Source organism: Streptomyces sp. NPDC056231, assembly GCF_048270745.1.
In the GTDB taxonomy this organism is placed as follows: Bacteria; Actinomycetota; Actinomycetes; order Streptomycetales; family Streptomycetaceae; genus Streptomyces.
On sequence record NZ_JBLVKW010000005.1, the window covers coordinates 57,672 to 114,751 of the forward strand.

Genomic DNA, 57,080 nt, shown 5'->3' on the forward strand with positions numbered 1-57,080 from the left:
GGGTCTCCCACCCGAAGACCATCCCGTAGAACGCGGCGGCCGCGGGCACGTCCGGGGTGTACAGCTCGGTCCAGCAGAGCGAGCCCGGCGCGCCCACCGCACCCAGGCCGGTGTTCTTCTTCGGCTGCCAGGTCCCGAAGTATGCGCCGCCCCGGTCCGTGAAGCCGCCCATCCGACCGAAGTCGAGGACATCCATCGGCTGGAAGGGCACCGCGCCGCCGGCCTGCTCGACCGCCTTGGCGGTGGCATCGACATCGGGCGTCTGGAAGTAGACCGACCAGGACGGCTTCGCCTGCTCCGGCGTGACGGTCATGGCGCCCGCGACCGATTTCCCGTCCAACATGAACATCCCGTACCCGCCGGTCTCGGGACCGCCGGGAACGAAGTCCCAGCCGAAGACGCCCTGGTAAAAGGTGGTGGCCCGGTCGAGGTCGGGCGTGCCGAGATCGAGCCAGTTGGGAGATCCGGTGACAAAACCGGTCGTGAGCATGGTGCGCTCCTTCAGCGAGTCCCGCGTGAGCACTGCAGGGGTTTCTCCTGACCATCCGAGTCTTGCACCGGGCACTGACAACCGCAGACTGCGCAACGTGGGAAACCGCTGGAGGTCCTGCTGCTCTCCCCGGCCTCAACGGCCCATGGCACGATATGTCTCACTCGGGCAGCTGCCGGGCAAGGCGGCAGCGGGGCTGCGCGGACAGAGGTACGTACATGACAGAGGCCGGGGAGACCGGTACCGGGGCGAGGGACTCCGGGGCGCCGACGGGGAAGGCAGCCCGGGAACTGATCGCAGAAGCCGAACGGCTGCTCGACGCGGCGCGTGCCGTGCTGGCCGACCACACCCGCGCGACCGACGCCATACACGCCGCTCTCACCCCGATCCTCGATGCCCTGATACACCGCGAGCTGGCCGCGATCCCGGTCTCCCGACTCAAGGACGTCACCGAGGGCCGGCTGCGCCTCGGCGCGGTCGAGCAGGCCGGCTACACGACGGTCGGTCAGGTCCATGAGGCCAATCGGTACGAGCTCCGCCAGATCCCCGGTGTCGGTGTGCAGACCGCCGATCAGGCACTCGCCGCCGCGGGCCAGATCGCGCACGCGGTCCGGGACACGGTCGCCGTCCGGATCGACGTGCAGGCGCCGGACGAGTCCACGACCGCCCTGGTCACGGCGTTGCACCGACTGGTCGAGGCCGGTCCGGACGTCCGGCGGGCCGTGGACGCGGCCCGGCGGCTCGTCAGGCGGCTGGAGCCGCTGCTCACCGAGGCGGGACCGGCCCGCGGGCGGTTGCGCATGCTGTTCACCCGGCGGCAGGCCCGTACGGCGGCGCTCACCGCCGTCGCCTCGGTCCGGACCGTGGTCACGGAGGCGACGGAGCACGGGCTTCCGCTGCTGTTCGGGCAGGCGTCGGTCGATCTGCTGCGGGACCCGGAGTCGGACCTCGCGGCGTGGGTCGACTTCGAGCTGCGGTCCGCCGAGTACTACAGCCTGCTCGCCGAGATGTCAGGCACGCGGCCCGACCGGGACGCCGCCGAGGGGTTCCTTCCGTCGGGGATCGCCGAACGGGTGCGCAGGCTGCGGCTCGACGATGCGCATCTGCGGGTCTCCTTGCGGGGCTACCAGTCGTTCGGCGCCCGCTTCGCGCTCGCGCAGAAGCGGGTGATCCTCGGCGATGAAATGGGGCTCGGGAAGACCGTGCAGGCGATCGCCGCGCTCGCGCACCTCTCGGCACGGGGCGAGACGCACTTCCTCGTGGTCTGCCCGGCGAGCGTGCTGATCAACTGGGCGCGGGAGCTCCGGGCCCGGTCCACTCTGCGGGTGCTGCCGGTGCACGGCCCCGAGCGGCAGGAGGCGTTCGCCGACTGGCGCGAACGCGGCGGGGTCGCCCTCACCACCTTCGACGCCCTGCACACCCTCCCGGCCGCCCGGGACGGCGGGAAGCGGCCCGGCATGCTGGTCGTCGACGAGGCGCACTACGTCAAGAACCCCGCCACGCGTCGCTCGCGCGCGGTCTCCGGCTGGGCGGGACGCACCGAACGGGTGCTGTTCCTGACCGGTACACCGATGGAGAACCGGGTCGAGGAGTTCCGCAGCCTGGTCCGCCATCTCCAGCCCGAACTGGCACCGTCGATCAGGACCACCCACGGGGCCGCCGGCTCGCACGCCTTCCGCCGCGCCGTCGCGCCCGCCTATCTCCGGCGCAACCAGGAGGACGTGCTGACCGAACTTCCCGCGCTGGTGCAGGTCGACGAGTGGGAAGAGTTCAGCGAGGCGGATCTCGACGCCTACCGGGAGGCAGTCGCCGCCGGACAGTTCATGCGGATGCGCCGGGCCGCGTACGCCCGCCCGGAGACCTCCGCGAAGCTGAACCGGCTGCGCGAGCTGGTCACGGAGGCCGCCGGCAATGGGCTCAAGGTCGTCGTGTTCTCCTACTTCCACGAGGTGCTCACCACGGTCCGGGAGGCCCTGGGCAACGGGGTGTTCGGGCCGGTCTCCGGCAATGTCCCGGCCGCCCGGCGGCAGGGGCTGATCGACGAGTTCAGCACGGTGGACGGCCACGCCGTCCTGCTGAGCCAGATCCAGGCCGGGGGCGTCGGGCTGAACATGCAGGCCGCCTCGGTTGTCATCCTCTGCGAGCCGCAGATCAAGCCGACGATGGAGCACCAGGCCGTGGCCCGCGCCCACCGAATGGGGCAGATACGCACGGTCCAGGTGCACCGGCTGCTCGCGACGGACAGCGTCGATCAGCGGATGCTGGACATCCTGGCCCGCAAGGAGCGACTGTTCGACGCGTACGCGCGGCGCAGCGACGTCGCCGAGACGACGCCGGACGCCGTGGACGTGTCGGACGGGAGCCTGGCCAGGCGCGTCGTCGAGGAGGAACAGCTGCGCCTGGCGACGGGGCCGTCCGAACCCTGACCGGATTCTGTCGGCCTCGATCCGTCGGCCTCAGGTCTTGTCGGTCATCGCCTTGTCGTTCATCGGCGGGTCGGCCTTCATGTCATGCATGGCATGGGGGTCGTAGCCCGGGACCGTGCCGTCCGCCTTGGCGACCAGCAGCAGTCCGGCCATACCCATGTCGGCGTGGCTCTGGACATGGCAGTGGTACATCCAGGCACCCGCGCCCACGTTTTCGCCCGCGATGACCTGGAAGCCGAAGGAGTCCGCCGGGCCGACGATCTTCGTGTCGATGACGCGGCTGGGATCGTCGGGCCCGGTGAGCAGCCCGGTGCGGTTGTCCGCCCAGCGGTGACCGTGGATGTGGAACGTGTGGTAATAATCGCCGTGCGTGATCATGACGACTTCGAGCCGGTCGCCCACGGTGACCTCGAAGTTGGGGCTCTCATGGGCCGCTCTGTTGTTGATCGTCATGTTGTTGAAAACAATCGTGATGGTCTTGTCCGGCAGGATGTCGCCCTTGCGCCGGACGACCACGGGGCCGTACAGACCCTGGCGGATGCCGCCCGTGCCGTGGTCCGTCCCGACGACATGGTCGTGGTAGTGCCAGTAGCCCGCGCTGCCGGGCCGCCATGTGCCGTCCTTCCGGCGGCCCGGCGCGTGGGTGCGCCAGGTGTACGTACGCGTGCCGCCCGGCTCGACGATGCTGTTGTTCATCCGGGTGCCGTCGCTCGCGATGTCGTAGTCGACGCCGTGCACGTGCAGGCCGGCCGCCACATCCATCGTGTTCTCGAACTCGATGTGCAGGGTGTCGCCCTCGTTGATCTCGATGAGCGGTCCGGGGACCGAAGCCTTGCCCTTCTCGAGGCCGTAACCCATCTGCCCGTCCGCCAATTTCTCGGCGTACAGCTTGAGATGACGGATCACGCCTGCCGCTGGGGCGGTCCGCGGCGGGGGCTCCGCCGAGTTGGCCTCGCCCGATCCGAACGACAACGATGTCACACCGGTCGCCGCCGCGACCCCGCTGCCCACCAGGAACCGGCGGTTGAAGCTCCTTCGATCCATTTCGAACTCCCCACAGCTAGACGGGTGTTTACGGAGACTCTCGGAGACCGTCGGGGCACAGATGGCTCCCGGGGCGGGCCATAGCGCAGCCCGGGGATCTTCGTTTATTCACACTAAAGAAAAAGCTCGCGCCCCTGCCGCCACAGCTACTGGCGAGTCGCGAAAAGAGTTCTGGTTCGTCGGCTGTTGCAGTGACTCCATGCTGTTGCAGTGCCCAACGAGGGGTGGGTGACCACATGCAGCGCAGACCGCACCCGCCGCGGTGAACGAGGTCGGCACGCACTGACGTGGTCTCGTGCCGCGACATCCGGATCAAGGAGCTGTAACCGCTCGACGAAGGTCAGGAGGCCGTGGCCGCATGCTGAGGCATGTGGTCACGGCCTCCGGGATGCCGGTGGCGCCATACCCAGAACACCGTGCAGGAGACCAGCGACCAGCCGGCGAGCACCAGGTACGGGAAGATCCGCTGGTGCCCCTGGTAGTAGACGGCGGCGTGCTGGGCGTTGACCGAAGCGCCTGGGGGAAGCCAGCGGCCGATGAAGCCCAGTACAGACGGCAGCAGCGGCCAGGACACCGCACCGCCGGAGGACGGGTTGCCGAGCAGCACCATCAGTCCCCAGGTGGGAATCATCGCCCAGCGCCCCATCAGGGTGTTGAACATGGTGAAGACCATGCCCGTGGTGAACATCGTGAAGGTGAGGATCATCCACGACTGGACGAACGGCAGATCGACGGAGCCGAGCAGCCAGTCCACCACGGCGGCGATCGCGAAACCGCCGAGCAGCGCGTACGCCACGGTGAAACCGATCCGCTCCAGCGGGTTCAGCCCTTTGGCATGCACGCTCAGCTGGATGGCGCCGACGAAGCCGATGACCACCGCGGCGAGCGAGATGTAGAAGAGAGCGAGGCCGCGCGGATCGCCCCGCTGCAGGGGCTTCACGTCCGTGACCTTGACCGGCACATGGACCGCTTGCCCCACCTTCAGCGCGGAATCGGCGAGCAGTTCGGAGACCGAGGCCCCGGACGCGCTCGCGACATCCATGGCGACCCCGCCGTCTGCGGACCGCAGGACGGCAAAGACCTTCTGCTCCTCCAGCGCGGTGCGGGCCTCGGCTTCGGTGGCGTACTCGTGCATCACCAGCGAGGCGTCGAGCGCGGCCTCCAGCCGGGCGAGGAAGACCTGGTCGCGCGGAGTTCCGAGTCCGCCGACCGCGGCGGCCGGGATGTTGCGCGGGGTCGGATTGGCCATCGCATACGTGTAGGAGCCGGCAAAGAGACCAGCCGCCGCCGCGATGATGAACATCAGCACGACGGCGGGCAGATACGGGGACTCCCTGAACACCGCCCACCGGCTGTCACCACGGGTCCGGCGGCGGGCGTGTTCCCCGTGCGGTGCGACGGGCTCCAGATCGGGCGCGCTCACGCCTCCGCGTCCTCGTCGCGCCGGGCGCGGCTCGGCTGGACCCGCTTGGGTTCGCCGGGCATCTTCGGATACTCCGGCGGGTAGGGCATGTCGCCGAGCCCGCGCTCCCGCTCGTCCCGGTCCGCCAGTTCCAGCAGCCCGTCGAGCCGGAAGGCGTGGTCGTCCATGTCCGCGTGCACGTCGCCGACCTCCGCGTACCGCTTCGGCATGGTGCGGATGTCGAAGTCCTGCGGCTCGGCGTCGTCGATCTCGTCCCAGCGCAGCGGTGCGGACACCGGCGCGTGGGGGCGGGGCCGCACGGAGTAGGCGGAGGCGATCGTCCGGTCGCGGGCGGTCTGGTTGAAATCGACGAAGATGCGTTCGCCGCGCTCCTCCTTCCACCACGCGGTGGTCACCCGGTCCGGCATCCGGCGTTCGAGTTCGCGGCCGGCCGCGATGGCCGCACGCCGGACCTCGGTGAAGGTCCAGCGGGGTTCGACGGGGACGAAGACATGGATGCCGCGGTCACCGGAGGTCTTGGGCCAGCCGCGCAGACCGTGGTCGTCGAGGACGGCGCGCAGCTCATGGGCGGCGGTGACCGCGTCGGCGTAGTCCGTGCCCGGCTGCGGGTCGAGGTCGATGCGGAGCTCGTCCGGGTGGTCGGTGTCGGCTCGCCGCACCGGCCACGGGTGAAAGGTGAGCGTGCCGAGGTTGGCCGCCCACAGGACGACGGCGAGTTCGGTGGGGCAGATCTCGTCGGCCGGCCGGCCGCTGGGAAAAGCGACGCGGGCGGTGGCAATCCAGTCGGGGAGGTTCTTCGGGGCGCGCTTCTGGTAGAAGAAGTCGCCGTCAACACCGTCGACGAAGCGCTGGAGTGTGGTCGGCCGGTCGCGCAGGGCGCGCGTGATCCCGGCGCCCACGGCGAGGAAGTACTCGGCGACGTCCCTCTTCGTGTAGCCCTTCTCCGGGAAGTACACCTTGTCAGGGTTGGACAGCCGTACTGCCCGTCCGTCTGCATCCAGCTCCACCGCTGCGCCCATGGGGGCCACGGTAAGCCGGGCTCCCATATGCCGCATATCGGGAGCAGCATCGAGGTATCCGAGCAAGAATCGGCCCATGGACCTGCCGGTGATGCCACCCGTGAAACCGATGCTCGCCAAGTCCGTGTCCCGGATCCCGCCGGGCATGCAGTACGAGGCCAAATGGGACGGCTTCCGGGCGATCGTGCACCGCGACGGCGACGAGGTGGTGATCGGCAGCCGCACCGGCAAGCCGCTCACCCGGTACTTCCCGGAGCTGGTCACGGCGGTCCGGGAGAATCTGCCGCCGCGCTGTGTGATCGACGGCGAGATCGTCGTCGCGTACGACGGGAAACTGGATTTCGACCGGCTCAGCGAACGTATCCATCCGGCCGATTCACGGGTGCGGCTGCTCGCCGAGCAGACCCCGGCCAGTCTGGTCGCCTTCGACATCCTCGCGGTGGGCGACGACTCGCTGCTCTCCACCCGGCAGGCGGACCGCCGAGCCGTCCTGGAAGCGGCGCTGTCCGGTGCCTCGGCCCCCGTCCATCTCGCCCCCGCGACCACCGACCCGGCGGTCGCCCAGGAGTGGTTCGAACGGTACGAGGGTGCCGGGCTCGACGGTGTCGTCGCCAAGCCGCTGGATCTGCCGTACCGCCCGGACGTCCGCGTCATGTACAAGATCAAGCACGAGCGGACCGCCGACTGTGTGGTGGCGGGATACCGCTTCCACAAGAGCGGCCCGGTCGTCGGCTCGATGCTGCTCGGCCTGTACGACTCCGAAGGCGTCCTGCAGCACGTCGGAGTCTGCGCGGCGTTCTCGATGAAGCGACGCGAGGAGCTGGTCGCCGAGCTGGACCCGTTGCGGACGGAGTTCGCCGACCATCCGTGGGCGACGTGGGCGGATGCCGCCGCCCACGAGACCGCCCGGCTGCCCGGCACACCGAGCCGCTGGTCCGGGAAGAAGGACCAGTCATGGGTGGCGCTGCGTCCGGAGCGGGTGTGCGAAGTCGGTTACGACCACATGGAGGGCGACCGTTTCCGGCACACGGCCCAGTTTCGCCGGTGGCGGCCCGACCGCACCCCCGGGAGCTGTACCTACGCGCAGCTGGAAGAAGTGGTGCAGTACGACTTGGCCGAGGTGCTGTCAGCCCGCTGATGTCGCGCCCGACGGGGTGGCGCAGGGGTCGTCGCCCCAGGGCGTGTTTCGAAAGTCCCGCCCGCCGGGCGGCGCGCTCGTCGCCGACTCCGCGCAGATCCCCGGCGAGCTGCTCGTCCTGATGTCCATCGGGGCGTGTACGGATAGGGTGCCCGCCCGGCACCCTATCCTTCGTCGGCGCGGCCGTCCGCGTCGTCGGGGTCGTCGGGGTCGTCGGACGTCAGCCACTGGTCGGTGACCGGGTGGTCCGACATGGCTGCCACTATGTCGGCGAGCCGCCCGCAGAGCCGATTGATCTCGGCGTGGGTGCGGTTCCGCTCGGTGATGACCGCCGCGAGCAGCAGCGCGGTCAGTGCCGTGGCGCCGTTGAAGGCCTGGAGCGTGACCATATTGATGATGAGCTCCTTGTGGGCGAACGGACCGGCCCCGCGAGTGGCGGCCAGAATCGCCAGCATGGAGACTCCGAGCGCACACGACGCGGCGCCGGCGCGTTCGAATCGAAACGCGGCCCAGATGACGAACGGGAAGACGAGGAAGAGCAGGGAGGCGCTGCTGCCCGTCACCAGGAACGTGACCACAAGGGTGCCGAGGAACAGAGCCGCCGCTTCGGCCCACCGCCGGAGTGCCACACCGTGTGGCCACCGTGCCTCGCGAAGGACGAGCAGAAACGGTGCGACGACCAGCACGCCCATGGCGTCGCCCGTCCACCACACCGACCACGTGGACCAGAAATCTCCTGCAGTCACGGCGTCGGAGAACACCAGCGCACTGCTGCCCACTGTCGCACTGATGAGCGTCCCGCCCAAGGCGCCGATGAAGACCAGCGCCAGCGCGTCGCGCAGCCGGTCCAGATCATTGTGGAACCCGGCGCGCCGCAGCATCAGGTAGGAGCAGACCGATGCGAGCGTGTTTCCCACGGCGATGAGCAGAACGGAGAGAGCCGTCGGTCCGATGGGCAAGTTCACCAGAAAGGCCCCGATCGCAATGCCCGGCCAGACGCGGAGCCCGAAGACGAGCAGACCGGCCAGGGCAATGCCGGTAGCGGGCCAGAGCGGCGTGACCTGTCCGCGCACCAGTTGTTCGAGGAGACCCAGCCGGGCAGCCCCGTAGTAGGCGGCTGCAACAGCGAGGACCAGGAGAGTCGAGGCGCCCTTGCGCCGAAGCTCCGGATTGGTCACCACGGCAGTCATCAGACACCACCTGGAAAGGCTCTACCGGCCGGCACGGGCCGGGAGCCACCTCGGTCGTTGCAGCGCGGAGCCGACGGCGCGGGCCATGACTACCCCGCGCCGGGCAGGCCGGCATATCGGACGACGAGGACTGCGGCATCGTCGCAGTGGCCCGTCAGATCGGCCACCTTCACCACTTCACGAGCCAGGTCGTCGGGATCGCCGTCGTAACCATTGCAGACCAGCCGTACCACCTCCTCCAGCCCTTTCTCGATCGGGCAGGCCGGTCCTTCCACCACCCCATCGGTGACCATGACCAACGATCCCGGCTCCGTCAGCCATCGTCGCGTCACCGGATATACCTCCCCGGGGATGATGCCGAGAGGCGGACCGCCACTGTCGAGGATGATGCCGGAGTGGCCGGCGGACGTGGCCCAGACCATCGGGATGTGACCGGCGCGGGATATGGCGAGCGCGCCGCTGAGCGGGTCGAAGGTCAAAAAGCAGCAGGTCGCGAAGAGGCCGCAGCCCATGGAAATGAGCAGATCATTTGCGCGGCTCAGTACCTCGCCCGGATCGGTCGTGGCGCAGGCGAGGGCTCTCAGGCTGGTGCGGGCCTGACCCATGAAGGCAATGGCTTCCACGTCGTGACCCTGCGCGTCACCGATGGCGATCCCGACCGCCCCGTTCGTCATCAGAAAGGCGTCGTACCAGTCGCCCCCGACATCGAGACCGTCATTCGAAGGGGTGTAACGGGCCGCGATGGCCAGGTGCGGCAGTTGCGGAAGCTGGGGCGGGAGCAGATGGCGCTGCAATGCTTCGGCCAGTTCCGCACGCGCCCGCTGGATCCTGAGCCGCTCCAGCGCCTGGTCGACAAGACGCCCGAGGGTGAGCAGGGCGTCCTGGGAACTGTCGGCATGAGTGGTGCGGTGTCGGCGCATGGCCCCTCCGGGGGCGTTCCTACATGACCCGTATACCACCTTAGACCGACCGGCACATGGGGGGGGTGGGGAAGGAGCGGGGCTGGGTGCGTGCGGCTGCAAGGCGGAGGAGGGAGGCAACGCGGAGCGTTGCTGACCGACGACAACACCGCAGATGCGCGCACCCAGCCCCGCGACGCCGCCTCCCGAGCGGTGAACAGCGGGTCCAGGTCTTCGCCGCCTGTTCCGCCGCCTGTTCCGCCGCCGGAGAACGGAGCAATGGGCGTTGCCGGTGATGGCGCGGTGTCCCGCCTCCATGACGTCGATGAGGACGTGACCGGCATCCAGGTAGGCCACCAGGTCTGCCTCATCCGGCTCGCCGACGGGTCGGACGGCATCGCGTATCGATCCGTTCGGCCGGCCGGAGCGGTTGTCCAGTTCGTCGTAGAAGCAGCAATCCCAGCGCTGCGTCTCCTTCGATGACGAGCCATGCCATCCCGCTGGTACACGCGGGTGCGGCCGCATTGATCACCAGCGTGTGAAGACCAACGATCACGCGGTGGCCACAGGTCACAGCGTGGACGCTGTCCACTCGCAGGGGACCGTCCGCCGCGCGGCGCTGCACGTACCTCACGCGAAGTCAACTTACTTACGCGTAAGGAGAAATACCCGGTCACTCTCAAACGGTTGCCAGACGGAGACGTTCTCCGTGAGAAACCCGGAACTGCTTCCCGTTACATAAGGAGGAGTCGACCGCCCACCCGGCGGCCGTGGAACACCACCTCCTGTGTCAACCATCCGAGAGGGAAACCCCGATGACCGCCTCGCACCTCCTCGTTCCCGTGCCGATCCCGGACCGGGTCGCCGAACTGATCGGGTCCTGCATCCCGCCGCACATCGTGCAGGCAGAGTTCGACGCCGAGTGCGCCGCCCGCGAGGTCCGCAGGTTCCGCGGCCCGCGGCTCTGTATCGAGGACCAGGCGGACCGTGAGCAGGCCCTGTCCCAACTGGCACAGGCCAACAAGGTCCTGGCCGCCCACCATCCCCGTCTGGCGGTGCGTCCCGGAAACTCCTGGTGACTCACCCGCATCCGACCCGAAGGTCGCTGCCCTTTGCGCCTCCGAACAAGATGCCGTTGGGGGTGGCCAGGTGAGACGCGAAACCCTACGATCACGTGTGACCGGCGCACTGGGGGGCGACGTCGGCCACACCGTCACGGCGAATACCGCGTCGACGGCGTCTACACCCTCGCTATCAGCCCCACCGGGTACAGGACGCTGAACATGTTCCACGGGTCCACGGACGACATCTGTTCGCGCATCGGCTGACGGTCGCTCCGGCAGCCGGAAGCCGGGGTGAACGGGACCGGAAGTGAATTCAAGCCCCGGGCAAAGACGCCCTGCCGTGGGGGCGGCGGCGAAGGCGGACGGGAGAATGTCGGGCAGTGGCGACCCGTGCGACACCTGTGGAGCAAAGGTCAGGATGCTCCAATGTGGTGAACGGGCAACGCCATCAAGATTATTGATCCGCTGTCCACCCCCACGTCCCCTGGGAGAACCTCATGCCTGCCGATCCGCGCCCGTCCGTCCTCTTCGTCACCGACCTCGCATACCAGGCGCGCGGCCGCCGCTACTGCGACGAGGACATCTTTCTCACCTCTCGGCTGCGTGAGGAATTCGATGTCGCGCTCTGTCATCCGCGCGACGCGGCCGCGCTGCTCGACGGATTCGACGCCGTCGTCGTCCGCAACAGCGGTCCGGTGCTGCACTATCAGGAGGCGTACGACGCGTTCTGCGCCCGCGCCCGCGAGCGGAAGGTGCCGGTGTACAACCCGCTGACCGGGCGCGGTGACATGGCGGGCAAGCAGTATCTGGTCGATCTGTGCGCCGCGGAGTATCCGGTGATCGCGACCGTGGACCGGGCGGGCGATCTGGGGCTGCTGCCCGGTGCGGCAGAGTATGTGATCAAGCCGAAGCTGGGCGCGGACTCGGTCGGGCTGCGCTTCGTCACGCCGGACGAGCTCGCTGCCGAGGTGGGCGCCGAGCCGGACGGCACCGTGCTCGTCCAGCCGAGGATCGACTTCCGCTACGAGGTGTCCTTCTTCTTCATCGACCGCGACTTCCAGTACGCGCTCTACGCACCGCACCCCGAGCAGCGCTGGGTGCTGGAACCGTACGAGCCGACTGCGGCGGATCTGGACTTCGCCCGCCGGTTCGTGGAGTGGAACGACCTCGCACACGGCATCCAGCGCATCGACGCGTGCCGCACGGCGGACGGTGAGCTGCTGCTCGTCGAGCTGGAGGACCTCAATCCGTATCTCTCGCTGGACCGGGTGACGGACGAGGTGCGCGAGGCGTTCGTGGCCCGGATGAAGACGTCGGTACGGGCGCTGCTGCGCTGACCCGTCCGGCCGGCCCCCGCGTGGGGGCCGGCCGGCCCGTCTCCGGCGCCGGACGCCGACTTGGCGCTGCCCGGCCGGCACGGTGCGTCACGCAAGGCGTCCGCCCCGTAGCCATCGCACCTCGACAGGTGCGTTGCCGGTGCGTTACTGGTGGGTAATCGTCGTACTGACGTCGGGATGCGGACCGGCCCGGTCCGGAAGGTCCCCGGGCAACGCTTCCCCATGAGCCGGCGCAGGCGCCGGCCCTCCCTGCCGGGCAGGGAGGGCCGCCCGCTCAATCAGCCAGCCTGCCAGGGCCGCCAGCGCGTCACGGGCGATTCCATGGCCGACCTGGTCACGCCGGGCGATCGCAGATGCCCCCGACTCGACGGTCAGGTAGCGCCATGTCCGGTCGAGCAGTTCACGGGGAATGACCTGGTCGTGATCGCCTTGTGCGACGAAGACGGGCACTCCGGCGAGCTGTGCGGCATCGGTGGGCACCCCTGCCTCGAACGGCACCGTTCCGTACAGAATCGCCGCACCGGCGAACCGCGCGGGATCATCCAGCAAAAGGCCTCCCGCGAAGGCGGCTCCGCCGCTGAAGCCGACGAGAATGACCGGGCGGCCCGGCGGGGCGATGCCGTCGAGCCACAGCCGGAACCAGTCCATGGTGGCCCGCAGTGACTCCGCGACAGGGCGGCCGATGCCACGGTTGGCAAACCAGGCGAAGCCGCCGTGTTCAGCGATAGGGGCGCGGACCGCCGCGTAGGAAAAACCATGAGGCAGAGCGTCCGCCAGCCCGATGATCTCGGTCTCACGCGAGCCGCGGCCGTGCAACAGAACGACCAGCGGCCCCTCCGCGTCTCCTCGGGTCACCACAACAGGCGTGTCGAAACGGCTCACGACGCGCCTCCCGTGTGAGTGCCGTGGGTCGGTGTCGCAGGAGTAGCGCTCACGGGTGCTGTCCCTTCAGGCGGTGGGGCCGAGCAGTGCCCGGCCGGGCTGCCGCGGCAAGTAGTTGTCGGCGGTGAGTGAGAGGGGGAAAAGACCGGCTCGTGGCCGTGGTCCGTGTCCTGGGCCTACAAGGCCGCGCGTCCGGGCAGCCCGCGCTCGACGACGAAGCCGAGGACGTTGCCGGCGGAGACCAGAGCGAACAACAGCGGTCAGTTGCGGATGAGCAGCACGAGCGCAGCGATCACGGCGCCAAGCACCAAGGCCGCGACACCGTACACAAGGCGATGGGCCCGCAGCCCAGGAAGAAAACGGTCGACGGCGAACCTGCCCGGCCCCGTGAGGGCCAGTGCGGCCGCACCTGCGGACAGCAGGAGTTCATACTCGACACCTGTCGGGGCGAAGAAGCCCCCGCCCCACTTGACCGCGAGCGCGTTGATCATTGTGCCGAGCACGGCAGCGCCCGCGAGCGGCGTGAGCAGTCCGAGCACAAGGCCGAGTCCGCCGAGGACTTCACTGAGTCCGGCAATCAGCGCCATGGTTTCGCCGGAAGGGTAGCCACTCGTGGTGAAGAACTGACCAAAGCCCTCAAGCCCGCCGCCACCGAACCAGCCGAAGAGTTTCTGCGCACCGTGGGCCGCCACTGTCAGACCGAGGACCAGGCGCAGGATCAGCAGCCCCACGTCGTAGGCGTACGGAGAGGGGCCCTCCGTGCGGGCACCGGAAGAGGGGGTGGTGTGCAGGGTGGAGGTCATTTTTTCACGTGCCCTTCCGCAGGGAGTAGAAGTTGAATATTCAAGCGTTACGAGGAAGCTTACCTGTTGCGTGAAACTTCAAGCAACTGCAATTGCGGGCAGGGGGATGCCTCATCACGGATGGCGCCGGTTCAGGCACCGTCGGTAGCATCGCCCCCCGCCCGACAGTGAGGGGACGGGGCGGGGGCCGCAGTTTCCGCCGGCGTTTGCCGGTACCGGAGTCGGGAGGGTCGTACGACGAGGACGACTGGTGCCGTAATCCGCCCACGATCGCCGGCACCTCCTCGACGTGCCTCTTCCTCGCCGGTCAGGAACTGGCCGGCCTGTCGGTCGCGGACCACCCGTGCGCCTCCGCGGCCACCGACGGCCGGTATGTGGGACGGCTCTTCGCCGGGCCCGCCGCGCCGGCCTCCGAGCGCTGTGCGGGATCGGCCTCGGCCGCTGTGGGCGGCGCTGTGGCTGCCGCTGCGCGGGCGGCGCAATCCGCTGACGAGGGCCTGGCAGTCGGTGGTGCCGGCACTCGCACCGGGGGCCGCGGGCGGTGTCGGCGCGCTGATGGCGCTGATCGCGCCGCGGCCCGAAGCGGTGGTGCGGGGCTTCGCGATGGTGGCTCGCCGTGCCCCGCCCCGGCTGGATACCCCGCCCTCGCGCCCCGTCGCCCAGCGCTTCCCCAACCGGAACCTCGTAACCATCCAGGTTCGACGTTCATCAGACCGACGGCAATTGCCGCTCGGTCGGAGCCGCCTGTTTCTTGTCAACGCGCTGGGCGGTGTCCGTTCACCGCGCGGACTTGGTCCACGGTGGCGTCGGTCCCGTCCTCGCGAGGGGCCGGGCGGACCGCGTCGAGCGCGGTCCAGGAACTGCACCCCGGCTCACAGAGCACCCGACGCGCCACCCACCGCCCGCTGAGACGACAGTGGAAATACCGGTGGAAAGAGTTCGTCCACCGTGCGCCGACGATAGTCGCGCTCCGGGTAGGCCGCGCGCATCACATCGAACAGCTGCTGACCGGCTCGCCTCAGCGCGGTGAGATCGACACCGGGGAGCGAACCGTTGCGCATGACCACCTTGCCCGCGACCATCGTCAGGACTGCATCGCGGGCAGTGCCGTTGAGCACCAGGGTGCGCAGCGGATCCTCCGTGACACCCATGCGGAAGTCGTCCAGGGCGAACGCCGCCAGGTCGGCGGTGGCCCCCGCGGCCAGACGCCCGAGGTCCCGGCGGTGCAGCGCGGTCGCCCCACCGGTCCAGAGCGCCTCGAAGTAGCCGGAGAGATGGCCCTGGCCCAGGTCGCCGGCCTGGAGCTTGGCGACCTGGGTGCCCACGTCGATTCCCCGGATCAGGTCGGGCGGGAAGGAGTCCGTGCCCAGACACAGGTTCACCCCCTGTGCCCGGTAGCCGGCGAACGTGTGCAGATGGTGGGCATACCGGGCGTTGGTCAGCGGGCAATGCACGATCGAGACACCGGCGTCGGCCAGCGTCGCAACGTCCCCGGTGTCCCTGCCGAGCACTTCGGGATGCACATCCAGCACCACCCCATGCGGAACGATCAGCCGGTCGGACAACAGCCCGGAGTCGGCCATCAGCTGCAGCGGGGTACGCCCGTAGGTGTGTTGGATGTACTCGCGCTCCGCGAGGCCTTGCAGGGCGTGCAGGCGCACCAACGCGCCGCGCTGGTGCGCGGCCTCGGCGACGTCGCGGAGCAGGTCGGGGGTCAGAGTCTCGATCCGGCACGGGAGCAGCACCCCGGTCACCAGAGGATCGGCGAGCTGCGCGGTGTGGTCCAGGAACCGCAGCGCGTCGGCCAGACCCTGGCGGCCTGCCTCCTCGTCGAACTTCACGGTGCGCTTGCCGTCGACGCCGATCACGTTGACCCCGGAGCGGAACGACGGCCCGAGGAAGGCGCGCAGCCCCAGTCGCGTGGACACCTCGGCCATGGCCACGAAGTCCTCGTAGGTCTCCGCCCAATCGCTGTGCACCTCGGAGGCGATCGGCATGTAACTGGTGATGCCGTGCAGGGCGAGCTGGACCAGCGCGTACTCGCGCACCGTGCGCCGTTGCGCGGCGTCGAACACCGCCCGGGGCGCGGCGAAGTACTCCGTCGACCAGGTGAAGCCGGCGGCCGACTCCGGGGACGCCCAGGAGTCCAGGATCAGGTGGTCGATGTCGGTGAGGGCGTCCAGGTCGATGAGGCCGGGGGTGACCACCGCGTCACCGAGGTCGATGCGTTCGTCGGCCTGGTGCCGGTCGAGTTCGGCGCGCTCACCCACATCGACGATGGTGTCGCCGTCGATCAGCACGGCGCCGTCCGGGATCTCCACGTGCGAGCGTCCGTCGTGGGCGATCACCCAGGAAGCGGTCACCAGGGTCTTCATCGGCACCCCTTTCATATTTGGTAAACCAAATTAGCGAACTGACTGCCGGTGACCCGAGTAGGGGTCGCCGCACCCTCCATCGAAGGGCCCGTCAACTGCAGCTCGCACCCTCATTTGCGCGACCATAACCTCTCCATGACATGGGAAGTGAAGCGACTGACGGTCCACCCGTGCGGGGATGCACCCGATGCCGCAGCACCCTAGTGGAAACCGCGATTATTGGTATACCGTTCCGGCCACCCACACCCCCGAGCACCGAAGGACCGACGTGCCGGATCCGCATGAGTCGCCGAGTCGGACGCGCCCCGCCGGCGTGCCGGAGCCCTCCGACGGGCAGGTGGCCACCCTGTCGTCACCGGATTCCGCGGCCACAACAGCCGAGCGCAGAACCGCCGAGGAGATCGCCACCGCGCGGTCGCTGCTGGGCACGGCGTGGCTTCGGATTCGCCGCAGTCGAATCGCCATCGCCGCGCTGATCGTGGTGGCTCTGATGGTGCTGTTCGCAATCCTGGCCCCGGTGTTGGTGGCCATCGAGGGATCGGATCCGTTCACCGCCCGGACCGGGCCGGACTTCCTGGACGACTTCTCCACGCCGGGCCTGCCGCTGTCGTACTACCGATTCCCGTCCGGCGAGCACTGGCTCGGTCTCGAACCAGGGCTCGGTCGCGACATCTTCGCCCGCATGGCCTACGGCGCAAGGATCTCTCTGACCATCGCGCTGCTGTCCACGGTGGTGTCGGTGGTACTGGGCACCGTGCTCGGCGCCGCCGCCGGATACTTCGGCGGCAAGGTCGACATGGTGATCAGCCGAGTGATGGATCTGTTCCTGGCCTTCCCGCACCTGCTGTTGGTACTGTCGCTGACCCCGATCATGCAGTCCCGGCTGCGTGGCACCGTGTTCGATTCGGGCAGCCTGGTGCCGATCGCCTCACTGGTGATCATTCTCGGATTCTTCGGCTGGGCGTACCTGGCCAGAGTCGTACGCGGCCAGGTGCTCTCGATCCGGCAGCAGGAATTCGTCGAGGCCGCCCAGGCCTACGGGGCCTCGCATCGGAGCATCGTCTTCAGGCAGATCATCCCGAACGTCATGGGGGTCGTGCTGGTCTACGCGACCATGATGATCCCTACCAACATCACCGCAGAGGCGGCCCTGTCGTTCCTCGGTGTCGGGGTCAAGGACCCCACGCCCTCCTGGGGCCAGATGCTCAACGCGGCCCAGTCGGGGAACTGGTACCTCTCCGACCCGTGGTTCCTGGCCGTCCCGGCCGGCGCACTGGTGATCACCGTGCTCGCCTTCAATCTGCTCGGCGACGCGGTCCGGGACGCGCTGGACCCCAAGTCCTCCCGAAGCTGATCCACCCTGCCGTGCCATCCCTTTCCCGTCCGCAAGGAGACGCAGTGAAACGAAGCACCATGACGGCGCTCGCCCTGACGGTCAGTGCCGGGCTGGCCCTGACCGCCTGCGGCGGCGCCAAGCCGGCCCCTGGTTCCGGCTCCGGCTCCAAGGCCGACGCCTACGCGCCGGTGACGGTCGGGAAGGGCTACGCCACCAAGGGCGGGAACATCAACGTCCTGATGTCCTCGGACTTCCAGACGCTGGACCCCGGCAACAGCAACTACGTGCAGACCGCCAACGTCGGCCAGCTTTACTACCGCACACTGACCATGGCCAAGGAGACGGCCGGCCGGCCGCCGACCATCGTGCCGGATCTGGCCACTGACCTGGGCAAGCCCTCCGCCGACGGCCTCACCTGGACCTACACCCTCAAGAAGGGGTTGAAGTTCGAGGACGGCACGCCCATCACCAGCGAGGCCATCAAGTACGGGGTCGAGCGCACCTACGCCCGCGATGTCTTCACCCAGGCACCGCAGGAACTGAACTCCGCCCTGGCCGACGACGGGTACAAGGGGCCTTACTCCGGCGGCGACTTCAAGGCGATCGAAACCCCCGACGACCAGACCGTCGTCTTCCACCTCAAGCAGCCGTTCGCCGAGTTCCCCGCGCTGGTTTCGCGGTCGAACACGGCGCCGGTGCCACAGGCCGCAGACACCAAGCTCGACTACACCAACCACCCGGTCTCGTCGGGCCCGTACAAGATCAAGTCGTACGACCGCGGCCGATCGATGAAGCTGGTCCGCAACGACCAGTGGGACCGGGCCACGGATCCGAACCGGCCCGCCCTGCCGGACACGTTCACCTTCACCCTGTCCACCGCCCAGGCCACCATCAGCCAGCAACTGCTCGCCGACTCGGATCCGACGGCGATCACACTGGACGGCAACGGTGGCCTGCAGGCGTCCGACGCGGCCAAGCTCAACGATCCCAAGGTCAAGGCGCGCACCGCAGCCGGACTGCTGGGCTGCACGGACGTGCTGAACTTCAACACCGAGACGATCAAGGATCCTCAGGTGCGCAAGGCGATGGCGCTGTCCATCGACCGCAGCGCCGTCCAGGTGCAGTACGGCGGCGCACGGTTCGGCAAGCTGGCCCAGTCGTACATCAACCCGGCCCAGCGTGGATACGTCGAGCAACACACCGACCTGGACCCGACGGGCAAGCCGAAGCCGGACGAGGCCAAGAAGCTCCTGGAAGGCAAGAACGTCCCCAAGAAGCTGGTGTACGGCTACGCGGACACCAACGCCCGGTACAAGAACGTCGGCACCGTGCTGCAGCAGAACTTCAAGGCGCTCGGTATCGACCTGCAGCTGCGCCCGATCCCGGCCGCCAACTACTACACCGTGCTGGCCGGTGACCAGATGCCGGACATCGCCCGCAGCGGCTGGTGCGGCGGCGCGGACAGCGGTTCGGTGCGCACCACCATCGACCCGAACGTGGGGCCGAGTCTGGACGGGAAGACCTACGGCTTCTCCAACATCCCGCGGTACCACGACCCGAAGATCTCCGGCGCCATGTACAAGCTGCGTGGCACCAACGGGTCCAGCGAGGAATTGGGCAAGAAGTGGGCCACCCTCTTCGACCAGGCCATGCAGGCCTACCCGCTGGTTCCGTTGGTGCGCAGCTACACCAGCAGCGTGGTCGGCTCCAAGGTCCGCAACGCGCAGATGGGTTACTTCTTCGGCGCCATAGACCTGTCGATCGTCGGCGCCGAGCACTGACGCTCGCGGCACAAGAGAGGTGGAACGGTGAGTTCATCCCGAGCCGGCAGGTCGCGCCCGTGACCGGTTTCCTGACGCGGCGGTTCGTCGCGACGATCGTGCTCCTGCTTGTCATCAGTTTCGTGACGTTCAGTCTGTTCCAGTTCGGCCCGGCGGACCCGGCCGCGGCGGCCTGCGGTCAGGAGTGCACTCCGCAACGCATCGCCGAGGCCCGGGTCGCGCTCGGGATGGACAAACCGTTCCTCACCCAGTACCTCACCTACATGTCGGGACTGCTGGGCAGTCACATGGTGGGCGCGCCGGGCGCCGAAACCCTGTGTTCCTGGCCGTGTCTGGGCAAGTCGTTCCAGACCAACGAGGATGTCACCACGATCATCGCGCGGGCCCTGCCGTACACGCTGTCGGTGGCCGGCGGTGCGATCGTGCTGTGGACCATCGCCGGCGTCGGGTTGGGCCTGCTCGCGGCGCTGCGCAAGGGCCGGTTCACCGACAGGCTGATCGTCGGCGCAGCCTCGGTCGGGGTCTCCCTCCCCATTCCGGTGACCGGCCTGTTGCTGCTGCTGTTGTTCGTCAGCACGCTGAACCTTTTGCCGTTCACCACCAACGAGATCACCTCACCGTTCGGCGCCGCGGGTCCGGGCGGCTGGTTCCTGAACTACCTGCTGCCCTGGGTGGCGTTGGCCGTGCTGTTCAGCGCGCAGTACATCCGGGTCACCCGCAGCAACATGCTGGAGACCTTCGGCGAGGACTTCATGCGCACCGCGCGCTCGAAGGGCCTGTCCCGGCGGCAGATCGTCTTCAAGCACGGTGCGCGGGCCGGCATCACCCCGGTGGTCACCATGCTCGGGCTGGACATCGGCGGCCTGTTGGGCGGTGCCGTGCTCACTGAGCAGATCTTCTCGGTGCCGGGTGTCGGATTCACCGCTGTGCACGCCGCGCAGGCCGGTGACCTGCCGGTCACCATGGCCATCACCATGATGGCCGCGTTCTTCATCATCGTCGCCAACGTCCTGGTCGACATGGTCTACGCGGTGATCGACCCGCGAGTGAGGGTCGCCTGATGACCACGCCCGAAGCCGCGCCCTTCCTCGCCATCCGCGACCTGCGGGTGAGCTTCCCGACCGACGACGGCGTAGTGCACGCGGTCAACGGCATGGACCTGACCCTGGCGCCCGGGGAAACCGTCGGAATCGTCGGCGAATCCGGCTCCGGCAAGACCGTCACGAGCCAAGCGCTAATGGGACTGCTCAAGGACACCTCGGCCACCGTCACCGGGCAGATCCTTCTGGACGGCCAGGATCTCAACGCGCTCACCGAGGCGCAGATGCGTGCCTACCGAGGCAAGAAGGTCGCGATGATCTTCCAGGACCCACTGTCGGCGATGCACCCGTTCTACCCGGTCGGGGTACAGATCGCCGAGGCCTACCGGGTGCACAACGACGTGTCCAAGAAGGCCGCGGCGCAGGTCGCCGTCGATATGCTCGGCCGGGTCGGGATTCCCGACCCGAGCCGCCGTTACTCGGCGTACCCGCACGAGTTCTCGGGAGGCATGCGGCAGCGCGCGATGATCGCCATGGCGCTGGTCTGCGAGCCCGAGCTGCTGCTCGCCGACGAACCGACCACCGCACTGGACGTCACCGTGCAGGCCCAGATCCTCGATCTGCTGGGCGAACTGCAGCAGGAGACCGGGACCTCGGTGATCCTGGTGACCCACGACCTCGGTGTGGTCGCCGAGGTCTGTCACCGGGTCGTGGTGATGTACGGCGGGGAGTGCGTGGAGCAGGCGACCGTCGCCGATCTGTTCACCGACCCGCGACACCCCTACACCCAGGGACTGCTGGCTTCGATGCCGTCACTGGCAAGGCGGTCCGGGCGGCTCAACCCGATCCCGGGCTTCCCGCCGTCGCTGTCGGCGCTGCCCGACGGCTGCCTGTTCGCGGACCGCTGCCCGAAAGCACACCTGGTGCCGGACAACGCCTGTGGTACGCGCCGGCCGACGCTGACCGGACCCGACGGGCACCCGTCGCGGTGCCACCTGACGACCCTGGAACCGGCCCAAGAGGTGGTCCGATGACGCCGCTGCTGCAGGTCACCGATCTGACCAAGCACTTCTCGAGCCGCTCCGGCGCCTTCCGGTCCGCCGGCGGCTTGATCAAAGCCGTGGACGGGGTCAGCTTCTCGGTCGAGGCCGGGCAGACCCTCGGACTGGTGGGGGAGTCCGGGTGCGGCAAGTCGACCACCGGCCGACTCCTCATGCGGCTGCTGGAGCCCACCTCCGGGAGCATCCGGCTCGACGGCCGGGAGATCTCCGAACTGCGCCGCTCGGACCTCCAGGAGTACCGACGCCGGGTGCAGATGGTGTTCCAGAACCCGTCGTCCTCGCTCAACCCGCGCCAGTCCGTGGGCAGTGCGATCGCCGCACCGCTGCTGGCCCAACGGGTCACGCCGGCCGGCGGCATCAAGGCCAAGGTGCGGGATCTGATGGACCGGGTGGGGCTGCGCCCCGACCACTACAACCGCTTCCCGCACGAGTTCTCCGGCGGCCAGAAGCAACGCGTGGGCATCGCCCGGGCGCTCGCCCTGGACCCGCAGCTGATCATCTGCGACGAACCGGTGTCCGCGCTGGACGTCTCGGTGCAGGCGCAGGTGATCAATCTACTGGAGGACATCCAGCGGGACACCGGGGTGGCATACCTCTTCATCGCCCACGACCTGTCCGTGGTCCAGCACTTCGCCGACCGCATCGCGGTGATGTACCTGGGCCGGATCATGGAACACGGGGACACCGAGGAGGTGTTCGGCGCTCCGAGCCACCCCTACACCCGGGCGCTGCTGTCCGCCGTCCCACAACCGGACCCGGCAGCAGACCGGAGCGGGCGGATCCGGCTGTCCGGAGACCTGCCCAGCCCGGCCGACCCGCCGCGCGGCTGCGTGTTCCGGTCCCGCTGCCCGGTACATCCGCGGCTGGACCCGGAACGCCGGCAGCTGTGCAACGACGCCGTGCCGAGCCGCGGCATCGCCTGCCATCACACGGACGTCGTCGCCGACACACTGGCCACGACGGCCCGATGAGCCGTTCCGCGCGTCCTGTGAACCGCCGAGCCGCGCAAACAGGAAGCCGCACCGTAGTACCACGCAACAGAAAGGTGACAACAGTGTTGATCCGTGACGTCCGCCCGTGGGGTGGAGAGCGCAGCGACGTCGAACTGTCCGGCGATCGCATCGCGGCGATCCGCCCGCACGACCCGGCCGCGCAGCCGACCGGCGAGGTGGTCGAGGGTCGCGGCCGGCTGTTGCTGCCGTCGTTCAGCGACGTCCACGTGCACCTGGACTCGACCCGGATCGGCCTGCCGTTCCGGCCGCACACGGGCGGCCCGGGGGTCTGGACGATGATGCTCAACGACCGGGAGAACTGGCGGACCGCGGAGGTCCCGCTCGACGAGCGGGTGGCCGGCACGCTGGAGCGGATGATCACCCGCGGAACCACCCGGGTGCGGTCGTACGCCCAGGTGGACGTGGACTGCAAGCTCGAGAAGTTCGATGCCGTGGTGGCCGCGAAGGAGAAGTTCGCCGATCTGGCCGAGGTCCAGATCATGACGTTCCCGCAGGCCGGCATCCTCCGCGAGAAGGGCACCACCGACTACCTGGAGGCCTCGCTGAAGGCGGGCGCCGACGTGATCGGCGGCATCGATCCCTGCACCCTCGACAAGGACCCCAAGGGGCACCTGGACGTCGTGTTCGGGCTGGCCGAGAAGTACCAGGTCGAGGTGGACATCCATCTGCACGAGCCGGGTCATCTCGGGGTGTTCTCCACCGATCTGGTGCTCGAGCGCACCCGGGCGCTGGGCATGCAGGGCAAGGTCACGATGTCCCACGCCTACGAGCTGGGCTCGGTTTCCGAATCAGTCAGCCGCCGCATCATCGACGATTTCGCCGAGCTGGACATCGCGATGGCCACCGTGGCACCGCCGGCCCGCGGACAGCTGTCTCTGGTGGCGCTGACGGAGGCCGGCGTACGGGTGGGCCTGGGCGAGGACGGTCAGCGCGACTACTGGAGCCCGTACGGCAACTGCGACATGCTCGACCGTACCTGGCAACTGGCCTTCACCAACAACTTCCGCCGTGATGATCTGATCGAAATGTCGCTGGCGGTCGCGACTGTCGGCGGGGCCTCGATCATGAGTCACGACGTTGCCCGGCTGGCCGGGGTCGCCGACCGGCCCGGCCTGGCCGTCGGTGACCGTGCCGACCTGCTGCTGGTCGACGGCGAGACGCCGGCCAGTGCCGTGATGGACCGCGGCAGCGACCGCACCGTCCTGCACGACGGCGTCGTCGTGGCCGACCAACTGGCCCTGGTACGCCGCTGACTCCGGCTCGCCGCAGAGCCGTGACCGGCAAGCTTTGCCGGTCACGGCACCGGGGAACTGGGCCCGCAGACCGCCATGATCACGGACATCGCCATCGGCTGCGGAATGCCGGCCTTTGCGGCCACTTCCGGGGCGGGACAGCCCTTGGAAGTGAAGCACCGCCGACGTCTCGTGGCGCGTGAACGGGGAAAGCGCGCGACTATACGGCCTCGTCTCCGCTGTACCTCACGAGCTGAGGAACACAGAGCGCGAGCACCGCAAGCACGGCAACCAGCAGCAGTGCGCTCAGGAACGTGGTCGTCCCCACTCCGGCCCACTGCGCCGCCGCGCCGAGACCGAGCGACGCGAACGGCATGACACCGATGGCCAGTTCCTGGATTCCCAGGACGCGCCCCTGGACCGATGGTTTGGTGACCATCAGCAGCAGGGTCGTCTGCAGTACGCCGAAGGACGCGCTCATCACGCCGATGCACGCCATCAGGGCGAAGGAGAGAGCCCTGCTGTGGGACAGCGCGAAGAGCGACCACAGGGACGCCCACGTCGCCGTGCCGAAGACGAACAGGCCACCCTTGAACCTGAAGTCGCCGAGCGTGGCGATGACCAGCGAACCGACGAGTCCGCCCGCGCCACTGCAGGTCAGGAGCCAGCCCAGGCCTGCGGCGTCGAGGCCCAGTGACTCTTGGGCGAAAAAGGGCATGAATGCTTGGTAGATGGGCCACAGAAGGACGTTCGCCGCGAGCGTGACAAGGAGAACGCCCGCGGCGAGCCGGTTGGTGAGCACGGCACGGACGCCGGCGCGCAGCATCGTGACGACAGACCCGGGGCCGGAACCGGATACGGCCCCGCTCGTGCGTCCGCCGCTGGTGCGGAGCGGCCACAGGGCAGCAAGTGATACCCCGTACCAAGCAGTTGAGATCCAGAGGGCCTCAGGTGCACCCAGGGTGCTGATCATCGCGCCGCCGATGGCAGGTCCGACGACCTGGGTCATGTTCATCGCCATGGCGTTCAGGGCGTTCGCGTTGCTCAGGTTCTCCCGTCCGACGAGATCGAGGACCAACGCGAAACGGGCGGGCTGGGACGGCGACTGGGCCAGGCCGATGGCAAGCCCGCCGAGCACCAGCGCCCAGTACGGAACCCGGAAGAACGACTCCATCGTCGCCACCACTGCCACCGCGCCCAACGCCCAGGAGCAGGCGAGGGCGAGAAGGCGTACCCGGTCGTACCGGTCCGACAGCACCCCGGCGAAGGGGCCGAGCAGCATCGGGGCCAGGCGCACCGCGGTGAACACGGCGAGGAGCATCTCGGAGCGGGTCGTCTCGAAGACGAGCCAGCCCAGGATCAGCGTCTGCGTCCAGGCCCCGCAGAAGAAGAACAGGTTGGACACCCACAGCCACCGGAAGCTGGTGCTGCTCCGCAGGGACGACAGGGCCCCGGTCGCTCTCGGGACTGTGGGTGTCGCAACAGTGTGGTTCCTTGAAGGGGAGGCCATCTAACGCGCGACCGCCGGCCTCGCGAGGACCCGCTCCAGAACCACGTACGCGACCACCGCCACGACGAGGCCGCTCACGGCGTCCGAGAACTGCGGCGCGTACCAGTGCACGAGCCCGCCCACCATGGCGCCGGCTGCCCACGCGGCGAAGGCCGTGGGACGTACGGCAGTGGTGGGGCGCCGGTCGACGCGGCTGCGCAGGAACACCTGGTCGGCGATGAGCACCCCCCCGAGGGGCGGGACGAAGACGCTGAGGATGACCAGCCAGTCGAGGAAGTGGTCCCATACGCCGGCGAGGGCGGCGGCAGTGCCGATGATGCCCAGGACGAGGGTCGTGATCCGCATCTTGGTACGGGTCAGGTGCGACCAGCTGAGCGCCCCGTTGTAGAGGCAGTGGCTGCACACCGAGCCGAGGTTGACGAAGACGAACACGGCCGCGAGGGCGTCGAGGAGGAGGCCGTGGTCACCCGTGAGGATCGGCAGGAAGTTGCCGCCGACCGTTGCCGCGGAGGCGATGGCACCGGCTGCGACGACAATGCCGCCGGTGATCTGGGCGACCATGCTGGCCAGCGGGAACGCGGTCGCGGTGGCGAGGACGGCCTGCTTGCCGTTCTTGGACCATCGGGTGAAGTCGGCGGTCATCGTGCCCGAGTCCGCGAACGTGGCCATGATGAGCGACACGGCCGCGCCGAACGTCATGGCGCCGTCCGGTGCGACGCCCTGGTAGTCGAGCACCGCACCCAGGCTGTGGTCCCGGGACACGAGGACGAGGGCTGTCAGACCGACGATGATGAACAGCGGCGCGGCGACGGCACCGAGCCACGACAGGGCACGGATGCCGAGATAGGTGATCGCGACGAAGGCAGCGCCCGCGAGTACGGCGACGAGTTGTTCGTGCCAGCCGAATGCCTGGTGGAGGGTCGCTCCGGTGGCGCCGGTGTTGAAGGCGAACCAACCCACGACGATCGTGGCCAGGAAGCCGGATGCGACGACATGACCGATGCGGCCGAAGGTCTTCGTGGCCTGGAGGGCGAAATTCTCGCCGGTGCTGCCCGCTCGATAGCTGAGCAGGCCGACGTACACGAACATGACGAGGTTGGCGACGAGGATGGCGGCCAGCCCGCGCCAGAATCCCAGGACGGCGACGACGACCCCGCCGGGTACGGCGTTCGTGAGGATCATCGGGAATCCGAACCACACGGCCGACACGGTCAGGAGGGACTTACGGCGTTCCCGGGGAACGGGGCTGTGCTCGTACTCCGAGTCGAGCTCTGCGCTCGGGTGCGCGGCATCGGCCGCGACGGGTATACGACTGTCCATGGGCGAGTCTCCGAGGTGGGGCAGGTCCTGTCGTCCCACTCCCGTGGTCGCCGGGAGTGCGGACGGGCGTGGGACGACAGGACCTGGCGCGTGGTCAGATGAAGGAGTCGACGAGGGCCTTGACGGCCTTCTCGAAGGCCTCGACCGGCGGGTGCGTGATGCCGGCGCCGATCATGCCGATGCCCGCTTCCTTGTGGGCGATCGCGGTGTTGATGACCGGCAGGATCCCGGTGGCCAGGACCTTGCGGACGTCGATCCCGGTGGGGATGCCCTGGAAGTCGAGCATGGGGATGGTGACGTTGGGGTTCTGTGCCGTGGTGATCTCGCCCATCTGGCGTGTGAAGCCGATGGCCTCCTGCACGGTGCCGCCGACAAGGGCGACGATGGCGGGCGCGGTGGCCATGGCGAAGCCGCCGAAGCCGTAGGTCTCGCTGATCGCGCTGTCGCCGATGTCGAGGCCGGAGTCCTCCGGCTTGTATCCGGCGAACATCGGGCCGACGACCTTCTGGGCGGGGCCGGTGAACCACTGGTTTCCGCCCAGGCCACTGACCCGTACGCCGAACTCGACGCCGTTGCGGGCCATCGTGGTGACGATGGTCGAGCCCTCGATGCCGTGGGCCGCGTCCATGGCGGCCTTCGCCATGGCCAGCCACGTCGGGCCGGAGAAGTAGTCCGAGCTGGCGATGAAGTCGAAGACTTCCTTCTTCTGCTCGGTGGTGAAGCCGGTCCGCAGCAGGGACGGCGCGAGCGCCTGCAGGAGCAGCAGGGTGCCCGCGATGTTGCGGTTGTGGCACTCGTCGCCCATGTGCAGCGCCTGCGAGAGCAGCAGCCGCAGATCGATGGGGCCGCCGATCTCCATGGCTTCCTTGAGCATGGGGCCGAGCACGTCGCGCATCCAGACGAGCCGCTCGATCACCGACTCGTCGTTCGCCCCCATGCGGAGGATCTTCGCCATCTGCTCGGACAGGTTGGTGTACGCCGTGTTGCCGTACGTCTCGTTGTGGACGATGTGCATGTACATCGACGCGGAGGTGACTCCGGCCATCGAGCCGACGCAGTCGTGCTCGTGACACGGCGAGAAGGTGATGTCGCCGGAGGCGGCGAGTGCGGCGGCCTCTTCCAGGTCGCCGGCGAGGCCCTCGAAGACGAGCGCACCGGTGACGGCGCCCTTCATCGCTCCGGCCATGCGGTCCCAGGTGATGGGCGGTCCCGCGTGCAGGATCGTCTTCGGGGTCATGCCGGGTACGACGTCGATGGCACGGCCGAAACCGGTCAGCATGGGCTGGGAGTTGGCGATCCGTTCGACGGCGAGGGCGTTGGCCTTCTCGATCCGTGCGGCAACCTCCGGGACCTCCAGGGCGTCGAGAGCGGCGAGGATCTCGGGTTTGCCTCCACCCGGCGGCGTCCAGTCGAGCGTGGTGACCTTGGCGCCCTGGGCGGCGATGTCCTCGTCGAACATGGCCAGGCCGACGTTGACGACGTCGAGGTCGCTCTCGAAGAGGGTGGTGATGCGGTTGCTCATGCGTGCTTGACCTTCCGGGCTATGGCACGGGCGAACTGGCCCGTCTCGGTGCTGCTGCGGGTGACGGTGACGCCGGCTGCCTGCAGGGCGGCGATCTGGTCGGCCGACGCCGGGGTGTCGAGGTCCGTGCCCAGGACGTAGCCGACGATCTCCAGGTGGCGGCCCGCTTCGGCGGCGATCCCCTTGGCCTGCTCGATGGCCGGCAGGGTGACGCCGACCGGGTCCTCGTGGGCGCCGAAGCCGAGGACGAAGTCCATGACGACGGCGGCGACCTCCGGGTCCTTGGCTTCCTCGACCAGGCGGGCCAGCCGCAGGGAGGGGTCGATCATGGGGTGCGGGCGGCCGTTGGTGAAGTCGTCGTCACCGAAGTCGAGGAAGGTGTGCCCCGTGCTGGGGCTGTCGGCGGTCAGCCGGCGCTCGGGGTCCTTCTGGATGTTGCTCCACACGTCGTCGCCGCTCTCGAGCATCGCGTACATCGACTCGTCGCACAGGGTGCCGCCGCAGAACAGGCCGCGCACGAACCGCTGTTCCGGCTTGAGGAGAGCGGCGACCTCGTCGATCCGGCGCGTGTCGAACGGCTCGACGGCCGCGTCCGGGTTCACTCCGAGACGTACCGCCTGCAGGGCGGCGTCCTGGCTGCCGGACGCGAAGTGTCCGCCGGCCGCGACGACCGCTCCCTCGGAGCCGCCGACGAAGTAGACGACGACGGGCTTGCCCGCGGTGGCGATCTCGGCAAGCACCTTCTTCTCGACCGTGGGGGCCGGCGGCTTGGAGACGAGCACGATCACGCTGGTGGCCGGGTCGGCAGCGAGCGCCCGGATGCCGTCGATCATCATGATGCCGCCGACCTGCTCGCTCAGGTCGCGACCGCCGGTGCCGATGAGCTGCGAGACACCCGCGCCCAGGGCGTGGATGCGGACGCTGACCTCCTGCGCTCCTGTGCCCGATGCGGCGACCACGCCGACCGAGCCGGGGCGGACGGCGTTGCCGAAGCACAGGGCGACATTGTTGATGATCGCGGTGCCGCAGTCCGGTCCCATCATCAACAGACCCTTTTCGTGGGCCAGTTCCTTGAGGGCGACCTCCTCCTCGACCGGGACGTTGTCGCTGAAGAGCAGCACGTGCAGGTCGTTCTCAAGGGCCTTGCGGGCCTCACGGCCGGCGTAGGCACCGTTGACCGCGATCACGGCGAGGTTGGCGGCCGGGTCGGCCTGCGCGGCGGCCGCGATGGTCCGATGGGTGACGGTCACATCGCCCGTGGCGGGCGCCTTGCGCCGGAGGAGTTCCTCGACACGCGCGAGGAGCTCGTCGGCGTCGACTCCCGCGCGGGCCTCGACCACGACCATGAGGTCGCCGTTGCCCGCGGCTTCGAGTTCGGGTGTGAGCAGCCCGAGGTTGCCCAGCACCCCCTTGTTCATCTCCGTGCCCATGGCCACGAAGGCCTGCTCCACCTCGTCGAGGCTGTTCGCCTTCGTCGAGATGGCCATCAGGGATACGGAGTCGAAGTATGTGTTCTTCTTGACGACTGCTGTGATGCTCACAGCGAACCTCGCAGTTCTCTCTCCAGGTGAAGCCCGGCCACCAGACCGGACAAGGTGTCGGTGCCGGAGGTGTGGCCGTGGGCCAACGCACGGCGGACCGGGTCTCGGACGGTTTCGATCGCCTGCGCCTCGCTCTGCCCGGAGGTTGCGGCGAGGGAGCACACCACATCAACCAGTTCGGCACGGACGCGTCCTGACAGTGCCTCACGCAGGGTGGTCGTGCTCAGCAACGTCGTACGACCGGGCTGCTCGTCGAGTACGTCGTGGAGCGCCCGGGCGAACGGACCGAGCCTGCTGCCGTCGAGCGACGACAGCAGGGCGATGGCGGTGAGGAAGTCGTCGCCGGCCGGGGTGAGTCCGGGGCCGAGACCCAGAAGGGCGAGGACACCGTCGCGCATGCCGACGGTGTCCGAGGAGCGCACGGCCCGCACCAGCGCATCGCGTCCGTGCTCCAGCGCCGTGCAGACGGCCACCTCCATCGGCGCGGCACCCGGCGATGTGCCGAGCATCCCACCGAGTTCGCCGTCGACGGACACCAGGTGGTGCAGGGCCCGAGCCGAAACTGCAAGTTCAGACGCTGTCAGGGAGTCAAGGTGCGACAGAACGGGATGCCATTCTGCGACCCCCTGGACGGAGACCCGAAGGCCACCGAAAGCGCCCTGCAGGGCGATACCCTCCGGGCCGAACTCGACGACCTGACCCGCTTCCACCCCACGGCCGACCCAGTGCGCGATGTCCACCACAAGGGTCCGGGGAGCGTCCCCACTCCCCCGTGCAGCCAGCGCCATCAGCCCGCCATCCGGCAACAACAGGTTGATCACGCCCCGAAAAACGCTCTCCACGCTCCCGCATCCCCTGAGCGTGCGCAGGTGCGCCAGAAGCACGACATCAGCGGAACACGGGCGCAGAACCACAGTCGCGCTCACCGATACCACCGCCACTCCTGTCCGACCGGACCACCAGGACGCACTGCATCCCTCAACCGCAACCGTTGGAGATTGGTATACCATTTTGCAGCCAGAAGCGAACTAGTCGGAGGAGGATTCCATGCGTATCGTCGTGGCTCTCGGAGGCAACGCGCTGGCACGGCGAGGCGAGCCGATGACAGCGGACCACCTGCGTGCGAACGTCAGGGCATCCTGTGAAGCACTCGCCGGACTCGCCGGCGAGCACGAGGTGGTCATCACCCACGGCAACGGCCCGCAGGTGGGCCTGCTCGCCCTGCAGAATCTGGCCTACCAGGACGTCGCTGCGTACCCGCTCGACATATTGGGCGCGGAGACACAGGGCATGATCGGGTACGTCATCCAGCAGGAACTCTCGAACGCACTGGGTGGCCGGCGCGAGGTCGCCGCCGTCCTCACGACCACCGAGGTCGACGAGTCCGACCCTGCGTTCAGCCACCCCACCAAGCTGATCGGCCCCATGTACTCCGCCCACGACGCCGCCGACGCGGCGGCAGAGTACCGGTGGACCATCGCGCGTGACGGCGTCGGCTTCCGTCGCGTCGTCCCCTCGCCCCAGCCGTTGCGCATCGTGCAGGCGCCCCTCGTCCGCACCCTCCTGGAGAACGGCCGGCTCGTCGTGTGCGTCGGCGGTGGCGGTGTGCCCGTGAAGACCGACAGCAAGGGCCGCCAGACCGGTCTGCAGGCGGTCGTCGACAAGGACCTCGCCAGCGCCGCCCTCGCCGCCGAACTCAAGGCGGACATGCTGGTCATGCTCACGGACGGCGACTACGTCAGCGAGAACTGGGGGACGCCCGAGCAGCGGGACATCCTCATGGCCTCGCCGGAAGCCATCTCCGAGCTGTCCTTCGCCGAAGGGTCGATGAAGCCGAAGGTGGATGCCGCGGTGCGGGTCGCGATGGCCGGCGGACGCGCGCTCATCGGCCCGCTGGACCGCCTGGACGACCTCCTGGCGCGACGGGTCGGCACGGAGATCCGCTCCGATGTCGCCGATGGGATCGTCTTCGTCTGAGCCGAGGGGGTCGCCTCCGCTTGCGGCTGAGGGATCTCCTTCGCGTGCACCGAGGAAATCACCGTGGTGCACGCGAAGTGGCTCACCTTCCCACGAGCCCCCGCGTACCGCTCAACCGACCGGGTCCGCCTACTCCTTGGAGGACCACAGATGGGCCGCAGCCGCGCTGCGGCCCATCTCCAGGTGCTTCAGCACGAGCTCCTCGACGCGCGGCACGTCCCGCGCCACGATCGCGTCGTAGAGATGCTCGTGCTCCCTCGCCATGCTCAGCAGGTCGTCGTGCCGGCTGAGCAGCCAGCGCATGCGGCTGCGAAGGGTGCGCTCCAGCTCGCTCAGCAGCTCGTTCGCGGCCAGTGACGTCACTGTCTGGTGGAAGTCGGCCGCGGCGCGCCTGGCCTGTACGGCGTCTCCGCGCCGCGCCGCCTCCAGCTCGGCGTCGAGATCGGCGCGCAGCTTCTCCAGCCCCGCGCGGGTACGCCGCTGGGCCGCCAGCCGAAACGTCAGCGTCTCCAGCGCGGAACGCACCTCGCCCAGATCCGAGATGTCCGTGGGGCTGAACTCCCGCACCACCGCCCAGGTCCGCGGCCGGGGCGTCACAAGGCCCTCCGTCACCAGCGCCTTCAGGGCATCACGGATGGGCAGCCGGCTCACTCCGAGCTCGGCGGCCAGCTCACGCTCGACGAGCTTGCTGCCGGGCCGGCGTACACCATCGAGAATGTCGTCGCGCAGCTGGCGAGTGACCCGATCCGACTCGGGCTCGAAGCCTTCAGAACCTGCCATACCGCTCATTCTCTCATCACGTCCAGGAACGTCAGGTTTGGTATACCAAGTGGCCGCCGACCACACCCGAAACACGCTCCAGCAGGGTCACTCGGCGCGCGGGCAAGGGGATCGAGGGCGAACGACGAGCGCCCACACCCCCACGCATCAACCGATCGGCTGACCCTTGGGTCGTCCCAGCGTCCCCTCATCTCCAACCGGTTCAGCGACGGCGGGCGTCCGCGAACGGACTGAGCATGGACAGTGCTGTTCCTCGTGTCCAAGGCCCGGTCACCGAAGCACTCGCCACCGCAGCTCCAAGGACATCACACACCGACTGCTCCCCCATCGCACCGAAAGAGGAACCCCCGTGGCGTCTCTCCACCGCACCACCCGCCTGTTCGTCTCCCTCGCCGGCCTGGCCGTGCTCGCGACCGCGTGCAGCACACAGTCCGACGGTGACGCCGCCGCCCGGCAGAAGCCGTCGGCAGGCAGGACCGACTCCGCACCCCCCGAGGACAAGGCCGAGCGCTCGGCCTCCCCGAAGCGTTCGGCCGCCGACCCGGCCGCGAGCCGGGACCTGCTCGAAGCCGCACGTTCCGGTGACGCCGACGCCGTACGCAGCGCGATCAAGCGGGGCGCGGACCTGGAGACGCGCAACGGCGACCGTCGCACCCCGCTGCTTCTCGCGGCCACCGGCGACCATGTGGAGGCGGCCGAGGTACTGGTCGAGGCGGGCGCGGACCCCGATGCCCTGGACCAGCAGCACGACACCCCCTGGCTGGTGACCGGTGTGACCGGCAGCGCCGCCATGGCGCGCACCCTGGCAAAGGCCGACCCCGACTACACCATCGTCAACCGGTACGGCGGCACGTCCCTCATCCCGGCCGGAGAGCACGGTCACGTCGACTACATCCGGGAGGTCATCACCAACCCGGACATCGACGTCGACGTCAACCACGTCAACAACCTCGGCTGGACCGCCCTCCTGGAGGCCGTCATCCTCGGCGACGGCGGAGAGAACCACCAGGAGTCCGTGAAGCTCCTCCTGGACGGGGGCGCGGACAAGTCCATCACGGACAAGTCCGGCACGACGGCACTCGAGCACGCCGAGGAGCGCGGCTTCGGCAAGATCGCCCGATTGCTGCGCAAGTGACGCGCCGCCTGCCGCAGCATGCGACTACAGGTATGTGCCTTCTGCGGCAGCGACCTGCCCGAGGCGTGGAGTGCGGGCCCCGAGGGCGCCCTCCGAGGCGCCCTCACGTCGTCCCACAGAGCAGCGGCGAGGTGTTGTAGCTTTCGTCGTGCGCCCGTCAGGGATTACGGGACAGCCCTGGGACCAGCTCTCCGTCGCGGGCGACGACGCGGCCGCCGTGGACGACCAGGTCACGGGTGGGCATGTCCACCACGACCTGCGGCAACCCTTCACCGCGCACGAGGATGAAGTCGGCCGGCGAGCCGGGCCGCAGGTCGGCCCGGTCCAGGCCCATCACCTCGGCGCCGCCGTGCGCACCCGCCTCGAAGCAGTCCGTCAGCTCCTGGTCCAGGCGCACGTCGGTCACCCAGCCCAGGATGTGCGCGCGGTGCAGCATGTCAGCGTTCCCGAACGGGCTCCACGAGTCGCGCACCCCGTCCGAGCCCAGACCGACCCGTACACCGTGCTCACGGAGCTTGGCGACCGGCAGCACCAGCGACGCACTCGGCGCGACGGTTGTCAGCGAGATGTCGAGGTCGGCCAAGTCCTTCGCAATACCTGCCAGTTCACCGTCGGACAGGGATGGCAGGCAGAAGACGTGGCTGACGGTGACCCTGCCGTGGAGGGACAGCGCCCGGGTGCGGTCGATGATGCTGCGCAGGACCGGCAGGCCCTTGTCGCCGCGGTCATGGAGGTGGATGTCCACTCCGACGCCGTAGCGGTCGGCGAGACCGAAGACCAGGTCCAGCTGCTCGTCCATGGCGTTGTCGAAGCCGATCGGGTCGATGCCGCCGATGAAGTCCACGACCCCGCTGCGGACCGCCTCCTTGAGCAGGTCCGCGGTACCCGGTGTGCGGATGACACCGTGCTGCGGAAACGCCACGGTCTGTACGTCCAGGGCATGCTTCAGGCGCTCACGAGCCTGGGCGAGCCCTTCCACACAGGCCAGCCCGTACGCCGGGGCGACATCCGCGTGCGCACGCATCGCACGGGTGCCTCGCGTCACCGCGTGGGCCATCAGGCCGTACGCCCGCTCCCCCACCGGACGGCGCTGGCTGCGGAACAACTCCGCGTCCTGCTCGGCCAGTTCAGCGATCGAACCGGCCGGCTTGCGCGAAACCCACTCACCACCCCACGTCGTCTTGTCCGGGTGAATGTGCGCATCCACCAAGGACGGCAGGGCGATCCGGCCGTCACCGTCGATCACATCGGCCCCCGCAGGAGCAGCACCCTCACTGATCCGGCCGTCGACCACGACCAGATCCACGGGCTCCTGCGCCCCGAAGGGCCGCACATTGCGGAAGACCACATCCCTCGGCGGTCTGTTCCCGGCGTCGGCACGAGCCGATGTGGTTTCCGTGGACGGGGCGGCCGCTGAGGAACGGGACGTCATGTGCGAGGACTCCTTGGGATCGGGTGAGTGCAGTGGGGTCAGAGCGGGATGCCCTGTCGGACGACGCGGACCGGCGTCCTGAGGAGGGACACATCCTTGTGCGGGTCGCCGGACAGGAGGACGGCACCGGCCAGCACTCCGCGACGGGTGACCCGGCTCGAGGAGAAGGGGACTGACTCGACACACATGGCGGACTCCTGGGCGTTTGACACCTGCCTCCGGCCCACATTTTGTATACCAAATGAACGAGAGAGACAAGATTCCGCCGGATTGTTCCTGAATAATCCACACATTCAGACCTTATGTGGGGCCGGTCTTGGTATACACAACTCGAGGCTGAGCGGCCGCGAACTCACCGCGCCGGGTGGATGACGTTCTTGCTCAGCACGAAATACGCGCGCTTGACGCCGTTCACCACCTCCGTGGCTCTCAGGTCCTCGGCAATGCTCAGCAGGGACCAGAACTCCCGCTGGGACCGTCCCCAGCAGCGCAATTCAGGCGCATATCGCATGGTCGAACACTCGCCCGCGGCGGGCCGCATGATTCGATCACCGCCACGCGGGTGGGTGTATTCGGGCGTTCCGACGACGCAGCGAGGTGCCGCAGCTGTAGTCGTGCGCCCGCCGGGGATCACGGGACAGCCCTTACCGATCGCTTCAGAATGAGGGCGCGGACGGCGGAGGCAGATGAAGCTACAGGCCAGTCCGAGCAGGACCGTGGATGTCCCGGTCCTCACGCAGGGCAGCGGCGACCAGACCTTCGCCCGCTACGACACCGAGCGCCGACCGCGCAGCCAGGCAGTCGCACGGGCCGCCCGGCAGGCCGGGCGGATGGGCCAGCAGCTCTCCCACCCACTGGCCGTCGCCCTGCGGAACACGGCGATGCGGCTGACACCCTCCCACCTCGCAACCCGCATGATCCTTCGGCACCATGCCTGGGCCCCACCACAGCTGAACTGATCCGATTCGCCCACCACTCCCGGGAGCCTGCTCTGTGTGCGGGCTGATGTGCGTTCAGCCGGTCCGGGTCGGATGAAAGAGCAGGTCACTCAGGTCCTGCCGGCGCCCCACCACGTCCGTGGCCGCAGCCGCGCCCCGGACCTCTCAGGTTCAGAGGCGGTCGTGCGTTCCCGGGGAGCCCGGGGGTGTTGAGACGGAAATGTGCGGGGTTGCTACTTCTGCCCGGCCTTAGCCCGGCAGGTCAGGTCCTTGGCGGGGAGCCTGCCCGTGGTCAGGTAGACCGTGACGGCCTTGTCTGCGCAGGAATTGCCGTCCGGCGCGTAGAGGACGCCGTGTCCCTCGCCACCGGCGACGGTGAGCATCCGGGAGCCGCGCAGGGCCCGGTGCATGGCCTGACCGGCGAAGAGGGGCGTCTGGGAGTCCCACTCGTTCTGTGCGATCAGCGCACTGACCTTGTTGTCAATCTTGGTCTGCGGCTCGCTGCCCTGCTTCCAGAAGGCACACGGCGTGATGGTGGCCGCGAAGTCGCCGTACAGCGGATACCGGGCCTTGTCGCGGATCGCCTCGCGGCGGTACCGCTCGGGGTCGTGCGACCAGGTGCGGGTGTCGGCGCACATGAAGGACCAAGCGATGGAGGCGTAGTTGTCGTCGGGCTCCTCGGCCTGACCGGGCGTGTCGGACGGAGCCGGGTTCTTGCCCTCGGCCGCCTGCTTCAGCGCGGCGATCCGTTCGGCGGCCTTCTGGACGTGGAAGAAGGTGCGGTTGTCGGCGCGGATGCCGTCACCGGTGAGGGTTTCCCCCTCGAAAGCGATGGGCTTGCGGTTCGCCCGCGCGATCAGATTCCAGAAGGTCTCACGGACCTTGGCCGGGGTGTCGCCCAGTCCGTACGTCGTGTGCCGCCGGGCGGTCCATTCGGTCCATCGCGTGAAAGCCTGCTCGGCCGCCTTCGCCATGTCCTGGAACATCCCCCGGTAGATCCGCGTGGGATCAGTTGCGCTGTCCAGCACGATCCGGTCGGCGCGCTGGGGGAACAGCTGCATGTACACAGCGCCGAGGTAGGTGCCGTAGGAGATCCCCAGGTAGGAGATCCTCTTCTCGCCCAGCACGCCACGGATGACGTCCATGTCGCGGGCGCTGTTGCGGGTGGTGAGATGCGGTAGCTTGCCACCGGCGTTGGCCCGGCACTTCTCGGCGACCGTATGTACCCGGTCCACGTCCTTCGCGAAGGTCTCGGCCTTGTACGGCTGGTCGGACTGTTCCTCGGTGGTCAGACCGCAGCTGACGGGGGTGCTCTGCCCGGCGCCCCTCAGGTCGAAGCCGACGAGGTCGTACCGCCGCTTCACTTCCGCGGGGAACTTGATGAGCGGGTCGGCAGGCAGATTCAGTCCCGGTGCGCCGGGGCCGCCCGGGTTGAGCAGCAGAACGCCGCGACGTTCCTTCGTGCTGCCCGCCTTGAGCCGGGATATCGCGAGGCCGATCGTCCTGCCGCCGGGGTCGCTGTAGTCCAGCGGCACCTTGAGCGTCGCGCACTGGAAGGTGTCGGGGCCCTTCGCGTCGCAGCGTTTCCACTGGAGCTTCTGCTGTGTGTACTGCCGCAGGTGGTCCTTGGCGGTGGAGGCGTCGGATGACTTGGGCGCGGCGCAGGCCGTTGCAAGCGTCAGCGCCGAAAGGGAGGCCGCCGCGAGGCCGGCGGCGAGGAGGGGGGCTCTGCGGGTGTTTCTGTTTCGCACGGTGATGCTCGTCCTTGTCGAGGAGGGTGGGCAGCCGGTTCACCGGTGAGGTGAGGCCGGTCAGTTTCCGTTGAGGTGCCGGCGGACGCACTGCGTGTACTGGTGGAAGCTGTCGGGCTGGTAGCACTCCTGCGTCTTGTTCGCGTACCAGACCATGAAGACGGCGACCAGCCCGGACACCACGATCGCGAGGGACGACGTCACCAGGGCGGTGACGGCCTTGCCCCGGCCGACGCCGGTCCGCTTGGCCGTCATCAGCGCGGCGATGCCCAGGATCAGGCCGATCACGGCGAGGGGGCCGCCGATGAAGACGACGGAGGTGAGGAGGCCGATGATGCCCAGTGCCATGGCGGCGGTGGCCAGGCCGTTCTTCCGTGCCATGAGGCCCGGTGTCGTTCCGTTCGGGGCCGTCCGAGTCCGTACGGCCTGAGCCTGAGCGGACGCCGTGTGGTTCAGCGGCGTCTCGATTCCCTGGGCGTTCATCAGCCCGTCCTTCCGTCCCGTCAACTGGTGAGGCCTCGATTCTGGATTTCGGGGGCCCGCGGGCACATCGCGGAAAGGCGGGAGAATTCGCTCCCCCGATCGGGGGAGGCCGCCGGTGGGCCGTCCGGTCATACTGGCCTGGCTATGTTCAGGGGAATCCGGCCGCTGCTGCGCGGCTCCACGTATTCGGGTGCGCTTTTCGCCTATTGCGGCGCGTTGGCGAGCCTTCCATTGCTGCCTTTCGCGGCGCTGCCGGCGATGGCATGGTCATCCGCTTCAGTGGAAGTGCGGTTCGTTCTGACCGTGCTGGTCTGGTCCGTACTGATCGGCGTGATCGGGCTGGCTCGTACCACGCGGCGGGTGCTGATCGCGTGCACCCGGCGGATGCTGAGGGTGCCGTTGCCGGATCCCGTGGGCGAGCGTCGGAGTGCGGGCTCTCCTGGTGCCACGTCGACCTGCTCCACGGCATCGGGCGCCGACCGTTGGCGGACCCCGCTCTGGCTGCTGTCGCACGTGGCACTGGGGTGGGCAGGGGCGCAGCTGAGCGTCCTGCTGTTCATCGCGGGCCTTCTCCTGCCTGGCGGTTGGGCGGGCGCCGAGGCCGGGGTGAGTGTGAACGGCTGGTCGCTGCGGCCGGAGAGCGGCTGGCAGAGCTGGGCAGCGGCGCTCGGCTGCCTGCTGCTGGCGGCGGCTCTGTGCCTGGCGGTGACGTACGCTCTGCGGTGGCTGGCGCCCAGACTGCTCGGCCCGTCGTCAGCCGAACGGCTCGCGCTGGCGGCCGAGCGGGAGCGGGTACTGGCCGAACGCAACCGGCTGGCCCACGAGTTGCACGACTCGATCGGGCACACGCTGACGGCCGCCACGATCCAGGCGGCGGTGGCGGGCGAGGTGCTCGGCGCCGACCCGGTGGCGGCGCGGGCCGCCCTGCGCAGCATCGAGGAGTCGACCCGGGCCGCCCTTGAGGACCTGGACTATGTGCTGGGCATACTGCGCGAGGAGCAGGCGGGGGCAGCGCCGGCCCGGACCCTGGCCGACCTGCCCGAGCTGCTCGACCGGTTGCGGCACACGGGCGCGGTGGTGGAGCCGGAGCTGTCGGGCGACTTCACGCAGGTGCAGGGGACGCTCTCCCGGGCGGCGTACCGGATCCTGCAGGAGGCGCTGACGAACGCGCTGCGGCACGGAACAGGCGGTCCGATCCGGGTCACGGTGGCGGCTGCGCCGAACGCGCTGGACCTCAGTGTGGTCAATCGGAGCGGGACCGGAACGAGCTCAGGTACGGGTGCCTTCCCGACGTCCGGGCACGGCCTGCCGGGGCTCACCGAGCGCGTGCGGCTGCTGCACGGCGAGATCGAGGCCGGTCCGGACGGGCCGGAGCACTGGCGGCTCGCGGTCCGGCTGCCGGTACGCTTGCCCGCATGATCGGCTCACACGCGAGCGCAGCGGTCACGACCAGCCCTGACGCGAGCGCAGCCGTCACGACTGGCACCGCCCTCGGCACCGCCGGCGCCTCCAGCAGCACCCCCGTCACCCTCCTGATCGCGGACGACGACGAGGTGACCCGCAGCGGTCTGCGCATGCTGCTCGGGATGCAGCCGGGGATCGCCGTGGTCGGGGAGGCCGCCGACGGCGTCGAGGCGGTCGAGCAGGCGCGGCAGTTGCGGCCTGACGTGGTCCTGATGGACGTGCGGATGCCGCGCCTCAACGGCATCGAGGCCACCCGGCAGCTCCTCGCCGAGCCGGCCGAGCCGCCGAAGGTCGTGGTGATCACCACCTTCGAGAACGACGGCTACGTCACCGCCGCACTCAGCGCCGGGGCCAGCGGCTTCGTCCTCAAGCGGCTCCCGCTCCCCAAGATCGCGGAGGCAGTGCGAGTGGTCGCGACAGGCGAGGCGATCCTCTTCCCGGCGGCCCTGCGCCAGATGGTCACCGCCCGCCCACTGGGCTCCGCCGAGGCGCTGCCGCACGCGGCGCTGACAGGCCGGGAGGAGGAGATACTGCGCCTGATGGCCACCGGCCTGTCCAACCCGGAGATCGCGGAGTCGTGCAGGGTGAGCCTGGAGACGGTGAAGACGCACGTCGGGAACGTGCTGACCAAGCTCGGCGCACAGAACCGGACCCACGCGGTGGTGATCGCGTACGAAACCGGCCTGGTCGTGCCCGGGGTCGCGGGCTGACGCGACATCAGGTGGCTTGACCCTGCCCGAGGCGGCCTGGCGGCGGGCCGGCCTTCGACAGCCACGACGTCACCCACCTTTGAGGGCGTGCCCGGCACGGGAAGCCGTCAGTCGATGAAGACCGCCGCCGCGTAGACCCAGGCGCCCTCGTGCCGGACGAACCGGCTCTTCTCATGGAGCGAGTCCGGCCGGCCGTGGTCCGTGTAGTGGGCGCGGAAGGTGACCGTTCCCGTGGTGTGGAACGCGCTGCCGTCCGTCGTGTCCAGGATCTCCAGGCGCACCCAGCGCATGCCGGGATCGAAGTCGACGACGGAAGGCCGGGTGTCCGGGTGCCAGGTGCGGAGGAGATACGCCGCGTCCTGGACGACGAAGGCGGTGTACCGCGAACGCATCAGCGCCTCGCAGGTCGGCGCGGCGGCGGTCCCGGCGTGCAGTCGTCCGCAGCAGTCGGCGTACGTGGCGGGCAGACCGCACGGGCACGGCGAAGCCGGAGTGATCGCGGTCACCGGGGCGTTCCGGGTGCTCGTGGCTTTGGGCTGCCGGGGGCGTGTGCTGCGACGGGACATGCGTCCATTGTGACCTGTCGCGGGCGGGTCAGTGCGTCAGGGTGAACCTGCGCCGGTACTCGGCGGGGGTGAGCCCGGTACGGCGGCGCAGCTGGGCGGTGTCGGCCCGGTCGACGGCTTCGAGTCCTGAGCTGGAAGAAACCGTGCTGCATCCGCACGGTCGGGGTCTCGGCGCAGAGCGCGAAGTCGTACCAGGGCACGGGCAGCTCGGGGCGGCGGCGAGCGCACGGTCACGCTCGAACCGGGGCGCGGTGTTCGTCGTCCCGCGCTCCACCTGGCACAAGCCGTTCTCGGCGGACGGAACCTCGCTGCTGCTGCTCGAGCCGTCCGGTACGTCGACGGTGGGGCGACCGGCACGACGTCGTACCCCACCATGTCGACCCCACCACCGGACACCCGCTGAAGGGCTGAACCCATGGGCGAAGGCGGGTGTTGACACTCCGTCGGCCACGGGTCAGAGTCCCGCTGATGGAGATCACCGAGTTGACCCCCGCCGAGCGCCGTGTCCGGGACGCCTTCCCGCGCGGTGTCGCTGTCGATTTCCGTACCGGAGTGGAGGCCGAGGACGACCCGGAGACCGGGGAGGGCTGGGGTCCTGAGCGCACCGTGCGCGCCGAGTTGCTGAGGGCACTGCTGGTGGGCGACCTGCGGGAGGACGGCCAGGTGTCCGCGCTGCGCATCCTGGGTGCACGGATCACGGGCACGCTGAATGTGCGGTACGCGATCGCCGAGTGCGCGGTGCTGCTGGCCGGATGCCATTTCGAGCAGGCACCCAACCTGTACGGCTCGCAGCTTCGGCAGCTCAATCTGAGCAATTCCGTGCTGCCTGGCCTGATCGCCGCGACCATCCGGATCGACGGTGTGCTGCGGCTCACCGACTGCCGGATCTCCGGTCCGGTCCGGCTCGGCGGTGCGAAGATCGCCCAGGCGCTGTTCTTCGACCGGGCCCGCATCGGGGTGAACGCGGACGGCACGCCCGCGCCCAACGACGAGGCCGTTCTCCAGCTGAATCACGTGGCAGTCGGGGACGACCTGTGGTGGCCCGGACTGGTCGTGCACGGTGAGGTCCGGCTCGGTGGAGCCGCCGTCACCGGGCAGATCCAACTCGACGACGCCGAACTGCACCACCCCGGGGCGACCGCGCTGCAGGCCGAGAACCTCACCGTCGGATCCGATGTCCATGGGATGCGGATCCGGGTCCAGGGGCGGGTCGATCTGCGCGGCGCCCGGATACCGGGCCAGCTCAATCTCGCGTACGCCCACCTGTCCAACCCCGGCGGCGTCGCACTGCGTGTCAGCAGTGCCACCATCGGCGAACTCTGGCTGCGGGAGGCTGCCCCTATCGAGGGCGGGATAACTCTGCGCCGGGCGAAGTTCGATCTCATCCACGCCGACCCCGCGGTCTGGCCGCACCGTGCGTGGCTCGACGGTCTGACGTACACGGCCCTGCTCCCCCACCTGCCGGCCGAGCGGCGGCTGCCGCTGCTCGAACGGGAGGAGGAGGGCTATGTGCCGTACGCGTACGAGCAGCTGACGGCGGCGTACCGGCGGATCGGCGATGACGACGCCGCGCGCACAGTGCTTCTCGCCAAGCAGCGCAAACACCGCGCCACCCTGCCCGCATACGCACGGCTGTGGGGGCATCTCCAGGATGTCACCGTCGGGTACGGCTTCCGGCCGGTGCGGGCCGCCGCCTGGCTCTTCTCGCTGCTGCTGGCCGGGTCGCTGGTGTACGCGCTGCACCATCCGAGCCCGTTGAAGGCGGACGAGGCTCCGCCGTTCAGTCCGTTCGTCTACACACTGGACCTTCTTCTGCCGATCGTGGACTTCGGGCAGGAGCGGGCGTACAACCCCCAGGGCTGGTACCAGTGGCTGTCGTACTTCCTCATCGCGACCGGGTGGCTGCTCGCGACGACGATCGCCGCGGGCATCACCCGGTCGGTCAGCAGGCAGTGACCATGCAGGTGACGGCCCGGGTCAGGGCTTGCGAGCCACACCCGCGTAGCCGGGAATCGGCTCGTCGCCGGGTACGCCGATGACCTCGCCGAGCTCCGGGTGCCAGTCCGCGGAGAGCGAGACGCCCGGCTCCACGAGTTCGAGTCCCTCGAAGAACGCGGTGAGTTCGGCGCGCGAGCGCGGACGCAACGTCATCCCGCGGGCCTTGTACATGGCCGACGCCTGCGCCGCACCCTCGGGGTTGAAATCCCCGGTGGTGTGCGAAAGCACCAGATAGCTGCCCGAGGGGAGCTTCTCCACCAGCCGGTCGACGATCTCGGCGGCACCGTCCTCGTCGTCGAGGAAGTGCAGCAGGGCCAGCAGGGAGAGCGCGATCGGCTTGCTGAAGTCGAGTACCTTGCCCGCCTGTTCGAGGATGGTCTCCGGCTCGCGGGCATCGACCTGGATGTACTCCGTGGCGCCCGCGGGGGTGGAGCGCAACAGGGCCGCCGCGTGCGCAAGGACGATCGGATCGTTGTCGCAGTAGACGATGCGAGAGTCCGGGGCCGTCTGCTGGGCGATCTGGTGGAGGTTCGGCTCGGTGGGGATGCCGGTGCCGATGTCGAGGAACTGGCGTATGCCCTGGTCGGTGAGCCACCGTGTGGCGCGGTGCATGAACGCCCGGTTGACCCGGGCCATGTCACGGCCGCGAGCGTCGAGGGTCAGGAGCTGCCGCGCCATCTGTTCGTCGACCGGATAGTTGTCCTTGCCACCGAGGAACCAGTCGTACATCCGGGCAGGATGCGGCTTGCTGGTGTCGATGTCCATGGGCTCGTGCCCGGTCATGGCGCGCTCCTGGGGTCCGTGGATCGGCGAATTGAGAGTGAGTTGTGGCAAGGACAGACGCCGGTTGCGTCAGGTTCCGGTAAGGAGAAAGTCCGCTTGGCCGGCCTTGGCTCCCTGGATGAAGGCTGCGATCTCGAGGTGGGTGTAGATCAGGGCGGGGCCGTCGGGGTCAGCGGACTGGCGTACAGCGACTCTGCCGTCGGCCAGCTTCATGGCCTCGACACAGTTGCCGCCGTTCCCACCGCTCCACGGCTTGTACCAGCCTTCGGAACCGAGTTGACCGGCGGGCATGCCGTTGTATATGGGGTCCATCGATCACAGCTCCTTGCGGAAGTCCCGGAGGATTTCCTTCGTGCGTTGTGCAGTTGCGGCCTGAGCCGCCATGCGGTCCATGACTTCGAGGTAGGAGGCCACCTCTGGGCGCGCGTCGAAGTAGACGGCGCCGGTCAGGTACTCGCTGTACACCATGTCGGGCAGTTCGGGGATGGCGAAGCGGAAGAGAACGAACGGGCCGTAGGTGCCCGGGTGGTGGCCGGTCGCGAACTCCGCGATCTGCAGTGTCACATGGGGCATCTCGGTGACGTCCAGCAGCCGGTCGATCTGCGCGCGCATGGCGTCGGGGCTGCCGACGGGGCGGCGCAGGACCGTCTCGTCCATCACCACCCACAGCTTCGGGGCATCCGGACGCGTCAGCAGGGACTGCCGCTCCATCCGCAGCGCCACATGGCGCTCGATGTCCTCGGGCCGGGTCTGGCCGACGGCGCCCGTACGCATCACCGATCGGGCGTAGTCCTCGGTCTGCAGGAGTCCGGGGACGAAGTGCGGTTCGTACATGCGCAGGAGGCTCGCTGCACCCTCCAGGCTGACGTACATGCTGAACCAGTCGGGCAGGACGTCGTGGAACCGCTGCCACCAGCCGGGCTTGTTGGCCTCCTCGGCCAGCTCGACGAAGGATTCGGCCTCCTCGTCGGCGATCCCGTAGGCCTTCAGGAGCATTTGCACATAGGGGATCTTGAGCGCGACCTCGGCGGTCTCCATCCTGCGTATCGTCGCGGGAGCGACCCGGAGCACCTTGGCAGCCTGGTCACGGCTCAGGCCGACACGCTCCCGCAGATCCTGCAGGCGCTTGCCGAGAACGACCTGACCCACGGTCGGGGCGGACCGCGGTTCGCTCACTTCAGACCTCCCGATGCGCTGTTTGCGAGCAGTGTGCCATGCATATGCCACCAAGGACACGGCCACTCTGAAATTTTCAGAGTGCCCCTTGCCAAGTGTTCACGACAGGGGGAGAGTTGGTGAGTGAACCAGTTCACTTAGTCATGCCCGCCCTCATGCCCTGGGATGCGAAGCGTGACAAAGCCCCCACTGTGAGGAATCGGTCGTGGCACCTGGCAGTGCGCTCATCCCCCGGCTCATCGACCTCAGCCCCGGGACGGAAGCGCTCCGATACTGCTTCGCGCTCCCTGCGCATCCGGAATCAGTGGCCGGGGCAAGGCTGCTGACACGGAACCGGCTGGACAAGTGGCAGCTGGACGCGGAGGCACACGACGCGGCGATCCTGATCGTGTCGGAACTGGTCACCAACGCGGTGGTGCACACCGCGAGTGCGCGCGTCGTGTGCGAGCTGCGCCGTCTCGAGAGACGGCTGCTCATAGCCGTGCAGGACCAGGGGCACCAGCCGGATGGCCCGAAGCTGTGCCGCACTGCCGACGACGAGCACGGACGCGGCCTGCTGCTCGTCGACGCGCTGAGCAGCGCCTGGGGATCCCGCGACGCGGGCGACGGATCGGGCCGGATCGTCTGGGCAGAACTGCCGCACGGCACGGAGCGGTCATGCTGAGGAACCCGATGTCCCGTCTGCTCCGATCGCGTCTCTCCGGCGAGTCCCCGCTGCCCGGCTCCGGGGGTGGCCTCGTACAGCTGCCGCTGCCTCCCGCACTGTCGGCGAGCCTGGGCTGCGACGCGGTGGGGGTGCCTGCCGGGTACGGCTTCCGACTCATGTCCCATCTGCCACGCACCGGCTGCGTCTTCGCGGACGCCGACCGCTGGTGGTGGATCGTACCGGCGGGCTCGGACCTCGATCTGGACTGGCCTGCGCAGGTCGCGTACGCCAAGGGCGCTTACGTCCCCGCCGTGCGGCCCCGGCTGATCCACGCACCCGACAGCCGCACGCCGTACACCCCGCCCATTCCGCTCTTCCTGATGGTGTGCCAGGTCATGGGTGTGACGCCGTCCTGGGCGGCGGCCGATGGCTCGCACGCGGTACCCGCCGGCTGATCCGGCCGGTACGGCGAGGTGGCCGGGGCGCCGTCACCGCCGCCGCCCCCTCCTTCGGTTCATGCCGGGCTCGCGGGAGTGCTGGAGCGGCCGGCCGAACTCGTCGAGCTCGCGGACGATCCACTGCTGGTCGGTAGGGTGACGGGTGGCCAGGCTGGGGGGTGCGTGGTGGTTGGAGCTGTAGTCAGGCGAGGCGTCCGGCTCGGAGTACGGATCGGGTCGGTGCTAGCGGCAGTCTTCGGCTCGGTGGCACTCGTGGGCGCGGTGATGTGGCTTCGCACGGGGCTGCACGACGCCCTGGCGGGTCTCATACGGGGCATTGTCGTCGTGGGCGGGAGCCTGGGGGTTGGTGTCCTGCTCGGTGCGGTAACCGGTGCGGTGCTTGCTCTGTCGCCCGAATGGCTTGCGGCCCGGGCTCCCTTGCGGGGGCTGCTCGCCGGCAGTGTCGCGGGCACAATGTACCTCGGTGAAACCATCGTTGTGGCAGCCGCCTCCGACGGCGGCTACGGGCCGATGCTTCTCACACTCCTTTCCACGCCCGTGGTTGGTGCCGTGGCGGCGGTGCACAGCGGGGACGTCCTGGGACGTACGCACTATCACCCGTGGTTGGCGAGTGAGGGGCATCCTAAGAGGAGCTGACAAAATGGGAGTCCGATCAGCTCGCGGCGTCTGGTGCGTGCGATCGCAAGGCGCCGGAAGGTCCTCGGATGAGGTCTCCCCCGCTCGAACGAAGCTGAGAGCTTGGGGATGGAGCTACTAGGGCGTTTCGGCAACGCAGCGAGCGTGCGTGCCAGACGCCGCGAGCCGGGCGCCCATTTTGTCAGCTCCTCTAAGGCTGGTCACGCCGCCCTGGTCGGGTACTGGGTCCATGTGCGGATAGGTGAGTCGGGACCAGCGGCTGCGAGCCGACTGGATCGGCCGCACCTACGCACGGGTGTGCGGGGGCAGCCGTGAGCGCGCCGAGGAGCTCGGGTTCCGCTGGCCTGACAGCGCCTGACCCGCCGCCTTCGTCCTGAGCGCCAGGCGGAGCGCGCCGTACCGGCCGCCGGAACGACAGGACCGGCCCTGCGGGTACGACGGCCGGGCCGGCCCCGCCCGGGTTCGGGCGGGGCCGGCTGTGACGTCACCGGGACGGAATCTCGTCGGGCGCCGGGGCGAAGCCGGTGGGACGGGTAGTGAAAGTCCCCCGGCCCTGGGTCCGGCTGCGCAACCGGGTCGCGTAGCCGAACAATTCGGCCAGCGGCACGGTCGCGGTGATCACCGCCGTACCCGCGCGTGCGACCGAACCCGAGACCCGGCCCCGCCGTGCCGCCAGGTCGCCGAGCACCCCGCCCACGGCGTCGTCGGGCACGGTGACCGTGACCTCGACCACCGGCTCCAGCAGCATCATGACGCCGGCGCGCAGGGCCTCCCGAAGTGCGAGCCGGCCGGCCGTCCGGAACGCCATCTCCGAGGAGTCCTTCGCATGAGTGGCTCCGTCGGTCAGTGTGACCCGCAGCCCGGTCACCGGGTGACCGCCGAGAGGCCCCTCGGCAAGAGCATCCCGGCAGCCGGCCTCCACCGCCCGGACGAACTCCTGCGGCACCCTGCCACCGGCGACAGCCGACCGGAACACGAAGTCCACTGCATTGCCGCTGCCGTTGTCACCGGACGTGTCCGGAGCGGCCTCCAGTGGCTCCGTGTCGAGGACGACATGGGCGAACTGGCCGGCGCCTCCGTCCTGCTTGACATGCCGGTACACCAGCCCCGACACACCACGCGCAACGGTCTCCCGGTAGGCCACCCTCGGCCGCGATGCCGACGTCCAGTCCATGGGCGCGCCGGATCTTCTCCACCGCTACCTCCAGATGCAATTCGCCCATCCCCGACAGAACCGTCTGGCCCGTCTCGCGGTCGGTCCTGACCGCAAGCGAGGGATCCTCCTCGACCAGCCGCGCCAGCGCCGACACCAACCGGTCCGTATCGGTGCGGCTGCGGGCCTCGACCGCCACGGAGACCACCGGGTCGGCGACGGTCGGCGGTTCGAGAAGCAGCGGAGCCGCGGGTGTACACAGCGTGGCCCCGGCCCGGGCCGACTTCAGTCCGACCACCGCGACGATGTCCCCGGCCACCGCCCGGCCCGTCTCCGAGTGGTGGTCGGCCTGGACCCGCAGAATCCGGCCGATCCGCTCGGTGCGCCGCGCGCCGACGTCCAGCACCGGATCTCCCCTTTCGATCGTTCCTGAATACACCCGCAGGTACGTCAGCCGCCCTGTGGCGGTCGAATTCACCTTGAACACCAGCGCCGCGAACGGCGCCGCCGGGTCGGCGGCCCGCTCCTGCTCCGTGCCGCCCTGCGTGCCGCGTACCGCCGGCACGTCCAGCGGCGAGGGCAGATAGGCCACGGCGGCCTCCAGCAGCGGCTCGATCCCGCAGTTGCGGTACGCCGAACCGCACAACACCACCACGCCGTCACCGGTGCGGGTCAGGTCGCGCAGCGCGGAGGCCAGAGTCTGCGCGGAGACCGTCGACTCCGCACAGAACTCCTCCAGCGCGACCGGGTGGAGTTCCGCCACCGCTTCCTCCAGCAGCCGGCGACGCCGGTTCGCCTCCTCGCGCAGCGCTTCCGGCACCGGGCCCTCCTCGAACGTGTCGCGGGCCCAGACCAGCGACCGCATACGCAGCAGATCCACCACCCCTCTGAACCCGTCCTCCGCTCCGATCGGCAACTGGACCACCAGCGGGGCCGGATGCAGCCGTGCCCGGATCGACTCGACCGCCGTGTCGAGGTCGGCACCGGCCCGGTCCAGCTTGTTGACGAAGGCGATGCGCGGCACCCCGTGACGATCGGCCTGCCGCCACACCGACTCGCTCTGCGGCTCGACTCCCGCGACAGCGTCGAACACCGCAATCGCGCCGTCCAGCACCCGCAGCGAGCGCTCCACCTCGTCGGAGAAGTCGACGTGGCCCGGGGTGTCGATCAGATTGATCCGGTGGCCGTCCCAGGCACAGCTCACCGCAGCGGCGAAGATGGTGATCCCACGGTCGCGTTCCTGGGAGTCGAAGTCGGTGACGGTCGTCCCGTCATGGACCTCGCCACGCTTGTACGTGGACCCGGTGACGTACAGGATCCGTTCGGTGATGGTGGTCTTGCCGGCATCGACATGAGCGAGGATGCCGAGGTTACGGACGCCGGTCAGCGGGCTTGTGAGACGACGGTTCAGGTTGGTGCGCACGGCCCATGGCCTTTCGGGGTGATCCGGAGCGGGCAGCGCGATTCCCGGGACGAATGGGCCCGCGGTCAGGCCACGTCGGAACCCCTGATGCGGCGCGCAACCTCATCGGGATGTTCCCGACCCGTCGACTCGACACCGGACTGACAGGGGTCAGGTGTTCGTCACGGACATCCGGTTCCGGCCGCGCAGCCGGCACCGGGCGCACGAAGACACCAGGATCACCTCATACCGTGACCGGGGAACAACAACAGCGGTGCGATAGCGCACGGCCGGGCTCCCCTCACTTGTCACGGCGCACGCTGCGTCGTTGTGGTAGCGCGCGATTCCTGGTCAGTGTAGGAAACCGGGATCGGGAGAGAAACCGACTTTTTCTGCGAAGAGTTCGACGCCGCGTGCAGGCTCGTCGCCGTATGCAGCGCGAAGATCGACGGGGTATGCCAAATGTTCCGGTCCACCGATGCCGGGGCGAGCTGGACGAGGATCAACGACGACGCACACCGGCTCCGCCTTCGGGCGCGCATGAACCCGAAGGCGGGTACCAGGAGGCAGAGGGCCGGACCTCAAGGCCGTTTCAGGTAGGCGAGACCGGGATGGACCTCCGTGTACCCGTCGACCAGCCGGCGGGCGACCGAGACCGAGTCGACGAGGGGGTGCAGTGCGAAGGCCTGCACGGCGGTCGCGCGTGAGCCGCTCGCGGCCGCGTCCAGAACGCCACGTTCGACGGCCTTGACCGCGGTGACCAGTCCGACGGCGTGGTACGGCAAGGGGTCGACGCTGACCGGACGGGCGCCGTTCGCGTCGACGAGGCACGGCACTTCGACAACGGCGTCGGCGTCGAACACGGAGAGCGTGGTGCGGTTACGGACATTGAGGATGAGCGAGGTCCGTTCGTCACGCGCGACAGCCCGCATGAGTGCGAGGGCCACCTGCTCGTACCCACCGGACTCCAGATCGCTCTCGTCGCGCTCGCCGACCCCGGCAACCTCTCTGTTCTCCGACATATAGGTGGCCTCGCGCTCAGCGCGGGTCCGGTCCCAGGCCGGGAAGGCAGGAGCGGCCGGGTCCTTCATCCGGGCGTAGAAGCCCTCCTGCTGATCGCGGAGGAAGGCGCCACGGGTCTGTTCCGCATCCTGGTAGGCGCGGACGGCTTCCCGGTTGAAGTAGTAGTAGTGCAGGTACTCGTTGGGGATCGCACCGAGTGACTGCAGCCAGTCGGTACCGAAGAGCTTTCCCTCCTCGAACGAGCCGAGCAGGTGCGGGTCGGCGAGCAGGCGCGGCAGTTCGTCGCGGCCGTCGACGTGCAGACCGCGGACCCAGCCCAGGTGGTTGAGGCCGGCATAGTCGATCCGGGCCCGCTCCGGGTCGACGCCGAGGGTCCGGGCAATCCGGCGGCCCAGGCCCACCGGGGAGTCGCAGATGCCGATGACCCGGTCGCCGAGGTACCGGGACATCGCCTCCGTGACCAGACCCGCCGGGTTGGTGAAGTTGATGACCCAGGCATGCGGGGCGAGCCGGGCGATGTGCCGCGCAAGGTCGACGGCGACGGGGACGGTGCGCAGTCCGTATGCGATGCCGCCCGCGCCGACCGTCTCCTGCCCGAGCACGCCTTCGTCGAGGGCCACCCTTTCGTCGGCGGCACGTCCTTCGAGACCGCCGACCCGGATGGCGGAGAAGATGAAGTCGGCCCCGCGCAGTGCCTCGTCGAGCTCGGTCGTGGCAAGCACTGCAGGTGCGTCCGGCACCCCTTCGGCCTGATCGGCGAGGACGCGGGCAATGGCGGTGAGCCGGTTGGAGTCCGTGTCGTACAGGGTGACAGCGGTGACACGGCCCTCGGCATGGTCGGCGAGCAGCGCCCCGTACACGAGTGGGACCCGGAATCCGCCGCCGCCCAGAATTGTCAGCTTCACGCTTCCGCATGGTACGGGGGACCTAAGGGCTGTCCCATAATCCCTGGCGGGCGGACGACGCTTCTTTCGAAACACGCCCTGGTCGCCGTGCCCGCCACCACGGCGGCATCGCGCAGACCGGTGGCCCGGAGCCAAGGGCACCGGGCCACCGGACCGTCGCATGTCGTCCCGCGGACGGCCCGGTCAGTAGCCGCTCCACCACCGTGTCACCGCACGCCACAACCGTGCCGGTGCGGCCGGCCTGCGCTGCTGCGGGATCCGGCCGACGGACGCGCCCTGGTGCGATGCATCGGTCTGCTCGCCGCCGGCATGGCTCTGCCGGGTCCGCGCGGCCACCCCCACCGGAACGGGCGCGGGCGTCGTGTGCGGGACCCGCGACTGCATCTCCGAGTCGTCACGGGGCGGTCTGCGCCGCCCCGTCGACGACAGCTCGTCATCCTTCGGCGAGTGCGGCGCGAAGTTGGCCGGCAACTCCAGCAGATGCCGGGACATGACGTTCCCGATCCAATTCAATTCGCTTTCCTCGACGGCGAGTTCGAGGTCGGGCAGCCGCATCAGCAGGGCGTCGACGCCGGCATCGGCGATCGCCCGTCCGATGTCCTGCCCGGGGCACTCGTGGGGTCCGCCACTGAACGCCAGGTGCGCGCGGTTGCCTTCCATGTCCGCGGCCAGATCGGGCCGAACCACCGGGTCCGTATTGGCGGGTGCGATGCCGACGATCAGTGCGTCGCCCGCCTTGATCCGCTGCCCGCCCAGCTCCGTGTCGCCGACCGCCCAGCGACCGAAGACCGCGGTGAACGGCGGCTCGTCCCACAGCGTCTGTTCGACCGCCTCGGGCACCGTCATGTGGCCGCCGCTGAGCCTGGCCCGGAACCGCGGGTCGGTGAGGACCATCCGCAGCACATTGGCGATGAGGTTGGCGGTCGCCTCGTACGCGGCGATGAGGATCAGTCGCAGATGCTCGGTGACCTCGGTGTCGGTCATGCCCGCGGGATGCTCGACGAGCCAGGTGGCGAAGTCGTCGGCGGGTGCGGTCCGGCGACGCCGGACGAGCCGGTTCAGTGCGGCGACCACATACGTGTTGCTCGCGACGGCGGTCGCCGTGCCCCGGGTCATGTCGCGGGCGGCCTGCACCATCCGGTCGTTGCACTCCTCGGGCATGCCGAGAATCTCGCACATCACCATCATCGGCAGCCACTCGGCGAACTGACCGACCAGATCGACACGGCCGTCCTGGCAGAACTCGTTGACGAGCCGGTTGCTGTAGCGGTTGATGTGCCGGCGGACGCCGCGGTGGTCGATGCGCGCCATGCTGTCGGTGACCGCGCCGCGCTGGCGCTCGTGGGTGGCGCCGTCGGCGAAGACGCAGACCGGCTGCCAGGTGAAGATCGGGGCCAGCGGGTGGTCGGGGGCGACGCTGCCGTCCTGCAGGGCTCGCCAGCGCCGGGAGTCGCGGGAGAACTGCGAGGGAGTGCGGGTCAGGTGCAGGTTCTCGCTGTGCCCGAGCACCAGCCAGGCGGGTACGTCTCCGTGCAGCAGGATCGGCGCCACCGTGCCGTGTTCGGCGCGCAGTTTGGCGTACAGCCCTGCCGGGTCCCGCTCGGCCTCGGGGCCGTAGAACCGGCGCAGCCCGCCGGGTCCGACGCCGAGTCCATGCGCCGGGCATTCGGGGGGCGGAACCGGCCCCGCGGCCGCTCCGGGCTCGTGAGGGAAAGGGGTTGTCACGATCGCTCCAGGGATCAGGCTTCCAAGGATCAGTCGAATGGTCAGACGGCGTTCGAGCGGGGGTGGTCAGGCACGCGGGACGGCCAGGCTGTGCAGATAGCGCATCAGGGTCATCAGCACATCGCGGCTGGAGCCGCGCAGTCTGGCGTCGCAGTCGATCATCGGAACCTCGTCCGGCAGGTCCAGTGCGCTGCGCAACGCCTCGACGGGGTGCTTCGGGGCGTCCGGGAAGGTGTTGATGGCGACGACGAAAGGCACACCGCGTTCTTCCAGGCGTCCGATCACGTCGAAGCTGACCTCGAGACGCCGGGTGTCGATGAGGACGACGGCGCCGAGGGCGCCCTCGAAGAGACCGTTCCACAGAAACCAGAAGCGCTCCTGGCCCGGGGTGCCGAAGAGGTAGAGGATCAGTTCCTCGCTGATGCTGATCCGGCCGAAGTCCATGGCGACCGTGGTGGCGGTCTTGCTCTCCACTCCGAAGTTGTCGTCCACGCCGACCCCGGCCTGGGTCATGGTCTCTTCGGTGGTGAGGGGCCGGATCTCGCTGACGGAACCGACCATGGTCGTCTTGCCGACCCCGAACCCGCCGACGACGACCACCTTCACGGCGGCCGTGGCCGTGGTCGGAAGGATGTCCTCGGTCCTGGGGCCGGTGATCGTGTCAGAGTTTCTGAAGTCCATGCATCACCGCTTCGAGAAGGGACCTGTCCGGGAGAGTGGCGCGGACGATGGGCGCGCGCGATTCGATCAGTTCGCTCGCGAGAAGTTCGGTGAGGAGCGAGGTCACCACGCTGAACGGCAGGCTGAGGTAGGCCGAGATCTCGGCCACGGATAACGGTGCCTGGCAGAGCCGCAGGATCACGGCCTGCTCGGGCTGGAGCGTGGGCGTCGGCTGCTCCTTCGCCACGACCATCGTGACCAGGTCGAGCGCCGCCCGCCCGCCGCCGTCGGGATCGCCGGTGATGACGTACAGCCGCTCCGGGTCGCTCAGCACCGGATCAGTCTCCTGGCGTTCTCGTCGGAGAGAGCTCATCCGGCCTGCCCGTCATGACGCGGCGGGCTCGAGAGATGGCCACCGATCCGGGCGACCATGTCGCGCATCCGTGCTCCCACGAGTCCCGCGTCCACTGTCTCTCCAGCGAGGACAGCGAGATACGCACCGGTGCCCGCGGCCATCAAGTAGAAGAACCCGCCGGTTACTTCGATGACGACGAGCCGCATCAGGCCCTCGCTGTGAGGGATTTCGGAGGCGACGGCGGCTGCCAGACTCTGCAGTCCGGCGCAGGCGGCGGCCAGGCGGTCGGCGACATCGGGATCGCCGCCGTGCTGGGCGATGCGCAGGCCGTCCGCGGAGAGCACCACGATCTGATGGATGTCCGGAACGTCGTCGGCCAGTTCCTTGAGCATCCAGTCCATATTTCCCCGCTGCTGGATCACTTCAGGTCTCCCTTGTCCCACGCGTCATGGGTGTCTTCGCCGGTCTTCGGCTCCTGCGGCGCGCCGTTGACGGCGTTGGTGAAGGCCTCGAGCCAGAGCCCGGGGGGCTGCTCCTTTCCGCTGTCGCTCCCGTTCGCGTGAACGTTGCGCTGTCCCGAGGGCGGGGCGGCGGGCTGCGCGGGGAGATTGTGCGAGCCCAGCGGCGCGCGGCCGCGGCTGCGGCGCTGCGGGAGTCCGCCCGCGGTCCACTCCGTCACCACGGGGGCGTCGTCGCCGATGGCCGACGACGCGGCTACCGGCCGGGAGTCGGAGGCGACCGGTCCGGTGGCCGGGCGGGATTCCACCGCGAGAGGCTTGCGGTGCTTGCTGCGCGGCGGGACGACGTGCTTCATGCCCGCCAGGTCGATGTCGCTGGTGGGCCTCGACGTGGCGCCGATGCCGTGGGCGATACCCGGGGCGGGACCGGTGGTGATCATGGCTCGGGGCACGATGAGTACGGCGCGGACACCGCCGTAGGCGGACTGTCGCAGTGAGACCTGGAGGTCGTACATCCGGGAGAGCCGGCCGACGACGGCCATGCCGAGCCGGGGGGACTCGCCGAGGTCGTTCATGTTGGATCCGGCCTGGGCCCGGGCGAGCATGTTCTCGGCCCGCGCACGGGCCTCCTCGCTGAGGCTGACGCCGCCGTCCTCGATCTCGATGGCGATGCCGGTCTGGACCTCGACCGCGGTGACGTGCACCCGGGTCTGCGGCGGCGAGTAGCGGGTGGCGTTGTCGAGGAGCTCGGCGCAGGCGTGGATGAGCGGTTCGACGGCGGTGCCGACGACGGCGACCTTGGCAATCGAGTGCAGGTCGACGCGCGGGTATTCGAGGATCCGGGACATCGCACCGCGCAGCACACTGAACAGCGGTACGGGCTTGGGCCATTGACGGCTGGGGCGGGCGCCCCCGAGCACCGCGATGGAGTCGGCGAGCCGGCCGATCAGCGCGGTGCCGTGGTCGATGCGGAGCAGGTCGTCGAAGACATCGGGGTTGCGCCCGTGGTGCTCCTCCATCTCCCGCAGCTCGCTGGCCTGCCGGTGGACGATCGCCTGGACACGTCGGGCGACGTTGACAAAGGCGCGCTGCGCGGAGTCCCGCATCGCTTCTTCGTTGTCGATGATGTTCAGCACCGAGCGGACAAGGGCGCGTTGGGCGTCGGGAAGGTCGCGGTAGACCTCGTCGGCGTCGACGACGTCGCGCAGCACCTCGTCGGGCGAGTTGCCCACGCGGAGCCGGTGGATCGCGGCCGGGAGGAGCTCCTTGTTGATCCGGACGGTCTCTTCGTCATGGGTGGCGAGGCGGCGCTCCAGGACGGCGAGGCGCTGCTCGTACTCCGCGCGCTGCCTGCGCATCGCGCGGGCGCGGCGGGCCAGCGCGACGGCGAGCGAGGCGATCACGACGGTGGCGACCGCACCGCACCAGACGACTGGCATCCGGGCGGCCCCGGAGACCAGCGCCGCGGCTGCGGCGGTCGCGCCGGCCGCCAGAAGCACGGGGAGCAACGCGGCTCGGACAAGGGGGATTTCTCGGTGGATCGGGGGTGATTCAACACGAGCCATCTAAGACCTCTGGCGGTTGATTCGGGATGCATACGTATATGCAGGGCACGACGGAACTAGCGCTCGAATTCATATCAACTCGACTTCACTGCGCGTGAGCTTAGTCAGATCGAAACAGCGCTTCGACACATTCACCCAACCCTCAGCGCGAGCGTTCCCGCGGTAATACACTCACGAGTTTTCGCACGCACCGCCTCCAGTCGTGCGCAAGGAGTGACGATCACCTGTGCTCAACAGGTCGCTCTCCGCCGCCCCGTCCCCGGAGGCCGCCGCCTGCGCCCGACGGATGCTGGACTCCACGCCGCTGGGACACCGCGGTACTCCGCAGGACATCGCGTACGGCCTGGACCAGGGCGTGTTTCGCACCGAACTCGTCGTGGACGGCGGCTGTACGACGGTCTGAGCCGTCACCCCCCGATCATGTCTTCGGACGTCGCTGGACGTTGACGATCTGGTTGAGCACTGGACGCTGCTGCAGAACGAGCAGGCGCGCCCGCACAGGGAGGTGAATCTCGACATGGACGCCCGGCTGAATCTCACCCCAGGTTCGGTGCCCGGCCCTCGTGTCACGGCCGCTCTCTTGACGGAACCAGGGACGACGGCGGCGCGTGTCCGATGGAGTGACGTGGTGGTGAAGGCACCGGTGTGGTGCGTGCCCCAGTTCCGGGCTGATCTCTCAGGGGAAGGGCGAGGATGCTGTCGGAGGCAATGACTGCGCTGGCTGCGGCGGGAGGCGCTGCAGTGGTGCAGGCCGCAGGCACAGACGCATGGACAGGGGTACGCCAGCAGGTGGCCCGTTGGTTCGGTCGGGGAAATCCGCAGCGCGAGCACGCCCAGCTGGAGCGCCTCGATCGGACCGCGGCCGAGCTGGAGGCGGCTCAGGCGACCGAGGTGGAGCGGGTACGTATCCGTCAGGAGGCGGCATGGCAGGGCCGGATCGAGGCCCTGCTGGAAGGTCTTGAGGACATCGAGCGGGCCCGGGTCGCCAATGAGCTGCGCACCCTGCTGGCCCAACAGACCTCCCACAGCAATGTGTCGGCCGGCCAGAGTGGGCTGGCCGTTGGCGGAAATGTGAACGTCCAGGCCGACCACGGGTCCGCCGCCGCTGTGACCATGGGGAATGTGACACTGGAAAACCGTTCCCAGCCGGGTCCGCACCAGGACTGAGCGCACCCGGTACAAGCGCGGCCGTCTCTCGCTCGCCAAGTCGACCAGCGCAGCAGAACTGCCCCGACCCACCAGGTCAGAGCACTGATCACCGCCATTTGCGGCTGGGTTGGGTCGGGCCGGGGCGCGGTACTGGCCTTGCGACCAGTCCGTTTCCCCGACCCGCCCGCCGCACCCGCCGTGCGTGTTTCCACGCAACGGGCGCTCCACGTGCCTTGGCCGGTGGTCAGCCGGGCCGCGTCGGGGTGACGGAATGCTGGGCCAGTGTGTCGGATGGCGTCCTACAGT

50 protein-coding genes and 2 pseudogenes (1 of these 52 only partly in view) are annotated in these 57,080 nt (G+C 69.0%); 21 read left to right on the forward strand and 31 right to left on the reverse strand.

The window, feature by feature from the left end:
* Window positions 1–490: the 5' portion of a VOC family protein gene (locus ACNPQM_RS06740; protein WP_418083261.1), read on the reverse strand. The gene continues 311 nt to the left of window position 1, outside the view; 490 of the gene's 801 nt are visible here — the first part of the coding sequence; it begins with the start codon at window positions 488–490; its stop codon lies off the left edge, out of view.
* A gap of 218 nt (window positions 491–708) precedes the next feature.
* Here ACNPQM_RS06740 and ACNPQM_RS06745 point away from each other — a divergent pair, with 218 nt between their 5' ends.
* On the forward strand, window positions 709–2,916 hold the full coding sequence (locus tag ACNPQM_RS06745) for a DEAD/DEAH box helicase (RefSeq protein ID WP_418083262.1): 2,208 nt from the start codon (window positions 709–711) through the stop codon (window positions 2,914–2,916).
* Window positions 2,917–2,946: 30 nt separating this feature from the next.
* Here ACNPQM_RS06745 and ACNPQM_RS06750 read toward each other — a convergent pair whose 3' ends face one another.
* The 3 genes from ACNPQM_RS06750 to ligD form a co-directional block, all read right to left on the reverse strand.
* Window positions 2,947–3,960 (reverse strand): multicopper oxidase domain-containing protein, encoded by a 1,014-nt coding sequence (locus tag ACNPQM_RS06750; protein WP_418083263.1) that lies wholly within the window; start codon window positions 3,958–3,960, stop codon window positions 2,947–2,949.
* A 340-nt stretch (window positions 3,961–4,300) separates the two neighbouring features.
* A complete protein-coding gene (locus ACNPQM_RS06755) occupies window positions 4,301–5,383 on the reverse strand; it encodes an ABC transporter permease (protein ID WP_418083264.1) in 1,083 nt (360 codons plus the stop codon).
* Window positions 5,380–6,402 (reverse strand): non-homologous end-joining DNA ligase, encoded by a 1,023-nt coding sequence (gene ligD, locus ACNPQM_RS06760; RefSeq protein WP_418083265.1) that lies wholly within the window; start codon window positions 6,400–6,402, stop codon window positions 5,380–5,382. The genes ACNPQM_RS06755 and ligD overlap by 4 nt, the downstream gene beginning before the upstream one ends.
* Before the next feature lie 76 nt (window positions 6,403–6,478).
* On the opposite strand from ligD, the gene ACNPQM_RS06765 reads away from it, so the two are divergent.
* Complete coding sequence (locus ACNPQM_RS06765; protein WP_418083266.1) at window positions 6,479–7,540, forward strand: ATP-dependent DNA ligase; 1,062 nt, start codon at window positions 6,479–6,481, stop codon at window positions 7,538–7,540.
* A 164-nt stretch (window positions 7,541–7,704) separates the two neighbouring features.
* On the opposite strand, the gene ACNPQM_RS06770 is transcribed toward ACNPQM_RS06765, so the two are convergent.
* Entirely contained in the window at window positions 7,705–8,730 is a 1,026-nt protein-coding gene (locus ACNPQM_RS06770; protein ID WP_418083267.1) for an MASE1 domain-containing protein, read from the reverse strand.
* Between the two features lie 89 nt (window positions 8,731–8,819).
* Window positions 8,820–9,650 (reverse strand): PP2C family protein-serine/threonine phosphatase, encoded by an 831-nt coding sequence (locus tag ACNPQM_RS06775; protein WP_358859829.1) that lies wholly within the window; start codon window positions 9,648–9,650, stop codon window positions 8,820–8,822.
* Between the two features lie 129 nt (window positions 9,651–9,779).
* Between ACNPQM_RS06775 and ACNPQM_RS06780 the strand changes: the two genes are divergently transcribed.
* From ACNPQM_RS06780 to ACNPQM_RS06790, 3 genes are all read left to right on the forward strand, one after another.
* On the forward strand, window positions 9,780–10,112 hold the full coding sequence (locus ACNPQM_RS06780) for a hypothetical protein (RefSeq protein ID WP_418083268.1): 333 nt from the start codon (window positions 9,780–9,782) through the stop codon (window positions 10,110–10,112).
* 332 nt (window positions 10,113–10,444) lie between these two features.
* A complete protein-coding gene (locus ACNPQM_RS06785; protein ID WP_418083269.1) occupies window positions 10,445–10,708 on the forward strand; it encodes a hypothetical protein in 264 nt (87 codons plus the stop codon).
* Between the two features lie 482 nt (window positions 10,709–11,190).
* Window positions 11,191–12,030 carry a hypothetical protein gene (locus ACNPQM_RS06790; RefSeq protein WP_418083270.1) on the forward strand — a complete coding sequence of 280 codons (840 nt, stop codon included), beginning with the start codon at window positions 11,191–11,193 and terminating at the stop codon, window positions 12,028–12,030.
* Between the two features lie 144 nt (window positions 12,031–12,174).
* Here ACNPQM_RS06790 and ACNPQM_RS06795 read toward each other — a convergent pair whose 3' ends face one another.
* The 3 genes from ACNPQM_RS06795 to ACNPQM_RS06805 all read right to left on the reverse strand — a co-directional run bounded on the left by ACNPQM_RS06795 (window position 12,175) and on the right by ACNPQM_RS06805 (window position 16,090).
* Window positions 12,175–12,912, reverse strand: coding sequence for an alpha/beta hydrolase (locus ACNPQM_RS06795; RefSeq protein WP_418083271.1), 738 nt, complete (start codon window positions 12,910–12,912; stop codon window positions 12,175–12,177).
* A gap of 260 nt (window positions 12,913–13,172) precedes the next feature.
* Entirely contained in the window at window positions 13,173–13,715 is a 543-nt protein-coding gene (locus ACNPQM_RS06800; RefSeq protein WP_418083272.1) for a DoxX family membrane protein, read from the reverse strand.
* Window positions 13,716–14,587: 872 nt separating this feature from the next.
* A complete protein-coding gene (locus ACNPQM_RS06805) occupies window positions 14,588–16,090 on the reverse strand; it encodes a chlorohydrolase family protein (protein ID WP_418083273.1) in 1,503 nt (500 codons plus the stop codon).
* Window positions 16,091–16,436: 346 nt separating this feature from the next.
* Between ACNPQM_RS06805 and ACNPQM_RS06810 the strand changes: the two genes are divergently transcribed.
* The 6 genes from ACNPQM_RS06810 to ACNPQM_RS06835 all read left to right on the forward strand — a co-directional run bounded on the left by ACNPQM_RS06810 (window position 16,437) and on the right by ACNPQM_RS06835 (window position 23,574).
* Entirely contained in the window at window positions 16,437–17,444 is a 1,008-nt protein-coding gene (locus ACNPQM_RS06810; protein ID WP_418083368.1) for an ABC transporter permease, read from the forward strand.
* A 44-nt stretch (window positions 17,445–17,488) separates the two neighbouring features.
* Window positions 17,489–19,207: an ABC transporter substrate-binding protein gene (locus tag ACNPQM_RS06815; protein WP_418083274.1), complete on the forward strand. Its 1,719-nt coding sequence runs from the start codon at window positions 17,489–17,491 to the stop codon at window positions 19,205–19,207.
* Window positions 19,208–19,266: 59 nt separating this feature from the next.
* A complete protein-coding gene (locus ACNPQM_RS06820) occupies window positions 19,267–20,268 on the forward strand; it encodes an ABC transporter permease (RefSeq protein WP_418083275.1) in 1,002 nt (333 codons plus the stop codon).
* Window positions 20,268–21,281, forward strand: coding sequence for an ABC transporter ATP-binding protein (locus ACNPQM_RS06825; RefSeq protein WP_418083276.1), 1,014 nt, complete (start codon window positions 20,268–20,270; stop codon window positions 21,279–21,281). Before ACNPQM_RS06820 ends, ACNPQM_RS06825 begins: the two co-directional genes overlap by 1 nt.
* Window positions 21,278–22,279, forward strand: a complete 1,002-nt coding sequence (locus ACNPQM_RS06830; protein ID WP_418083277.1) for an ABC transporter ATP-binding protein — start codon at window positions 21,278–21,280, stop codon at window positions 22,277–22,279. The genes ACNPQM_RS06825 and ACNPQM_RS06830 overlap by 4 nt, the downstream gene beginning before the upstream one ends.
* A gap of 83 nt (window positions 22,280–22,362) precedes the next feature.
* A complete protein-coding gene (locus ACNPQM_RS06835) occupies window positions 22,363–23,574 on the forward strand; it encodes an amidohydrolase (RefSeq protein ID WP_418083278.1) in 1,212 nt (403 codons plus the stop codon).
* Window positions 23,575–23,773: 199 nt separating this feature from the next.
* Here the strand turns inward: ACNPQM_RS06835 and ACNPQM_RS06840 are convergent, their stop codons facing one another.
* The 5 genes from ACNPQM_RS06840 to ACNPQM_RS06860 form a co-directional block, all read right to left on the reverse strand.
* A complete protein-coding gene (locus ACNPQM_RS06840) occupies window positions 23,774–25,063 on the reverse strand; it encodes an MFS transporter (RefSeq protein WP_418083279.1) in 1,290 nt (429 codons plus the stop codon).
* On the reverse strand, window positions 25,064–26,383 hold the full coding sequence (locus ACNPQM_RS06845) for a purine-cytosine permease family protein (RefSeq protein WP_418083280.1): 1,320 nt from the start codon (window positions 26,381–26,383) through the stop codon (window positions 25,064–25,066).
* 94 nt (window positions 26,384–26,477) lie between these two features.
* On the reverse strand, window positions 26,478–27,905 hold the full coding sequence (locus tag ACNPQM_RS06850; RefSeq protein WP_418083281.1) for a DUF1116 domain-containing protein: 1,428 nt from the start codon (window positions 27,903–27,905) through the stop codon (window positions 26,478–26,480).
* The gene (gene fdrA / locus ACNPQM_RS06855) at window positions 27,902–29,446 is read right to left on the reverse strand and encodes an acyl-CoA synthetase FdrA (protein WP_418083282.1); all 1,545 of its coding nucleotides are present in this window, start codon (window positions 29,444–29,446) and stop codon (window positions 27,902–27,904) included. The genes ACNPQM_RS06850 and fdrA overlap by 4 nt, the downstream gene beginning before the upstream one ends.
* Window positions 29,443–30,288, reverse strand: coding sequence for a DUF2877 domain-containing protein (locus ACNPQM_RS06860; protein ID WP_418083283.1), 846 nt, complete (start codon window positions 30,286–30,288; stop codon window positions 29,443–29,445). The genes fdrA and ACNPQM_RS06860 overlap by 4 nt, the downstream gene beginning before the upstream one ends.
* Window positions 30,289–30,493: 205 nt before the next feature.
* On the opposite strand from ACNPQM_RS06860, the gene ACNPQM_RS06865 reads away from it, so the two are divergent.
* A complete protein-coding gene (locus ACNPQM_RS06865; RefSeq protein ID WP_418083284.1) occupies window positions 30,494–31,423 on the forward strand; it encodes a carbamate kinase in 930 nt (309 codons plus the stop codon).
* A 129-nt stretch (window positions 31,424–31,552) separates the two neighbouring features.
* On the opposite strand, the gene ACNPQM_RS06870 is transcribed toward ACNPQM_RS06865, so the two are convergent.
* Window positions 31,553–32,203 (reverse strand): GntR family transcriptional regulator, encoded by a 651-nt coding sequence (locus tag ACNPQM_RS06870; protein ID WP_418083285.1) that lies wholly within the window; start codon window positions 32,201–32,203, stop codon window positions 31,553–31,555.
* Between the two features lie 559 nt (window positions 32,204–32,762).
* On the opposite strand from ACNPQM_RS06870, the gene ACNPQM_RS06875 reads away from it, so the two are divergent.
* Window positions 32,763–33,338 (forward strand): ankyrin repeat domain-containing protein, encoded by a 576-nt coding sequence (locus ACNPQM_RS06875; protein ID WP_418083369.1) that lies wholly within the window; start codon window positions 32,763–32,765, stop codon window positions 33,336–33,338.
* 157 nt (window positions 33,339–33,495) lie between these two features.
* On the opposite strand, the gene ACNPQM_RS06880 is transcribed toward ACNPQM_RS06875, so the two are convergent.
* The 3 genes from ACNPQM_RS06880 to ACNPQM_RS06890 all read right to left on the reverse strand — a co-directional run bounded on the left by ACNPQM_RS06880 (window position 33,496) and on the right by ACNPQM_RS06890 (window position 35,281).
* Window positions 33,496–34,770: an amidohydrolase family protein gene (locus tag ACNPQM_RS06880; protein ID WP_418083286.1), complete on the reverse strand. Its 1,275-nt coding sequence runs from the start codon at window positions 34,768–34,770 to the stop codon at window positions 33,496–33,498.
* A 38-nt stretch (window positions 34,771–34,808) separates the two neighbouring features.
* Window positions 34,809–34,958 (reverse strand): hypothetical protein, encoded by a 150-nt coding sequence (locus tag ACNPQM_RS06885; RefSeq protein WP_358861599.1) that lies wholly within the window; start codon window positions 34,956–34,958, stop codon window positions 34,809–34,811.
* Between the two features lie 164 nt (window positions 34,959–35,122).
* Window positions 35,123–35,281 carry a hypothetical protein gene (locus ACNPQM_RS06890; RefSeq protein WP_418083287.1) on the reverse strand — a complete coding sequence of 53 codons (159 nt, stop codon included), beginning with the start codon at window positions 35,279–35,281 and terminating at the stop codon, window positions 35,123–35,125.
* A gap of 247 nt (window positions 35,282–35,528) precedes the next feature.
* Between ACNPQM_RS06890 and ACNPQM_RS06895 the strand changes: the two are divergent.
* Window positions 35,529–35,729, forward strand: a pseudogene (locus ACNPQM_RS06895) (FAD-dependent oxidoreductase); the annotation flags it as partial.
* Between the two features lie 212 nt (window positions 35,730–35,941).
* Here the strand turns inward: ACNPQM_RS06895 and ACNPQM_RS06900 are convergent.
* Window positions 35,942–37,459 (reverse strand): alpha/beta hydrolase, encoded by a 1,518-nt coding sequence (locus ACNPQM_RS06900; RefSeq protein WP_418083288.1) that lies wholly within the window; start codon window positions 37,457–37,459, stop codon window positions 35,942–35,944.
* A 60-nt stretch (window positions 37,460–37,519) separates the two neighbouring features.
* On the reverse strand, window positions 37,520–37,942 hold the full coding sequence (locus ACNPQM_RS06905; protein ID WP_358861602.1) for a DUF4190 domain-containing protein: 423 nt from the start codon (window positions 37,940–37,942) through the stop codon (window positions 37,520–37,522).
* Window positions 37,943–38,227: 285 nt separating this feature from the next.
* Here ACNPQM_RS06905 and ACNPQM_RS06910 point away from each other — a divergent pair, with 285 nt between their 5' ends.
* Both ACNPQM_RS06910 and ACNPQM_RS06915 read left to right on the forward strand, forming a co-directional pair.
* Window positions 38,228–39,361, forward strand: coding sequence for a sensor histidine kinase (locus ACNPQM_RS06910; protein ID WP_418083289.1), 1,134 nt, complete (start codon window positions 38,228–38,230; stop codon window positions 39,359–39,361).
* Complete coding sequence (locus ACNPQM_RS06915; protein WP_418083290.1) at window positions 39,358–40,116, forward strand: response regulator transcription factor; 759 nt, start codon at window positions 39,358–39,360, stop codon at window positions 40,114–40,116. Before ACNPQM_RS06910 ends, ACNPQM_RS06915 begins: the two co-directional genes overlap by 4 nt.
* A 107-nt stretch (window positions 40,117–40,223) precedes the next feature.
* Here ACNPQM_RS06915 and ACNPQM_RS06920 read toward each other — a convergent pair whose 3' ends face one another.
* Window positions 40,224–40,682 (reverse strand): YchJ family protein, encoded by a 459-nt coding sequence (locus ACNPQM_RS06920; protein WP_418083291.1) that lies wholly within the window; start codon window positions 40,680–40,682, stop codon window positions 40,224–40,226.
* A 468-nt stretch (window positions 40,683–41,150) separates the two neighbouring features.
* Between ACNPQM_RS06920 and ACNPQM_RS06925 the strand changes: the two genes are divergently transcribed.
* On the forward strand, window positions 41,151–42,638 hold the full coding sequence (locus ACNPQM_RS06925) for a membrane-associated oxidoreductase (protein WP_418083292.1): 1,488 nt from the start codon (window positions 41,151–41,153) through the stop codon (window positions 42,636–42,638).
* A gap of 21 nt (window positions 42,639–42,659) precedes the next feature.
* On the opposite strand, the gene ACNPQM_RS06930 is transcribed toward ACNPQM_RS06925, so the two are convergent.
* From ACNPQM_RS06930 to ACNPQM_RS06940, 3 genes are all read right to left on the reverse strand, one after another.
* Window positions 42,660–43,463, reverse strand: a complete 804-nt coding sequence (locus tag ACNPQM_RS06930; protein WP_358861607.1) for an SAM-dependent methyltransferase — start codon at window positions 43,461–43,463, stop codon at window positions 42,660–42,662.
* A gap of 69 nt (window positions 43,464–43,532) precedes the next feature.
* Complete coding sequence (locus ACNPQM_RS06935) at window positions 43,533–43,775, reverse strand: DUF397 domain-containing protein (protein ID WP_418083293.1); 243 nt, start codon at window positions 43,773–43,775, stop codon at window positions 43,533–43,535.
* A 3-nt stretch (window positions 43,776–43,778) separates the two neighbouring features.
* Window positions 43,779–44,639, reverse strand: a complete 861-nt coding sequence (locus ACNPQM_RS06940) for a helix-turn-helix domain-containing protein (protein ID WP_358861609.1) — start codon at window positions 44,637–44,639, stop codon at window positions 43,779–43,781.
* A 205-nt stretch (window positions 44,640–44,844) separates the two neighbouring features.
* Between ACNPQM_RS06940 and ACNPQM_RS06945 the strand changes: the two genes are divergently transcribed.
* Both ACNPQM_RS06945 and ACNPQM_RS06950 read left to right on the forward strand, forming a co-directional pair.
* On the forward strand, window positions 44,845–45,303 hold the full coding sequence (locus ACNPQM_RS06945; protein WP_418083294.1) for an ATP-binding protein: 459 nt from the start codon (window positions 44,845–44,847) through the stop codon (window positions 45,301–45,303).
* Entirely contained in the window at window positions 45,297–45,740 is a 444-nt protein-coding gene (locus ACNPQM_RS06950) for a hypothetical protein (RefSeq protein WP_358861611.1), read from the forward strand. The genes ACNPQM_RS06945 and ACNPQM_RS06950 overlap by 7 nt, the downstream gene beginning before the upstream one ends.
* A gap of 1,123 nt (window positions 45,741–46,863) precedes the next feature.
* Here the strand turns inward: ACNPQM_RS06950 and fusA are convergent.
* The 7 genes and pseudogenes from fusA to ACNPQM_RS06985 all read right to left on the reverse strand — a co-directional run bounded on the left by fusA (window position 46,864) and on the right by ACNPQM_RS06985 (window position 55,625).
* Window positions 46,864–48,955, reverse strand: a pseudogene (gene fusA / locus ACNPQM_RS06955) (elongation factor G).
* A gap of 560 nt (window positions 48,956–49,515) precedes the next feature.
* A complete protein-coding gene (locus ACNPQM_RS06960; protein WP_418083295.1) occupies window positions 49,516–50,862 on the reverse strand; it encodes a 6-phospho-beta-glucosidase in 1,347 nt (448 codons plus the stop codon).
* Window positions 50,863–51,045: 183 nt separating this feature from the next.
* On the reverse strand, window positions 51,046–52,587 hold the full coding sequence (locus ACNPQM_RS06965; protein ID WP_418083296.1) for a cytochrome P450: 1,542 nt from the start codon (window positions 52,585–52,587) through the stop codon (window positions 51,046–51,048).
* A gap of 66 nt (window positions 52,588–52,653) precedes the next feature.
* Complete coding sequence (locus ACNPQM_RS06970; protein WP_418083297.1) at window positions 52,654–53,268, reverse strand: GTP-binding protein; 615 nt, start codon at window positions 53,266–53,268, stop codon at window positions 52,654–52,656.
* Complete coding sequence (locus tag ACNPQM_RS06975) at window positions 53,249–53,620, reverse strand: DUF742 domain-containing protein (RefSeq protein WP_358861617.1); 372 nt, start codon at window positions 53,618–53,620, stop codon at window positions 53,249–53,251. Before ACNPQM_RS06975 ends, ACNPQM_RS06970 begins: the two co-directional genes overlap by 20 nt.
* The gene (locus ACNPQM_RS06980) at window positions 53,617–54,024 is read right to left on the reverse strand and encodes a roadblock/LC7 domain-containing protein (RefSeq protein WP_418083298.1); all 408 of its coding nucleotides are present in this window, start codon (window positions 54,022–54,024) and stop codon (window positions 53,617–53,619) included. Before ACNPQM_RS06980 ends, ACNPQM_RS06975 begins: the two co-directional genes overlap by 4 nt.
* Window positions 54,021–55,625: a sensor histidine kinase gene (locus tag ACNPQM_RS06985; RefSeq protein WP_358861619.1), complete on the reverse strand. Its 1,605-nt coding sequence runs from the start codon at window positions 55,623–55,625 to the stop codon at window positions 54,021–54,023. The genes ACNPQM_RS06980 and ACNPQM_RS06985 overlap by 4 nt, the downstream gene beginning before the upstream one ends.
* A 226-nt stretch (window positions 55,626–55,851) precedes the next feature.
* On the opposite strand from ACNPQM_RS06985, the gene ACNPQM_RS06990 reads away from it, so the two are divergent.
* Window positions 55,852–56,028 carry a hypothetical protein gene (locus ACNPQM_RS06990; RefSeq protein ID WP_418083299.1) on the forward strand — a complete coding sequence of 59 codons (177 nt, stop codon included), beginning with the start codon at window positions 55,852–55,854 and terminating at the stop codon, window positions 56,026–56,028.
* A gap of 305 nt (window positions 56,029–56,333) precedes the next feature.
* Window positions 56,334–56,792, forward strand: coding sequence for a hypothetical protein (locus ACNPQM_RS06995; RefSeq protein ID WP_418083300.1), 459 nt, complete (start codon window positions 56,334–56,336; stop codon window positions 56,790–56,792).
* Window positions 56,793–57,080 lie beyond the last annotated feature (288 nt).

What these genes read in the sequence shown, in the direction of transcription:
- ACNPQM_RS06745 (WP_418083262.1), top strand. Translation starts at nt 709, where the DNA reads ATGACAGAGGCCGGGGAGACCGGTACCGGGGCGAGGGACTCCGGGGCG.
- ACNPQM_RS06750 (WP_418083263.1), bottom strand. Translation starts at nt 3,960, where the DNA reads ATGGATCGAAGGAGCTTCAACCGCCGGTTCCTGGTGGGCAGCGGGGTC.
- ligD (WP_418083265.1), bottom strand. Translation starts at nt 6,402, where the DNA reads ATGGGCGCAGCGGTGGAGCTGGATGCAGACGGACGGGCAGTACGGCTG.
- ACNPQM_RS06765 (WP_418083266.1), top strand. Translation starts at nt 6,479, where the DNA reads ATGGACCTGCCGGTGATGCCACCCGTGAAACCGATGCTCGCCAAGTCC.
- ACNPQM_RS06770 (WP_418083267.1), bottom strand. Translation starts at nt 8,730, where the DNA reads ATGACTGCCGTGGTGACCAATCCGGAGCTTCGGCGCAAGGGCGCCTCG.
- ACNPQM_RS06775 (WP_358859829.1), bottom strand. Translation starts at nt 9,650, where the DNA reads ATGCGCCGACACCGCACCACTCATGCCGACAGTTCCCAGGACGCCCTG.
- ACNPQM_RS06785 (WP_418083269.1), top strand. Translation starts at nt 10,445, where the DNA reads ATGACCGCCTCGCACCTCCTCGTTCCCGTGCCGATCCCGGACCGGGTC.
- ACNPQM_RS06790 (WP_418083270.1), top strand. Translation starts at nt 11,191, where the DNA reads ATGCCTGCCGATCCGCGCCCGTCCGTCCTCTTCGTCACCGACCTCGCA.
- ACNPQM_RS06800 (WP_418083272.1), bottom strand. Translation starts at nt 13,715, where the DNA reads ATGACCTCCACCCTGCACACCACCCCCTCTTCCGGTGCCCGCACGGAG.
- ACNPQM_RS06805 (WP_418083273.1), bottom strand. Translation starts at nt 16,090, where the DNA reads ATGAAGACCCTGGTGACCGCTTCCTGGGTGATCGCCCACGACGGACGC.
- ACNPQM_RS06825 (WP_418083276.1), top strand. Translation starts at nt 20,268, where the DNA reads ATGACCACGCCCGAAGCCGCGCCCTTCCTCGCCATCCGCGACCTGCGG.
- ACNPQM_RS06830 (WP_418083277.1), top strand. Translation starts at nt 21,278, where the DNA reads ATGACGCCGCTGCTGCAGGTCACCGATCTGACCAAGCACTTCTCGAGC.
- ACNPQM_RS06840 (WP_418083279.1), bottom strand. Translation starts at nt 25,063, where the DNA reads ATGGCCTCCCCTTCAAGGAACCACACTGTTGCGACACCCACAGTCCCG.
- ACNPQM_RS06845 (WP_418083280.1), bottom strand. Translation starts at nt 26,383, where the DNA reads ATGGACAGTCGTATACCCGTCGCGGCCGATGCCGCGCACCCGAGCGCA.
- ACNPQM_RS06850 (WP_418083281.1), bottom strand. Translation starts at nt 27,905, where the DNA reads ATGAGCAACCGCATCACCACCCTCTTCGAGAGCGACCTCGACGTCGTC.
- ACNPQM_RS06865 (WP_418083284.1), top strand. Translation starts at nt 30,494, where the DNA reads ATGCGTATCGTCGTGGCTCTCGGAGGCAACGCGCTGGCACGGCGAGGC.
- ACNPQM_RS06870 (WP_418083285.1), bottom strand. Translation starts at nt 32,203, where the DNA reads ATGGCAGGTTCTGAAGGCTTCGAGCCCGAGTCGGATCGGGTCACTCGC.
- ACNPQM_RS06880 (WP_418083286.1), bottom strand. Translation starts at nt 34,770, where the DNA reads ATGACGTCCCGTTCCTCAGCGGCCGCCCCGTCCACGGAAACCACATCG.
- ACNPQM_RS06885 (WP_358861599.1), bottom strand. Translation starts at nt 34,958, where the DNA reads ATGTGTGTCGAGTCAGTCCCCTTCTCCTCGAGCCGGGTCACCCGTCGC.
- ACNPQM_RS06890 (WP_418083287.1), bottom strand. Translation starts at nt 35,281, where the DNA reads ATGCGATATGCGCCTGAATTGCGCTGCTGGGGACGGTCCCAGCGGGAG.
- ACNPQM_RS06905 (WP_358861602.1), bottom strand. Translation starts at nt 37,942, where the DNA reads ATGAACGCCCAGGGAATCGAGACGCCGCTGAACCACACGGCGTCCGCT.
- ACNPQM_RS06915 (WP_418083290.1), top strand. Translation starts at nt 39,358, where the DNA reads ATGATCGGCTCACACGCGAGCGCAGCGGTCACGACCAGCCCTGACGCG.
- ACNPQM_RS06920 (WP_418083291.1), bottom strand. Translation starts at nt 40,682, where the DNA reads ATGTCCCGTCGCAGCACACGCCCCCGGCAGCCCAAAGCCACGAGCACC.
- ACNPQM_RS06925 (WP_418083292.1), top strand. Translation starts at nt 41,151, where the DNA reads ATGGAGATCACCGAGTTGACCCCCGCCGAGCGCCGTGTCCGGGACGCC.
- ACNPQM_RS06930 (WP_358861607.1), bottom strand. Translation starts at nt 43,463, where the DNA reads ATGACCGGGCACGAGCCCATGGACATCGACACCAGCAAGCCGCATCCT.
- ACNPQM_RS06935 (WP_418083293.1), bottom strand. Translation starts at nt 43,775, where the DNA reads ATGGACCCCATATACAACGGCATGCCCGCCGGTCAACTCGGTTCCGAA.
- ACNPQM_RS06950 (WP_358861611.1), top strand. Translation starts at nt 45,297, where the DNA reads ATGCTGAGGAACCCGATGTCCCGTCTGCTCCGATCGCGTCTCTCCGGC.
- ACNPQM_RS06970 (WP_418083297.1), bottom strand. Translation starts at nt 53,268, where the DNA reads ATGGACTTCAGAAACTCTGACACGATCACCGGCCCCAGGACCGAGGAC.
- ACNPQM_RS06975 (WP_358861617.1), bottom strand. Translation starts at nt 53,620, where the DNA reads ATGAGCTCTCTCCGACGAGAACGCCAGGAGACTGATCCGGTGCTGAGC.
- ACNPQM_RS06985 (WP_358861619.1), bottom strand. Translation starts at nt 55,625, where the DNA reads ATGGCTCGTGTTGAATCACCCCCGATCCACCGAGAAATCCCCCTTGTC.
- ACNPQM_RS06995 (WP_418083300.1), top strand. Translation starts at nt 56,334, where the DNA reads ATGACTGCGCTGGCTGCGGCGGGAGGCGCTGCAGTGGTGCAGGCCGCA.